Raw genomic sequence first — 57,671 nt, 5'->3', positions numbered from 1 at the left:
CATAGTCGATCAGCACGGCCTCGCCTGTCGGCCTGAACATGATGTTGCTCGGCTTGATGTCGAGATGCACGACGCTCTGCCGATGCAGATCATCCAGCGCCGTGGCAATTTTCAGCCCGATTCCGACAGCCTCCTCATACGGAAGCGGGAGATCCGCTAATCGCTTGTAGAGGGTGTCGCCAGGGATGCGCTCCATCACGATGTAGGGCTGCGGTGTGGAGAAATCTCCCAACGCTATGAATTTTGGAACATGGATGCCGGAGAGGCGCGGCAAAATCATCTGCTCCATCTCGAAGCTGACAATGGCCGCGGGATCCGGGCTGTCTCCGAACCGTGGCACTTTCATCAGCATCGGCTGCGGATGGTCCGGATGCGACACACGCCATAGGGTCGCCATGCCGCCGCGATGCACCTGTTCCTCGACCAGGAAACCATCGAGTACTTCGCCGGGAACGAGTTCGGGCCTGGCCATCAGTGCCCCTCGTACAATCGCTCGGCGAGCGAAGGGGGCAATCCGTTGTCGCGAATTCGCGCGGCGGCGCCGTCGATGTCATAGGGAGCGCGGCAGAAGGTGATCTCGTTCCGGTCGGTATCCAGCATGGCATAGGACGCTGCCGGATTGCCGTCGCGCGGCTGGCCCACAGAACCGACCACCGCGAGCCACTGCCGGCCCTTCATCAACTGGATCGGTACGCCCGTTTTGGGCGTGAAGGGCGTAATCTTTCCAATCGACGAGAGCGAATAGAGCGCGGGAATGTGAACGTGGCCGCACAGGGTCAGTGGCAGTCGTGTCACTTCCAGACTTCGGGTCGCGCTCTGGCCATCGGTCACATAGTGCCACTGAGCGGGCGCGGTGGCATCCGCGTGAACAAGCAGCCGCCCGCCATCCTCGACCGACAATGGCAGTTCGGCGAGAAACTGCCGCTCGGCACGGCCGAGCACGTTCCGCGTCCACTCAATCGCAACCTGCGCCTTTGCATTCATGCGCTCGCTGGGGACCGCAATGGCATTGTCATGATTGCCGCGGACGGCGAGCGCACCATGCCCGACCAGTTCCATGGCCGTCTGCGTGCACCAGTCCGGGTCCGCGCCATAACCCACGATGTCACCGAGCAGATAGATTTTCTCCGCGCCATCGCTTTTCGCGCGCGCGAGGCAAGCCTCGAACGCCTGACGGTTGGCATGAATATCGGCAAACACTGCAATCAGCACGTCGGACTGTCCTCACTGACGATTGCAGGCCCTTGCGCAGCCGAGCGCCTTGATCTGGATCAGGCTCCAGCTTCCGGATTACATGTTCAGCACGCGGCCGTAGGCATCGAGCACAGCTTCCTTCATCGTCTCCGAAATGGTCGGATGCGGGAAGATGGTGTGGAACAGTTCTTCCTCGGTGGTCTCGAGGTTCATTGCCACAACGAAGCCCTGGATCAGTTCGGTGACTTCCGATCCGACCATGTGCGCGCCGAGAAGCTGACCGGTCTTCTTGTCGAACACCACCTTGACCATGCCCTGGTCTTCGCCCTGTGCGATGGCCTTGCCGTTGCCGACGAACGGGAAACGGCCGACGCGAATGTCCTTGCCTGCTTCCTTCGCCTTCGCCTCGGTGAGGCCGACCGATGCGATCTGCGGATGGCAATAGGTACAGCCGGGAATGAGCGTCTTGTCCATCGGATGCGGATGCAACCCCTTGATGGCCTCGACGCAGATAATGCCTTCATGCTCGGCCTTGTGGGCGAGCATCGGCGGACCTGCGACATCGCCGATGGCATAGATGCCGGGCACGTTGGTCTTGCCGTAGCCATCGATCACGATGCAGCCGCGATCGGTTTTCACACCGAGCTTTTCGAGACCGAAGCCTTCGATGTTGCCGACCACGCCGACCGCCGAGATGACGCGATCCACCTCGATCTGCACCGGCTTGCCCTTGCCGTCATCGATGGTGGCGACAACGCTGTCGGCCTTCTTGGCGAGTTTGGTCACCTTGGTGTTCGACATCACCTTGATGCCCTGCTTCTCGAACTGCTTGCGCGCGAAACCTGCGATCTCGGCGTCCTCCACGGGAAGGATTTGCGGCAGCACCTCAACCACGGTCACCTCCGCCCCCATGGTGCGGTAGAACGATGCGAACTCGATGCCGATGGCGCCTGAGCCGACCACCAGCAGCGACTTCGGCATCTTGTCCGGGTTCATCGCCTCGAAGTAGGTCCAGACCAGTTTCTTGTCGGGCTCGAGACCCGGCAGCACGCGCGGCCGCGCGCCGGTCGCGACGATAATGTGCTTTGCGTTGTAAGTGCCCGCACCCAGCGCGCCCTTGGGCGCGGCGGCTTCGGTTTTCTTCACGGTGAACTTGCCGCCGCCGTCCAGCGTCGCCTCACCCCAGATGATCGTGATCTTGTTCTTGTTCATCAGGAATTCGACGCCGCCATTGAGGCGCTTCACCACGCCGCGCGAGCGCGCGATCACGGCTTTCGGATCGAACGAGACGTTGTCCGCCGACAGGCCATAGTCCTTGGCGTGCTTCATGTAGTGATAGATTTCCGCCGAGCGCAGCAGCGCCTTGGTCGGAATACAGCCCCAGTTGTTGCAGATGCCGCCGAGATAGGCCTTCTCGACAATGGCGGTCTTGAAACCAAGCTGCGCCGCGCGGATGGCGGTGACATAGCCGCCGGGGCCGGAACCGATCACGACAACGTCGAAAGATGTATCAGCCATAAAGAACTCCATTCGCCCGTTGGCGCGCTATTGCCGGTAGTAGTCTTGCACTGTTGTCCACGCGACGTCCTGTAGAAACGCCGCGGTCGCCGCGCCCGCAAGCGCCGACTGAGTCCATCTCGCCGTTCGGAACATCATTGGCTTCGTCAGTGGCCGCCTCCACTGAAAGATGTCTCAGCCGTTCGAATGTTTTTCGGTTCGAGACGCTCTGCAAAACGCCGGAGCATGGCCCATGGCAGGATCAACGTCAGGATGATGGGGCCGACAATCTGCAGCATTTCCTGAATGTCGCCCTCGCGAATTTCATGAAACTCGCGGACCGATATGTCGGAATACTTCAGGCCCGCAGCCAGCAACAGGAATGGCACCAATGGCACCAGCAGCGCGATATTCAGGGCGCGAGGGCCGCTCCTCCAGAACACCGCCACAGTAAAGCAGATCAGCGCAATGACGCTGAAGACCGGCGTATAGATAAGGCCGATAATCTCCGTCATCGAACACGACAGCCGCTCACCCTGGCACGGCCGCAAAAGCCCAGCGACGTAACCGAACGCGAGGGCTGCAGCAAGACCGAGCACGCAGGCAAGTGCAATGATCCCAAACCGGCGCATATGCGCTCCCGGCCTACACCACCATCATCACGGGGTTTTCGATCAGCTTCTTGAACGCGGTGATCAGTTCCGCGCCAAGCGCGCCATCGATGGCGCGATGATCACAGGACAATGTCACGCTCATCATGGACGCAGCAACGATCTGGCCATTGCGCACGACAGCCCGATCTTCGCTCGTGCCGACGGCAAGGATCGATGACTGCGGCGGATTGATCACCGCGGTAAAGTCCTTGATGCCGTACATGCCGAGGTTCGATACCGACGACGTGCCACCCTGATACTCGTTCGGCTTGAGCTTCTTGGCCTTGGCGCGCGCAGCGAGATCCTTCATCTCGCTGGAAATTGCCGACAGGGTCTTGATTTCGGCCTGGCGAATGATCGGGGTAATCAGGCCGAATGGCAGAGCCACCGCGACGCCGATGTCCGAATGCTTGTGGCGAAGCATCGCCGTCTCGGTCCATGAGACGTTTGCCTCCGGAATCTTCTGCAGCGCGAGCGCCATCGCCTTGATGACAAAGTCGTTCACCGAAATCTTGTAGAGCGGCTTGCCGTCTGCGTTCTTGCCCGCAGCGGCGTTGATATCCTCGCGCGCCGCGTTGAGCTTGCCGAGATCGCAATCAATCGTGAGATAGAACGTCGGCATCGAATTGGTCGCAGCGGTGAGACGCTGCGCGATGGTCCGGCGCATCGAGTCGTGCGGCACGCTCTCGTAACCGCCCTCCTCATACAGCGCTAGGATCTGCTGGTCCGACATCGCGGGCGCACCGACTGCGCCGGTGGCAGCGCCTGCGCTGGCTGCGGGCTTGAGGCCCTTGCCGGACTTCGCCTGATCGATGTCGCGCGCCACCACGCGGCCATGCGGCCCCGAACCGGTGACGCGGGACAGATCAATCCCGGCTTCCTTCGCAAGACGCCGCGCCAGTGGCGACGAGAACACGCGCGCGCCGTTGCTTGGTACAGAAGCCGCTGCGGCGGCTGGTGCAGCAGCAGGCTTCGCTGGCGCGGATGCAGCAGCCGGAGCCGGTACTGCGGCAGGCGCAGCAGCTTTCGGAGCCGGCGCAGGCGCGGCTTCCGATTTCGCAGGCGCAGCCGATGCGGCACCTGCTCCGGCGGCCTTCACGTCTTCGCCGTCACCAGCAAGCACCGCAATGACATTGTTGACCGGAACATCCTGGGTGCCTTCCGGCACGAGGATCTTCGCGATGGTGCCTTCATCGACGGCTTCGACTTCCATCGTCGCCTTGTCGGTCTCGATCTCGGCAATCACATCGCCTGACTTGACCTTGTCGCCTTCCTTCTTGAGCCACTTGGAGAGGTTACCCTTCTCCATGGTGGGAGACAGTGCAGGCATCAGAATGTTGATCGGCATGATACGAGTGTCCCGAATCCGAAGTTCGTCTCATTGTACGGCGCCCTCCGTTACGAACTTCGGATTCGAAGGGACACTCGCAAATCTACTATCCAGTGCGGTTTCGGTTCAGAAGTTCGCTTGAAGAATTCGCGGAATGATGAAGCGAACTTCTGAACCACCGCACTGGTCCTGCTCTCTCAGCGATAACTAACAGCCTTGGCGGCGGCGACGACTTCCGCCACCGTCGGCAGCGCAAGCTTTTCGAGATTGGCCGCGTACGGCATCGGCACGTCCTTGCCCGACACGCGCGCAACCGGCGCGTCGAGATAATCGAACGCCTGCTCCATGATCCGCGCCGCGATTTCCGCGCCGACGCCGGACTGCTGCCAGCCTTCCTCGACCGCGACCGCGCGTCCGGTTTTCTTCACCGAATTGATGATCGTCTCGGTGTCCATCGGACGCAGCGTGCGCAGATCGATGACCTCCGCCTCGATGCCTTCCTTGGCGAGTTCATCGGCGGCGCCCAGCGCATAGGTCATGCCGTTCGACCATGACACCAGCGTCACGTCCTTGCCCGGCCGCACGATCCGCGCCTTGCCGATCGGAACGACATAGTCGTCGAGCTTCGGCACATCGCCGGTGTGCCCGTACAGAATTTCGTTTTCAAGGAAGATCACCGGGTTCGGATCGCGGATCGCCGCCTTGAGCAGACCCTTCGCATCCGCCGCCGAATACGGCGCGACAACCTTGAGGCCCGGAATCTGCGAGTACCACGCCGAGTAGTCCTGGCTGTGCTGGGCGGCCACGCGTGCCGCCGCGCCGTTCGGTCCGCGGAACACTATCGAGCAGCCCATCTGGCCGCCGGACATGTAGAGCGTCTTCGCCGCGGAGTTGATGATCTGGTCAATCGCCTGCATCGCGAAGTTGAAGGTCATGAACTCAACAATGGGCTTCAGCCCGGCCATCGCCGCACCGACGCCGACGCCGGCGAAACCGTGCTCGGTGATCGGCGTATCGATCACGCGGCGCGCGCCGAATTCCTGCAACAGGCCCTGGGTGATCTTGTAGGCGCCCTGATATTCAGCGACCTCTTCACCCATCACGAACACATCGCCGTCGCGGCGCATTTCCTCGGCCATGGCATCGCGGAGCGCTTCGCGCACCGTCATCTTGACCATCTCGGTGCCGGGCGGCACTTCGGGGTCCGGCTCGACCGGAGCGGCTGGCGCCGCGACCACCGGCGGAGCGCTGATCTGGGGCTTGCCTTCCCCGACGGGTGAGCGCGACTCTTCAACTTCTTGCTTAACTTGAGGACTGGCCTCAGGGGCCTTGGCGGCAGCGGCGGCCGGGGCCTTGCCCAGATCGGCGGCGCTCTCACCGTCACTGAGGATGGTCGCGATCGGTGTGTTGACGGCGACATCGTTGGTGCCTTCAGCGACAAGAATCTTGCCGAGCGTCCCCTCGTCGGTCGCCTCGACTTCCATGGTGGCTTTGTCGGTTTCGATTTCGGCGATCACGTCGCCGGACTTGATGGCTTCACCCTCTTTTTTCAACCATTTGGAAAGATTGCCTTTCTCCATGGTGGGCGAAAGCGCGGGCATCAGAACTTGAATCGGCATGGTGGCTCCGCACTTATCGGTAGATGTCGGTGTATAGCTCGGACGCATCCGGCTCCGGCGCGTGCTGCGCGAAGTCCGCCGCCTCGTTGACGATCTCGCGCACTTCCGCGTCGATCGCCTTCAGCTCCTGCTCGCTGACCTTGAGGTCCAGCAACCGCTGCCTCACCTGCTCGATCGGATCGCTGTCGTGGCGCACCTTGTCCACTTCCTCACGGGTCCGATACTTGGCGGGATCGGACATCGAGTGGCCACGGTAACGGTACGTCTGCATCTCGAGAATGTAAGGCCCGTTGCCTTCGCGGCACCACTGCACCGCCTTGTCGCCCGCGGCTTTCACCGCACGGACGTCCATACCGTCGACCTGTTCGCCCGGGATGTTGAACGACGCGCCGCGCTTGGAGAAATCGGTCTGCGCCGACGAACGCGAGACCGAAGTGCCCATGGCGTAACGGTTGTTCTCGATGACGTAGATGATGGGAAGCTTCCAGAGCTCCGCCATGTTGAAGCTCTCGTAGACCTGCCCCTGATTGGCCGCGCCGTCGCCGAAATAAGCGACGCTGACATTCTTGTCGCCGCGATAGCGGTTGGCGAACGCGAGACCTGTGCCGAGCGGAACCTGTGCACCGACGATGCCGTGGCCGCCGTAGAAGTTCTTCTCCTTGCTGAACATGTGCATGGAGCCGCCCTTGCCCTTGGAATAGCCGGCTTCGCGTCCTGTGAGTTCCGCCATCACGCCCTTGGGGTCCATCCCGCAGGCCAGCATATGACCGTGATCACGATAGCTGGTGATGATCTGGTCACCTTGCTCGAGCGACATCTGCATGCCCACCACGACCGCTTCCTGACCGATGTAAAGATGACAGAAACCGCCGATCGCGCCCATGCCGTAGAGTTGACCCGCCTTCTCCTCGAAGCGCCGGATCAGCATCATCTCGCGAAACGCGCGAAGCTCCTGGTCCTTCGTGAATGTCAGATTATTGGGATGGCGGGAGCCGTTGCCAGCATCTTGCGCGGCGGTTTTCTTCGCTGTTGCCATGGCTTGTCCGGATAAGAGAGCGGGTACCAACTTCTGTACCCCAACTCGTATCGCAATGAAAAGCAAAGCGTGCACAAACGCTTCGCTCATCTATGACGCAATGCAGCGACAGCAATTTTAGAATCGAAAGCGAACGATTTTTGAAATTTGAAACCTAGTTCTGACCGATCATCCGAACGAGGTCGCGTGGATGCACATAGTCGAGCTGGTAACGCGCACGTTCGTCGAGCATGTCAGGATCAACACGGTCGGAACGAAGCAGTGAAACGCGCTGTTCTGCCGCAGTTCGCTCCGCCTTGAGCCGCGCCAACTCCGCGGTCAGCAGCACGATTTCCTGATCGAGTTCCTGGCGCGCATTCAGACCGTACTTGCCGGTATAGGCGTTGACGCCGAAATAGGCGATCAGCGCCGCCGCAATCGCGTACAGCGCGAGGCCGGTCATGATGGCTTTGAGTCGTGTGCGTGAAACCATACCCGCACGATGCGACAGCCCGGTTAACCTATTGCTAACAGCCGGGCCGCCGCATCACGACAGAATCATGTCTTGAGCTTGTCGACCCATGTCGCGAAGGCATTGATGTAGGTCTTCAGCACCTTCTCGAGCGCTTCCTTGGTGAGGTTGCCCTTGTCGTCGAACGCGTCGCCCACCCCGTTCAGATAGATTTCGGGCTGCTGGAGGATCGGTCCGGAAATGCCCGGAAGAATCGATTTCAGATGCATGGCCGCGGCAACGCCGCCCAGCGGGCCGGGTGAATTGGCAACGATGCCGGTCGGCTTACCGAGAAACGAGCTCTTCCCGTAGGGGCGCGACGCGACATCGATCGCGTTTTTCAACACGCCGGAGGTCGACCTGTTGTATTCGGGCGTGACGAAAAGAACCGCGTCGGACTTCTGGATCTTCTCGCGGAATGCGACCCAGTCCGCCGGCGGCGTCGCTTCAAGGTCCTGATTGAAAAATGACAGCCCGTGAAGCGTCACGATCTCAAGCTTGAGAGATGGCGGAGCAATCTTCGCCAAGGCATTGGCGATCTTGAGCGAAAACGACTCCTTGCGGAGGCTGCCGACGATAACGGCAACGGTATGGGCCATGAGGACATCCTTTCAACGGCAAAGAAATTCCGTAAGCGGGCTTAGCCGCGCCCTAAAAAGGATGCAAGTGCATTAACTCAGATCGCGGGATCGTGTTCTGCCGGCTAGCCCAGCAGTTCGTCGTTGTGCTGCCCCAGCCGGGGTGCGCCTGAGTGCGGATGCGGACGCTGCCCGTCGAACGAAATCGGCAAGCCCACCACCGGCAATTCGCTGCCCGGCAGCGTGCGCATCAGGTCGGACGCCTTGAACTGTTCGGTCTGCTGCAACTCCGCGATGGTGTTCACCGGGCTGGACGGCACGCCCACCGCCTCGAAGGCGGCGAGCCACTCCGCACGCGTCTTTGTCAGCAATACAGGCTTCAGCAATCCGATCAGAACGTCGCGATGGACGAACCTGTCCCTGCCCCGCGCGAACCGCGGATCGGTGCACCATTCGGGGAATCCGAGCACGGTGGCAAGCTTGTGAAACAGCCGGTCATAACCGGCGGCGATTACCAGCGGGTGATCGGCGGTGTCGAACACCTGATACGGCACAATGGTCGGGGTCGCCGCGCCGGTGCGCGGCGAAAGCTCCTGCGTGATGTGATAGGTCGCCAGCGATGAATCCACCCACGACGCCGCACTGTCGAGCAGCGAGGTGTCAATCACACATCCCTTGCCGGTGACGTGACGCTGCTGAAGCGCGCCGAGTGCGCCGATCACGCACCATTGCGCGGTCGCCTTGTCGTTGATCGCAGGTGCGCAGAACGTTGGCGGGTCTTCGTGACGGCCGGTCTGCATCATCACGCCGCCGAAGGCCTGAAGCAGCGGATCAAAACCCGGCGCCTTCGACAGCGGCCCCTTCGGCCCGAACGCCCAGATCGAACAGTAGATCAATCGCGGATTGATCGCGCGCATGTGCTCGGGGCCGATGCCGAGATCGTTGACCACGCCCGACCGGAGATTCTGGATGAGGATGTCGGCATCACGAACGAGGGTCTTGAGCTTCTCGATATCATCCGCGTTCTTCATGTCGAGCGTCACCGACCGCTTGTTGCGGTTGGTGACGTGAAACATGATCGAGGCTTCTTCGATAAAAGGAGGTCCCCAGCTGCGGGCGTCGTCGCCGCCGTCGGGCTTCTCGATCTTGATGACGTCCGCGCCCATGTCGGCCATGATCGCGCCGGCCAGCGGACCCGCGAGCGCCTGCCCGATTTCGATGACTTTAATTCCGGCAAGCGGACCATTCATGGCGTATGTCTCCCGCAGCTTGATTTTCGCGGACGCCACTCAAGCGAGTGCGGCCCGCCAAGGCAAGCCGCAAGCGCGATATGAAAACGAAACCCAGCGTTGCGTCGGCACGCCTTCCGGTAGAACGCGGTTTACGCCAGCGCCTTGAGCGCCGACCTGCCAGCGTAGACCGCTTGGTTGCCGAGCTCCTGCTCGATGCGCAGCAACTGGTTATATTTCGCCGTACGATCGGCGCGCGCCAGCGACCCGGTCTTGATCTGCCCGCAGTTGGTGGCAACGGCGAGGTCCGCGATGGTCGAATCTTCGGTTTCGCCGGAACGGTGCGACATCACGGCGGTGTAGGCTGCCTTGTGCGCCATCTCGACGGCGGCAAGCGTCTCGGTGAGCGAGCCGATCTGGTTGACCTTCACCAGAATGGAATTGCCGAGGCCCTTCTTGATACCGTCTGCAAGGCGCGTGACGTTGGTGACGAACAGGTCATCGCCGACGAGCTGGCATTTCGATCCGATCAGGTCGGTCAGTTCCTTCCAGCCGTCCATGTCGTCTTCGGCCATGCCGTCTTCGATCGACACGATCGGATAGCGCGACACGAGATCGGCAAGGTACTTGGCCTGCTCCGAACGTGAGCGGGTTTTCTTCTCGCCCTCATAGACATACGAGCCGTTCTTGAAAAATTCGGTCGAGGCGCAGTCCAGCGCCAGCATGATGTCGCCGCCCGCCTTGTATCCGGCCTTGCCGATGGCGCTCATGACGAAATCGAGCGCCGCATCCGCCGACGGCAGGTTCGGTGCGAAGCCACCTTCGTCGCCGACGTTGGTGTTGTGACCGGCCTTCTTCAACTCGCCCTTGAGGGTGTGGAAAATTTCCGCGCCCGCGCGAAGGCCTTCGGAAAACGACTTGGCGCCGACCGGCATCACCATGATTTCCTGGAAATCGATCGGATTGTCCGCATGCACGCCGCCGTTGACGATGTTCATCATCGGCACCGGAAGGACCCGCGCCGAGGTTCCACCGACGTAGCGATAGAGCGGCATGCCAAGCGATTCAGCCGCGGCCTTGGCAACGGCGAGCGACACGCCGAGAATGGCGTTGGCGCCAAGCCGGCTTTTGTTCGGGGTGCCGTCGAGATCGATCATGGTCTGGTCGATCTGAACCTGCTGCTCGGCCTCCATGCCGCCGATGGCGTCGAAAATCTCACCGTTGACCGCCTCGACAGCCTTCTGCACGCCCTTGCCGAGATAACGGCCCTTGTCGCCATCGCGCAGTTCGACAGCTTCATGTGCGCCCGTGGAAGCGCCCGAGGGAACGGCGGCGCGGCCCAGCGAACCGTCTTCCAGCACCACATCGACCTCAACGGTCGGATTGCCGCGGCTGTCCAGAATTTCGCGGCCGATGATGTCGACGATGGCGGTCATGTGCATCCTCTCAGGGCGTGGGATTGAAGATTGGGGCAGCTTCTACAGGAACGCGCCGCGCTCGAAAAGGCCAACCGAAGTCTTTGATCCCGTGACGTTTTGATCAGGAATCGCTATCAGGGGATAAATGGAGATACCGATGTCCAGAAAGCCCCGCATCACCAAGACCGCCGCGCCGTCGTTGCAACTCGGCCAGCAGGTCGAAACACCTGCCTCGCCCGAACAGGCGCAGCTCGACCGGGTTCCGAACCCGCACTCCGACACGAATTATGTCGCACGTTTCACGATGCCGGAATTCACCTCGATCTGCCCGGTCACCGGCCAGCCGGATTTCGCCATTCTCGTCATCGATTACGTGCCAAATAAATGGCTCGTGGAGTCGAAGTCGCTGAAGCTCTATCTCAACAGCTTCCGCAACGTCGGCTCGTTCCATGAAGATTGCACGGTGTCCATCGGCAAGCGGCTGACAAAGCTGCTGGCGCCGCGCTGGCTGCGGATCGGCGGATATTTCTATCCACGCGGGGGCATGCCGATCGATGTGTTCTGGCAGGCTGGAAAACTTCCGGCGAATGTATGGATGCCGGATCAGGGCGTCCCGCCCTATCGCGGACGGGGATGATCTACTTGCGCATGATCTGGTCGGAAAACTGATTCCTGCTTTTTTGGATCATGCGCTAGATATCCGCCATCTCCGCCGGCTTCTGATGCAGCAGCCGCGCGGCCACGATGCCGAGCACGAGGATGACCATCGCGCTCATGATCAGCGTCGCCTGCTTGCCGGCATGCGCCAGCGTAAAGCCGTAGACGATCGGCCCCACCGCCTGCCCCATGAAGAAGCAGAACGCATGCAGCGACATCGCCGAGGCGCGCGCCTCGGGCGCGAGATCGCTGGAGAACACCTGCAACGAGCCGTGCAGCGAATAGAACCCCCAGCCCATGATGAGGAACGAGATCGCCTGGATCTCCCACCGCGGCCCGAACGCGATAATCACGAACTGCAGCGCCACGACCACGGCGCCGCCGATCATCAAGCCGTTGACGCCAAATCGCGGCAGCAGCCGCGCGACGCTCATGCTGTAAAGCAACCCGCCCAGTGCGAATGCGGCGATCACGACGCCCGGTATCGACGCGCGGGTCTCGCCGAGTTCGAACAGAAACGCGGCGACGAACGGCAAAAGACCGAGAACGCAGATTCCCTCGATAAAGACCGCGGTGAAACACACCCGCGCATTGGGATTGTGCAGGATCGTGCGATAGCCGTCTTTCAGCGACTTGAAGCTGACACCGCTTCGCGGACTGGTCACGCCGCCGCGCCGGAAGCCCATGAACACCGCCGCCGACGCAACCACCATGACCGCGCCGAGAACTGCCAGAACGCCGCGCCATCCGAGAAAGTCGCCGATCACCCCGGCCGCCGACGCCCCCAGAAGGTTTCCGGTCATGGCGCCTGCCAGCACACGGCTCAGCGCCACTTGTCTTTGCGCCGTCGGCACCAGATCGCCGGTCAATCCGAATGCGATCGGGAATGTACCTCCCGCGGCGATGCCGCAGAGGATGCGGGACAGGAACAGCATTTCGAACGAGGTCGCCATTGCGCCGACGATGTTGGCACCGCCGAGCAGAACCAGACACGCGATCATCAACCGGGGCTTGCCGAACATGTCGGCCGCGGCACCAAGGATCGGCTGCACAATGGCGAATGTCAGCGCGACGGCTGCCGACAGGCTCGCTGCGGTCGCGACCGTGACGCCGAAATCGCCAGCCACGAGCGGCAGCACTGGTTCCATCGCACGCGACGAAAGGGCCGATGCGAACGTCGTCGCGGCGATGACATTGAGGATCGGCAGCATCAGGACTTCGTTCGTTCCTTTAACGCCGCGCCGGCGCAGGCCTAGCGCGCTCCGCTCTTTGCGAGCGCATCAAATCCCATCAGATTTTTCACCAGTGCCTCGAAATCCTTCAGCGGCACCATGTTCGGCCCGTCCGACGGCGCGTTGTCGGGATCGGGATGCGTCTCGATGAACACACCCGCGACGCCAACGGCCACGGCAGCGCGCGCCAGCACCGGCACGAACTCCCGTTCGCCGCCGGATGAAGTCCCCTTGCCGCCCGGCTGCTGCACCGAGTGAGTCGCATCGAAGATCACCGGCGCACCGGTGGTGCGCGCAAGGATCGGCAGCGCCCGCATGTCGGAGACCAAGGTGTTGTAACCGAACGATGCGCCGCGTTCGGTCACCATGACATTCGGATTGCCGCCCCCGGTGACCTTGCCGACGACGTTGGCCATGTCCCACGGCGCGAGGAACTGGCCCTTCTTCACATTCACGATCTTGCCGGTCGCCGCGGCCGCCAGCAGCAGGTCGGTCTGACGGCAGAGGAACGCCGGGATCTGCAACACGTCGACCGCCTCGGCCACGGGCGCGCATTGTTCGACTTCGTGGACATCGGTCAGCACCGGCAGACCGAGTGTTTCGCGAATTTCGGCAAAGATCGGCAGCGCCTTCTCGAGGCCCATGCCGCGCGCGCCGGACGCGCTGGTGCGGTTGGCCTTGTCGAACGAGGTCTTGTAGACGAGCCCGATCTTGAGGCGCGCGGCGATCTCCTTCAGCGCGGACGCGACTTCCAGCCCATGCGCGCGGCTCTCCAACTGGCACGGCCCGGCGATCACCGCCAAAGGCAGCGCGTTGCCGAACTTGACGTTGCCTGCGGAAACCACCGGGGCCGCGGAAATCTTGGCGTTCAAAGGGTGTCCCTTTTCAGAAAATCGGTTGGACCATGCCGGTGAGGGAGTGCCCTATCAAGTCCGGCCCGTCAAATCCCGGCCGGTGTCTCGAATATCAGGGTTGCGCCAAAGGCTGCCTCAGGCGGCACCACCAGCCGGCCGATGTGCCGGTTCGAGGCCACCCCGCCGCTTTTGAGGATTCGCTCGGTTGCATCGATGTCTGGCACCGCAAGGCGCAGCCCTTTGATCGAAGCGCCCTCGCCGTCCAGTTTCGGCAGGGTTCCAAACTGGTCGCGGAACGACACCGCTTCCATGATCTCGACATCGCCGCGCGGGGTGTTTGCGGTGACGCCGATCGAACTGGAATGGAGATCGCGCACCCCGGTCAGTGCACCGAGGAAAATATGATGATCAGCGGGATTGTCCGCGACAAGGACCGCGCCGAGAACGCTGCTCGCGCCATTGGCATGCTGCTGATAGTCCGGTTTCCAGAACGCGGCCGGATTGTGCTGCTTGCAGGTGAAGAACGTCGTGTGGGGCGACAGTGCATCACGCGCGAAGGCGAGCGAAAAACCGACAGTCGTGGCGCTTCCATCAGGCAGCTTCGCCTCGCGCGAAAACGGCAACGACTTCGATGCACCAATGCCATGTCGCGCGAAGTCGGCGACATCGGCTTCGCTGTCCGTACTCTCGAACACCAGCATCGAGAAGCCATCGCCGCGCGCGATAGCCTCGCGGTTCGGAACGCCGAAATGCAGCGACAGGCCGTCGTCTCCAAGTTTCTCGGGTTCGGCGACCGTCAGAACCTCTATGAAAAAGCCGGGAAACTGCACGACAAGATTATGCGTGCCCCACGGATGCCGGTTGCGCGCGCCGACCGTGAAGCCGGCGCGGCGGTAGAAATCCGCCGCAGCATCGAGATCGCGGACGGCATGGACGATATGATCGAGACCGCGGGACATGACCGATGCGCGGAGGCGCCCTCACTTCACCGAGGAAAATGCCGTCGGCGCCAGAAACTGGCTGACGATGTTCTCGACGATCTGACCGTTCTTCTCGGTCTCGGCGCGGGTGGATATCCAGACCGGATCGGTCGAAAATGCAGTCCATTTCTGCTCGCGCTCCGCAAGCGAGTCCCACGCCAGGAAGTATGTCAGTTCCTGATTGGACTGGCCGACCACCGTGGTGAAAAAACCGGCCTGACGGATGCCATGCTTTTCCCAAATCTTCAGCGTGTGGTTCTGAAAACGATTCATCAGATCGGGAAGCCGTCCCGGAAGGCAGCGATAAACGCGCATTTCATAGATTTTGGTCATTAGCCCCTCTTGTTGATTGAACCGGCGGACGAATTACGCCGACTGGATTATGCAGGCTCTCAAGGAACGGCATATAGTGGCCTGAGCGATCCGTTATCAAGCGCTTCTCGAGGACCAATGCGAGAACTATTCATGCAAAAGACTTTGCTTAGCTTGACGCTGGCCATCGCGGCATCCGGCTTGATAACATCCGCTCCTGCGCAGTCACCCGGAGCGCCCGGCGTGGTCACAGGTGGCGCAGGCGGCGTCACCTTCAACGGCAAGCCCGCCGCGCGGCAGGGCGATACCACCAGCGGCGGCAGCGTGATTGTCGAAGGCTCTCCAAACGTCTTCATCAACGGCAAGCCTGCGGCTGTGATGAGCGGCAAGACCGGATGCGGCGGCGTTGTGGTTGGCGGCGCAGGTGGCATCTATATCAACGGCAAGCCCGCGGCGCGCACCGGCGATCAGACCTCGGGCTGTCCGAAGTAGGCTTTGCGTTCTCAGCTTCCTGCGTAACGCGCCGTGACCAGGTTCATCTCGAACGCCTCTTTCTCGGTAAGCCAGCGGATATCCTTGCTCGCCGTCATCGCCTGCATGATCGACGGTGAAACACCCATCTGTGTCATGTAGTCGAGAATGATTCCGGTGGTGCGCTGAGTCCGCGAGACCAGATCGCCCGCCGATTCATCGCCTTTTGCCCCTGTGCTGCTGAACTGGTGAACGCCGAGCATGGAACGCGGCATCGCCTCGCGGACCTTGCCGCCTGCGAAGACAAACACGCATGCACTGGCGCAGCGCGCTGGTTGCGGACTCCCGCTGGAATCGACTCTCCCGACCACCGTCGTCAGTCCGCGCGAACGGACCACCGCCCCCATGATCAGGCCCTGATCGAGCGCGCCGCCCGGCGACGACAGGAAGACCACATCGCCGCTGGTGAGCTTGGCCGCGTCGAGCTGTTCACGAAACCAGCTTGCGGACGCAGGTCCGACCCGCCCGTCGATGGCGAGCCCCCTCCGGCCGTCGGCCACGCTGACCGTCGATGCGGTCATGCTGGGCGAACCGAAAAACTCTCTCCAATAGGACCATGCGCCCGGCGACGAGATATCCCGATATGCAGGAATGAGGACGCCCGCCAACAGAAGACCCGCGAAGATCACGGACGCCAACATCCCCGAGCCGCGCCTGCGCCGCCTGACAGGAACGGGTGGCTGGTCAACCGGCACGTCCGGCTGCCGGTCAGCCGGACGTTCTCCCCATGGCCGCACCGGATCGTCTGTCGATTGAAGAGGCGGCGGTTTTATTTTGGGAGTCATGCTCGACCAGATCCCGATTCTCGTCTCAGGAGAACCGCTCCCATGCCGCCTGCCGGGAAATCCCAAGCGCCCTGCCGATCGCCTCCCATGTCACTTCCCGCTTGCGCAGCGTTGCGACGTGCGACGCCAGGTGATCGCCGGCGGCGTCCGCGATGGCCGATGTGCGCGGAAGTTGTTCAAGCAGGAATTCGTCGGAACACTTGTCCCAATCCGTTTGCTCGGGCGACGCCTCGCCGCTGATAAACTTGGTGCAGACAGCGACGCATTCATTACAGATGAAAACGGTCGGACCGGCGATCAGCGTTTTGACGGCGTCCTTCGACTTGCCGCAGAACGAGCAGAATAAAATGTCTGTGGCCGCTTTCGGAGCAGCGGCTTCAGACTTTCCAGCCATGGCATGGCCTCCGTCAAGGATATCTTGACAATATGTCCGCCTTTATAAATCCGTCAAGGATCGCTTGACGGCGGTTTGGAGGTGTTGTCGATACCCGTTATCCAGTTCCCGCAATGCAGCCGCAATGCACGTGCTCTAGGACATCTCTCATGAGCGAGTGCACGTAATGCGAATCCTGCTGGTGGAAGACGAACCGGAAATGGCCGCCGCCCTGTCCGCCGCGCTGAAGGGCTATGACATGGTGGTCGACCATGTGCCGACCCTTGCCGACGCAGAAGAAGCCATCGCGGCCGATGTCCATGCCGCCGTTCTGCTCGATCGCCGGCTCCCCGACGGCGATGGTCTCTCGCTGATTCCAAAGGTTCGGGCCCGAGCCGACGGCATCCCCATCATCGTCCTGACCGCGCGCGGCGATCTCGCGGACCGCATTGCCGGTCTCGACAGCGGCGCGGATGATTATCTGACGAAACCGTTTTCCGTCGAAGAACTGCTGGCGAGGCTGCGCGCGGTCCTACGCCGGCCTGCGGGCCTTCAATCCAGTCACATGCGGGCCGGTCGCCTCACCTTCGATTTCAGCCACCGCGAGGCCAGCGTTGAGGGGCGTTTGCTGGAGTTGCCGCGCCGTGAGTTGCTCGTTCTGGAAGCCTTGCTGCGGCGTCTGGGCCGCACCGTGCTAAGGCCGACCCTTGAAGAGGCCGTCTACAACTTCGACGACGAGATTCAGTCGAATGCGCTGGACACGCATGTGTCGCGGCTTCGGCGGAAACTCACCGACGCGAACGCCGGCGTCGAAATTCACGGCATTCGCGGCGTCGGCTATTTGCTGAAGCAGCAGACATGATGCTGCAATCCACCTCGCCTTCCCTGAAATCGCGGCTGGTCTGGCGCTTGGTGCCGTTGCAGGCCGCGCTGCTGGCGCTTCTCGTTCTGCTGATCGTCGGTACGTTGTGGGGCACGGGTCTTCTTCTCGACAACCGCGACGAAGAGCATGCCATCGATGTCCTACAAAAGGCTGTCGAGCGCGACGCAGAGGGCAAGCTCGATCTGGTCTCGACGCCGCAACTTAAGAAGTTGCGGTCCGATGTTCCCGATCTCTGGTTCGTCATCCGGGACCGGCAGGGACAATCCCTGTCGGAGGGGTCCGTCCCGCTCGAGTTCGCGCAGATCGGCGGCGCGCTTGACCACATCAGTCAGGCCCGGCTTGGCTGGCAGATGCTGAATGACGATCCGCGCAAACCCGCTGCGCGGTTGAAGCGCGTCGAAACCGCCGCGGGCAATGTGCAGATACTGACGGCGACGCAGGGCGACATGTCCGCCGGCAAGGCTGCGCTGGTAGCGTTCATGGTGTTCGTCGGCTTCGCGCTGCCGAGCCTGTTGCTCATGACCCTGACAACCGTCATCGCAACACCGATCGTTGTTCGCCGCGCCCTTACCGGCCTGGACGCCGCAGCCGATCAGGCCCGTCGTATCGATATTGACAAGCGCGGCGCCAGATTGCCGCTCGAGGATGTTCCCGCTGAAGTCGCACCGCTGGTCAACGCCGTGAACGACGCACTCGTGCGGCTCGACGAGGGATATGCTCGCCACAAGCGTTTTACCGCTGATGCTGCCCATGAGCTTCGCACACCGATCGCCATCCTGAGCACGCGGCTCGAGTCATTGCCGCAGGGCCCGGACAAGACGCGCCTGATGGAGGATGCAGCCCGCCTGGCAACGCTGGCCGAGCAACTGCTCGACATTCAGCGGCTCGACCAGAACCGAACGCCATTCTCCCGGGTTGATCTCGTGGCGGTCGGGCGGCGCGTCGTTGCCGACCTTGCGCCGCTCGCAATCGCTGCGGGTTACGACATATCATTCGAGGCCGCAGCCGAACCGGTTGAAACGCTTGGAGACCAAACCGCGCTTGAGCGAGCGATCACCAATCTGGTGCAGAATGCGATCGAACACGCGGGTCACCAGGGCACAATCAGCGTCAGGGTTACATTCCCCTGCACCATCGACGTCATCGATCAGGGAATAGGCATACCTGCGGAACAGCGCGCACGCATCTTCGAGCCTTTCTACAGGATTCAGCCGCTCGACCGCGGCGCAGGGCTCGGACTTAATCTCGTCCGCGAAATCGTTCACCTGCATCGGGGATACGTGACCGTGCTCGACAATCAGTACGGCGGCGCCTGTTTCAGGATAACACTGCCTGCCATTTTTTCTCCGTAGCACGACAGTCACACACGCAACCTCCGCGCCGGCGCATCGCGCGCGAATGCGTCCGCCTCACTCGATCCTCGAGTCACTCCTCCGCAAGACGTCACGCAATGTTGTCGCAATGCACGGCCGCGATATTGCGCGCGTCCCGTCATCGGTTGCGATTCGGGACGGCACACGAGCGGCACCGCCCGCTCGTCAATTCGTTCTGGAGCATCAATGCCGCAAGATTTTCTGTCGTTCTTTCTCGCCTGGATGTCCGCCCCCGGCCGTGTCGGCGCAATCGCCCCGTCCGGCGAGGCGCTGGCCAACCTGATCACCAGCGAGATCACACCATCGACCGGTCCGATCATCGAACTTGGACCTGGCACGGGCGCATTCACCTACAAGCTGCTCGAACGCGGCGTGCGTCAGGAGAACCTTACGCTGATCGAGTACGGCTCCGACTTCATGAGGCTGCTGCAGGTCCGCTTCCCCGGCGCGCGGGTGCTCTGGATGGACGCGGGCCGGCTGGCGGGCAGTGCATTGTTCGAGGGCGCGCCTGTGGGCGCGGTCGTCAGCGGCCTTCCGCTTCTGAACATGTCGACCCGAAAGATCGTGTCGATTGTCGGCGGCGCGTTCAGCTACATCCGCCCAGGCGGCGCATTCTATCAGTTCACCTACGGCATGACCTGCCCGGTGCCGCGCCCCATTCTTGACAGGCTCGGCCTGAAGGCGACGTTGCTCGACCGGGCCATGCTGAATGTGCCGCCAGCTGCGGTCTATCGCCTGACGCGACGGCCGCAGTGCAGGCTGACTGGCAACAGCGCCGTTACATCGAGCAAAAGCGATGCGCTCAAAAATGGTGAGGCTTAGACCAGCCGGCTCTGGACCATCGCGGCCTGCACGAACGAGGCGAACAGCGGATGCGGCTCGAACGGGCGTGATTTCAGCTCGGGATGATACTGCACGCCGATGAACCACGGATGATCCTCGTACTCGACGATTTCCGGCAGCACGCCGTCCGGCGACATGCCAGAGAAGCGCAGGCCGTGCTGTTCGAGGCGGTCCTTGTAGGCGGTGTTGACCTCGTAGCGGTGACGATGCCGCTCGGAAATCTCCAGCACATCGCCATAGATCTGCGAGACGCGGCTGCCCTTCTTCAGGGCCGCCGGATAAGCGCCGAGCCGCATGGTGCCGCCGAGGTCGCCTGCCTTGCTGCGCTTTTCGAGTTCATTGCCGCGCAGCCACTCAGTCATCAGGCCGACCAGCGGCTCCTTCGTCGGGCCGAATTCGCTTGAGTTGGCATCCTCGATGCCGACCAGATTGCGTGCGGCCTCGATCACCGCCATCTGCATGCCGAAGCAGATGCCGAAATACGGCACATCGCGCTCGCGCGCAAAACGCGCCGCCTTGATCTTGCCTTCCGCACCGCGCTGGCCGAAGCCGCCCGGCACCAGAATGCCGTTGACGTGTTCGAGGAACGGCGCGGGATCTTCGTTCTCGAAAACCTCGGACTCGATCCAGTCGAGATTGACCTTCACCTTGTTGGCGATGCCGCCGTGCGACAACGCCTCGATCAGCGATTTGTAGGCATCCTTCATGCCGGTGTACTTGCCGACGATGGCGATGGTCACCTGGCCTTCGGGATTGCGGATGCGCTCGTTGATGGTGTGCCAGCTTTCCAGCTTGGGCGGCTTGATATCGACGATGCCGAACGCGGCCAGCACTTCGTCGTCAAGCCCGGCGGCGTGATAGGCCTCGGGCACCGCGTAGATGTTGTCGACATCGCGCGCCTCGATCACGGCGGATTCGCGCACGTTACAGAACAACGCCAGCTTGCGGCGCTCTTCCTTCGGAATTTCGCGGTCGGTGCGGCACAGAAGAATGTCCGGCTGGATGCCGATCGAGCGCAGTTCCTTGACCGAGTGCTGGGTCGGCTTGGTCTTCAGTTCGCCAGCACTTGGAATGTAAGGCAACAGCGTCAGGTGGATGTAGATCACCTCGCCGCGCGGCAGGTCGTTCTTCACCTGGCGGATCGCCTCGAAGAACGGCAGGCCCTCGATGTCGCCGACAGTACCGCCGACTTCGCAGAGCACGAAGTCGTAGCCTTCGTTGCCGCCGAGGATGAACTCCTTGATGGCATTGGTGACGTGGGGAATCACCTGCACGGTCGCGCCGAGATAGTCGCCGCGGCGTTCCTTGTTCAGGATGTCCTGATAGATGCGCCCGGTGGTGATGTTGTCCTGCTTGGTCGCGGGACGGCCGGTGAAGCGCTCGTAGTGACCGAGATCGAGATCGGTCTCGGCGCCATCATCGGTCACGAACACTTCGCCGTGCTGGTACGGCGACATCGTTCCGGGATCGAGATTGAGATAGGGATCGAGCTTGCGAAGACGGACCTTGTAGCCTCGTGACTGCAGAACAGCGCCGAGCGCCGCTGAAGCCAGACCCTTGCCGAGCGAGGAGACCACGCCGCCGGTGATGAAAATATACCGCGTCATGGGATTCTACCTTTAGCTCCGCCGGTGTGATTCGCAAAACGAAACCCACGCGCGCATCGGGATTCCAATGCGCTGTGGGTAGCCCTGATATGGAAGTTCAGTCAGTAACTTGGAAGGCAATTCTCAGATGTGCAGGCAAGCGGCTCACGCATGACTGCACAGCATTTGTCTGGATTACTTGGACTGCGGCGCCTGCGGTGCGGCCGGAGCCGAAGGAGCAGCCGGTGCGTCCGGCTTCTTGAGCGAGTCGAGCAGGCCGCCGACCGGAGCCTGCGGCGCGCCACCCGGCTGCGAGATCGGCGCAGGGCTGGTGTTGAGAATCGACGCGGGCTTGCGCTCGTAGCTCGCGAGCCACGACAGGAACAGGCTGGTGATGAAGAAGCCCGTCGCCAGAATGGCCGTGGTGCGGGTCAGCAGGTTGGTCGTACCGCGGCTGGACATGAAGCCGCCACCACCGCCACCTCCGACGCCGAGGCCGCCGCCTTCCGAGCGCTGCAACAGCACGACGCCGATCAGGCCAAGGACGAGCATGAGATGGATGACGATAATGACAGTCTGCATCGTTACCTTCCGTCACAAGCCTCCTGCGCCGGGAGCCGGTCGCATCGGTGCTTGCGGGGGTTGAAGTTGCGCGGTCTGTACACGATTGCGGGGGTGATTGTCACCCCCGACAGACCGCTCAGGATTGCGGGAGATTTAGGGGCACGCCGCCGCAATCGCAAGGAAATCAGCCGCTTTCAGGCTGGCGCCACCCACCAGGGCACCGTCCACGTTGGCGACGGCCATCAATTCGGCCGCGTTCGACGGCTTTACGGAACCTCCGTAGAGAATGCGCACGTTGCCGCCCTCACCCTTGAACCGATCTTTCAGCTTGGCCCGGATAAACCCATGGACTTCCTCGACATCTTTCGTCGTCGGGGTACGTCCGGTTCCAATGGCCCAAACCGGCTCGTAGGCGACCACCAAATTGACTGCCGTCGTCCCGTCCGGAAGCGATCCGGCAAGCTGACGCCCGACCACATCCAGCGCCTGTCCGGCATCGCGCTCGGCCTGCGTTTCACCGACGCAGACGATGGCGACAAGGCCTGCGCGCCAGGCCGCCTCGGCCTTCTGACGCACGAGCGCATCACTCTCGTGATGATCCGTGCGGCGTTCGGAATGCCCGACGATGATCGCCGTTGCTCCGGCATCCGCCAGCATTTCCGCCGAAATATCGCCGGTGTGAGCGCCGGATGGCGCGGGATGACAATCCTGCGCCCCGATTGCGACCTTCGATCCGATCACCACCGCTGCAGACGTGAACATCAGCGTCGCGGGAGGACAGATCAGGAGATCGGCCTTGCGCCAGATATCCCCCGCGCCTTGCGCGATGGCCCCAAGCTCGCTCATCGAAGCCTTGAGGCCATTCATCTTCCAGTTCCCGGCGATCAGGGGGCGGCGCGTGTCGGTCATCGTTGATCTCACCTTGTAATTGGTCGATTTGCGCTAGCAGAGGGTGCCCACAGACGCCAGTTCCCCGGCGCCGTTTCCACATTGCAGAAGGTTAACCGCGCTGAAGCGCCGCCGTCTGTATGGTTGCTAGGGAACCGGCACCCCTTTATATGTTGGCGAAACAACGCGGTAATGCCTCTGCGGCGGACCGCCCCACCCCCTGAACATCAAGTTGGACCCATGCTCCGAGGAATGCGTAAAGCCTCATCGAATTGGCTCGGCAAGACGGTGATGTCCGTCATGTTCGGCGTGCTGATCATCAGTTTCGGCATCTGGGGCATCGCCGACATCTTCAAGGGATTCGGACAGTCATCGCTCGCCAAGATCGGCAGCACCGAAATCACCACTGAACAGTTCCGGAATCTGTTCACCGACAAGGTCCAGCAGATCGGCCGCCGCTTTGGCCGGCCTCTGACCATGGAGCAGGCGCGCACCTTCGGCCTCGACCGTCAGGTGCTTCAGGAGGTCATCTCCGATGCTGCCCTGGACGAGACCGCGCGCCGCATGGGGCTTGGACAGTCCGACGCAGATATCGTGCGCGCCATTTCGAGCGACCCGACCTTCAGGGGCCTCGACGGCAAATTCGATCATGACCGGTTCCTCCAGACGATCCGCCAGGCCGGCTACACCGAACAGCGCTTCATCGCCGAACAGCGCCGCGTGGCGATGCGCCGCCAGCTCACAGGCACCATCGTCGCGGGCCTCGAGCCGACGAAGACCCAGGTCGAAGCGCTGGTCCGTTTCCAGAACGAACAGCGCTCGGCCAACTACGTCAAGCTGACCGCCGCGCAGGCCGGCACCATCGCGCCGCCCTCGCCCGAAGCGCTGGCGACGTATTTCGACGAACGCAAGCAACTGTTCAGGGCGCCGGAGTATCGCAAGATCGCCGTGCTTGCTCTCACACCGGACGAACTCGCCAAGTCGATCACGGTGTCTGACGAGGACGCAAAGAAGGTCTTCGAGCAGCGCCGCGAACGGTACGCGACGCCGGAGAAGCGCCAGATTTTCCAGATTCCGTTCCCGAATTCCGACGAAGCCAAGGCGGCGCGCGAGCGCATCGCCGCCGGAACGTCGTTCGAGGACATCGCCAAGGAACGCAAGCTGACCACGGCCGACACCGATCTCGGCAATGTCGCGAAGGGCTCAATCGGCGATTCCGCGATCGCCGACGCCGCATTCGCGCTCGCGCCGGACACCGTGAGCCAGCCGGTCAAAGGCACCCTCATCACAGCGCTGCTCAAAGTCACCAAGGTCGAACCCGGCACCAACCCGACCTATGAGACCGTTGCACCGACGATCAAGCGCGAGATCGCGCTAGAGCGTGCGCGGGCCCAGATGCAGGACCTGCACAACAAGATCGAGGACGAGCGCGGCGGCGGATCGAACATTGCCGAAGCGGCCCAGAAGCTCGGGCTCAAGGCCACCACGATCGAAGCCATCGACCGCTCCGGCCGCGGACCGGACGGCAAGCCGGTCACCGGATTGCCGCAGGGCATCGATCTCGTGTCGCCCGCGTTCGCCAGCAACATCGGCGTCGAGAACGAGCCCGTGCAGTACAACGGCGGCGAGTTGTGGTTCGACGTGCTCAGTGTCACGCCCTCGCGCGACCGTTCGCTTGATGAAGTGAAGGATCAGGTCGAAACGCGCTGGCGTGACGAACAGATCTCGACCCGCCTTCGCGCCAAGGCCGCCGAGATCGTCGGAAAGCTGGAAAAGGGCGCGGCCTTCGACGCCGAGGCCGCGGCTGCAGGACTCAAGGTCGAGACGGCCAAGCTGTTCAAGCGCGACACCGACGCCAAAGATATTCCTGAGCGGCTGGTGGCGGCTGTGTTCCGCACCCCGAAGGACGGCGTCGGTCAGACCGAAGGCAGCGGTGCGAGCGAATGGATCGTGTTCAAGGTCACAGACGTCGTGGTGCCGCCGGTCGACATGGCATCCGAGGACGTCAAGAAGCTGACCGAGAGCCTTCGCCGCGCGCAGATGGAAGAGCAACTGACAGCCTATATCGCAAAGCTCGAAACCGATATCGGCGTGACCATCAACCAGAACGCGTTTGCCGTGGCGACCGGCGCCTCAGCCGCTCAGTGATGTTGGGATAAAAGCTCATTTGAGCGGAAGTCATATGGACGACCTGAAAGCCATTATCGGAAAAGTCGCCACCGGCGCGGCGCTGTCGCGTGACGAGGCAGCCTCCGCGTTCGATCGCATGATGTCCGGCGAAGCAACGCCCTCGCAGATGGGCGCCCTGCTGATGGGCCTGCGTGTGCGCGGTGAAACCGTGGACGAGATCACCGGCGCGGTCTCGGCGATGCGCTCCAAGATGCTGACCGTGAAGGCGCCTGCCGACGCGGTCGATATCGTCGGCACCGGCGGAGACGGCTCCGGCTCCGTGAATGTCTCGACCTGCGCGTCGTTCATTCTTGCCGGCGCCGGCGTTCCCGTCGCCAAGCACGGCAACCGCGCGCTGTCGTCGAAATCAGGCGCGGCCGACGCGCTGGCCGCGCTCGGCGTTAACATCAACATCGCGCCGGAAGGCGTTGGCCGCTGCATCGCCGAGGCAGGCATCGGCTTCATGTTCGCGCCGACGCATCACCCGGCGATGAAGAACGTCGGTCCCACCCGCGTCGAACTCGCCACCCGCACAATCTTCAACCTGCTCGGGCCGCTGTCCAATCCTGCCGGCGTCAAGCGGCAGATGGTCGGCGTGTTCTCCAAGCACTGGGTCGAGCCGCTGGCGCAGGTACTGAAAAATCTTGGCGCTGAATCCGTCTGGGTCGTGCACGGCTCCGACGGCCTCGACGAGATCACCCTCACCGGCCCGACCTTCGTCGCGGCTCTCGAAAAGGGCAACATCCGCACATTTGAAGTCACGCCCGAGGACGGCGGACTTCCGCGCGCGACGGCTGCGGAACTCAAGGGCGGCGACGCCGAGGCCAATGCCAGGGCGCTTCGCGACGTGCTGGAGGGCAAGAAGAACGCCTACCGCAATGTCGCGCTATTGAATGCCGCGGCTGCGCTCGTGGTTGCAGGCAAGGCCAAGGACCTCAAGGAAGGCGTTGCGCTCGGCACCAAGGCGCTGGACACTGGTGCGGCGGCGGACAGGCTCAAGCGCCTTGTCGCCGTCTCCAATGCTTGAGGAGCCAATACCCTTGTCGGACATCCTCGATAAAATCGAAACCTACAAGCGCGAGGAAATCGCCGCCGCCAAGCGCGCTGTTCCTCTCAGCGAGATGGAGGCGCGTGCCAAGGCAGCGCCCGCACCGCGCGGTTTCGTCAACGCCATTCGCGCGAAGCACGCCAACGGCGACTATGCACTGATCGCAGAGATCAAGAAGGCCTCGCCGTCGAAGGGACTCATTCGCGCAGACTTCGATCCGCCTCTTCTCGCCAAAGCTTATGAAGCCGGTGGAGCGGCGTGTCTTTCGGTGCTGACCGATACGCCCTCGTTCCAGGGCTCGCTCGCATTCATGGTCGCCGCGCGTGCAGCCGTTTCCCTTCCGGTGCTGCGCAAGGACTTCATGTACGACACCTATCAGGTGGCCGAAGCCCGGGCGCACGGCGCCGACTGTATCCTGATCATCATGGCCGCGCTCGACGACGCGGCAGCAAAGGACATCGAGGATGCCGCCTTCGCCCACGGCATGGACGTGCTGCTCGAGGTGCACAATCGTGAGGAACTCGACCGCGCGTTGAAGCTGAAGTCGCCGCTGCTCGGCGTGAACAACCGCAATCTGCGGACATTCGAGGTCACGCTTGCGACCAGCGAAGAGCTTGCACCGCTGATCCCGAAGGATCGCATCAGCGTCGGCGAAAGCGGCATCTTCGCGCCCGACGATCTTGCACGGCTTGCGCGTGTGGGCATGAACACGTTCCTCGTCGGCGAAAGCCTGATGCGCCAGGCCGACGTGACGGCTGCGACGCGCACGTTGCTTGCCCGCAGCGATGCACAACGCGCCACCGGGACGCGCTGAGCCGTGGCCAGAAAGACATCAAAGAAGAAGGTAGGCGCTGCCCTCACCCATATCGACGCCAAGGGTGAAGCGCGCATGGTGGACGTCTCCGCCAAGCCGGACACCGAGCGTGTGGCCGTGGCCGAAGGTCATGTCATCATGACCCGCAAGACGCTCGATCTGATCGTGAAGGGCAATGCCAGCAAGGGCGACGTGCTCGGCACCGCGCGCGTCGCCGGCATCATGGCGGCAAAGCGCACCTGCGACATCATTCCGCTCTGTCATCCATTGGCGCTGTCGAAGGTAACGCTCGACATCACCCCCGACACCAAATTGCCCGGCTGCCGCGTGCGCGCGACCGTGAAGGTCAAGGGCCCGACCGGCGTCGAAATGGAAGCGCTGACCGCGGTATCGGTCGCGTGCCTCACCATCTATGACATGGTGAAAGCTGTGGAGCGCGGCATTCAGATCGAGGCCATCCGTCTGGTCGAGAAAAAGGGCGGCAAGTCTGGCCATTATCTGGCAGACGATTAAGGATTGCACCATGGCGCTGATGCCGGTCGCCGAGGCCTATGCCGCCGTTCTCATGGACGCCAGCGCCCTTCCCGAAGAAACGGTTGCGCTCGGCGAAGCGTTTCATCGCACACTCTCCCGCGACGTCGCGGCGCTTCGCACCCAGCCCCCCGCCGCCATGTCGGCAATGGATGGATACGCGGTACGCGCCATCGACGCAGTGACCGGCGCGCGGCTGAAGGTAATCGGCGAAGTCGCCGCAGGCCGGCCCTTCAATCAGACGATCGGTGCGGGACAGGCGGCGCGGATCTTCACCGGTGGCGTCATTCCCGGTGGCGTGGATGCCGTGGTCATTCAGGAAGACACCACGCGCGACGGCGAGTTTGTCATCGTCAACGAAGCCATCGCGGAGGGAAAGAACATCCGTCCCGCCGGCATCGATTTTCGCGAAGGCGACGTGCTGTTGCCGCGCGGCTCCCTGCTCAACGATCGCGCGCTTGCGCTGGCGGCGGGGATGAACCATCCGCGTTTGCCGGTCCATCGCCGTCCCAAGGTCGCGATCCTTGCCACCGGCGATGAGCTGGTCGCGCCGGGCACAACACCCGCCCCGGGACAGATCGTCTACAGCAATTTCTTTGCGCTGAGCGCGCTCGTGCGCAACGAAGGCGCCGAACCGATTGATCTCGGCATCGCACGCGACACGCTCGATTCAACCTCGAACGGAATCAAGCGTGCGCGCGATCTCGGCGCGGACATTCTCATCACCACCGGCGGCGCCTCGGTCGGCGATCACGACCTGGTTCAGGCCGCGCTGACAGCCGAAGGCTTCGACATGGCCTTCTGGAAAATCGCGCTGCGGCCCGGCAAGCCGATGATGAACGGACGACTCGGAGCGATGCGCGTGCTCGGCCTGCCCGGCAACCCGGTGTCGTCCTACGTCTGCGCCTTCCTGTTTCTGGTGCCGCTGATCCGTTCGCTCTCCGGGCGAACGCGCGTCGATCATCCGCTTGAACATGCGGTGCTGGGACACGAACTGCCCGAGAACGACAAGCGGCAGGACTATCTGCGCGCGCGTGTCGCGCCCGGCCGCGACGGGGTGCCCGTCGCGACCTCGGTGGGCGCGCAGGACAGTTCGCTGGTGGCAAAGCTGGTCGAGGCGAATGCGCTGATCGTCCGGCCGCCGTTCGCTCCGGCAGCCGCCGCCGGCTCGCCCTGCACGATCCTGCGGCTGCCGGACTGACCCTGAAACCTCTTCGTCGTTGACGTGAAATTAAGGGGTTGCGGAACACATATGGAACAGATAGTGTTCGTTCATGATTTGTTTCGAGTGACTCGCAACTCCTGAGTGTCCCTTTTCATTGTTTCGCAGTGGGGATCCAGAGAGGCGCGGCTTCGGATCAGACACGGGAATTCTTGAGATCCTTGGGATCGGGGACCAATTCAGATGCTGACACGCAAACAGTACGAGCTTCTGCGCTTCATCAACGAGCGGCTCAAGGAAGCTGGTGTTCCGCCCTCCTTCGATGAGATGAAGGATGCGCTGGACCTGCGGTCGAAGTCCGGTATCCACCGGCTCATCACTGCTCTCGAGGAGCGCGGCTTTATCCGGCGGCTCGCCAACCGGGCCCGCGCCATCGAGGTCATCAAGCTTCCCGAAACGAGTGCCAGCCCCGGCGGCGCACGCCGCGGCTTCACTCCCAGCGTCATCGAGGGCAACCTGGGCAAGGTTCGCTCGGCGCCGTCGCTCGGCCCCGACGAGGATGCAAGCTTCCCTGTCGCCGTACCGGTCATGGGCCGGATCGCGGCCGGTACTCCAATCGAGGCGCTGCAGACCCGCAGCCACACCATCAGCGTGCCGCCCGACATGCTCGGGTCCGGCGAACATTACGCCCTCGAAGTGCGCGGCGACTCCATGATGGAGGCTGGTATTCTCGATGGCGACACCGTGCTGATCCAGCGCAACGAGACCGCCGACACCGGCGACATCGTGGTGGCGCTGATCGACGAGGAAGAAGCCACCCTGAAGCGCTTCCGCCGCCGCGGCGCGTCCATCGCACTGGAGCCTGCCAACGCAGCGTACGAAGTCCGCATCCTGCCGCCCAACCGCGTGCGGATTCAGGGCAAGCTGATCGGCCTGGTCCGCAAGTACTGAGTTCGACTCGAGATCAATCGTCCGGCTGGAGATCGCTCTCTGCCGGCGTCGCATCGACAGGCTGTGCGGGACGGTTTGACCGGACAGCGGGTGTTTCGATGTCATCATCGACATTTGCCGGTGACCACGGACGGTCCACGCCGCGCGGCTTGTTGGCCGTGATCGCGTAACCGTCCGCGGTTTTGCGCAGAGCGAGTGTGCCGCGCCTGCGCAGCATTTCCTGATCCAGCACCATGGCCGCACAGTCGGCGGGCGGCTGACGCAGTGTCACGATCACAGCGGCCCGCACGCAGTCGTCCCCGAATGCTTCCGGTTTCAGTGTCAGCGCAACTGTCGAGCCGTCCGCTGTCTGCACCACACATCCGGACGTGTCGCACGAGACGCCATCGCTGAGCGATACATCGGTAGCCTTGCGCATGTCGGCGTCGGCCGCGAGCCACTCGCGCGACAGGAAGACGTCCTTTCCGGTGCGCATCAGGCGCAGTCTGCCGTCCTTCCCTCGCACCGCAACGGTGTGGCCGTCTCCCGCTACAAGAATATCCGGCTGCGGCGCCGTCAGTGCCCAGACCGTTGCGAATGCGATGAGCCCTGCACCCGCCCAACGCAGCGGCGTCCGCAGCAGACCGAGTACAATGATCCCCGCACTCATCACGGCCAGCGGGCCGGCACCGAACGATGCGATCTGGCCGATGGCGCCAGGCAGCGACGCGACCCATTGCGACACCGAGACCATCCAGCCGATGCCGACGTCCATCAGCCGCCAGAACACGCCGTCCAACCCGAACGGCATTGCCAGCAGTCCCAATAGTCCCGCCGGCATCACCAGTCCCGACACCACCGGCATCGCCGCCAGATTGGCGAGCACGCCGTAAGGCGTCACGCGATGAAAATGAAACGCCGCGTACGGCATGGTCGCGAACCCGGCCACCAGCGACGCCAGCGCCAGCATCGTGATCTCGCGCCCGCCCCAGAGCGCCGCACGCGCCACCTGCGAATTGTCCGGCGAGGCAAACAGGTTCGGCATGCCGATCTGGATCAGCGCCACGAGGCCAAGCGTCGCCGCGAACGACATCTGGAAACTCGGATGCACCAGTGCTTCCGGCGCGATCAAGAGCACGATCATCGCCGCGACCGCCAGCGTACGGAACGTAATCGCGCGGCGATCGACCATCACCGCGATCAGCACCACCGCCGTCATGAAGAACGAGCGTTGGGTGGCAACCTCCGCGCCCGATAGGAGCAGATAGAATGCTGCGGCAATCAGCGCGGCAACTGCCGACCATTTCTTGATCGGGAACGTCACAGTGAGTGCTGGAAACAGCGCAAGCAGCGCGCGCACCGCGAAGAACACCACGCCCGCGACCACCGCCATGTGATAGCCGGAGATCGACAGCACATGGCCGAGCCCTGAAATGAACATCGCGTCGTTGACCGGCGCGGAAATCGCGTCACGCCGGCCGGTGAGCAGCGCCGTCGCGATGGCGCGGTTGTCGCCGCTGAGCACGCTGCGAATGCGCGCGTCGATGGTGTCGCGCATCCCTTGCATCGTGGCGGCGTAGCGCAGATACACGCCGCCGCTGCTTGGGGCATCAACCGTCTTGATCGCGCCCATGACGAAGCCCGACGCGCCGATGCCCTGGAAGTACATGTCGCGTCCGAAGTCGTAGCTCCCCGGACGCAGCGGCGAGAGCGGTGGCAGCAATCGCGCCTTCAGTTCGACAAAGCTGCCGACGGCGGGCGCCGTCCCCTTCTTCACCGACAGCCGCACGCGTTCGAGCTTGATCCCGCCGCGCGGCGAGTCCATCTCTTCGACGCGCAGCACGAAGCGGTCCGTGCGCTCGCGCTCGTCACGGGTCTCAACGAACCCCTTCAGCGCCACCGAGAACATCGGACGCGCGAGAACACCGTGAGCGACGCGCGCGGTCTTCAGAGTAGCTGCGGCAAATCCTGCTGATAACGCGGCCAGCATCACCACAAGGGGGAAGACGCGGCCGCGCCGCGCAACGAAGGCCGCAACACAGAACGCGAATGCCGTCGCGGCGGCGACCAGTGCCACGGGCTCGCGGTCCGCCGCAAAGTAGATCGCAATTCCCGCGCCGAACGCGACCGGCACCCAGGGCAACAGCCGGCCCGGTCCGGCTTCCGCCGCGATCCAGCTTCGGGCTCTTCCGATGAGGAATGACGATGCGCTTTCCGTGAAGCCGGCGGCGGCAGGCACAGCACTGCGCGGCGGCCAAGAAATAGCTCGGCCGATGGCGCGCCCCGCCCGGCCTTTGGATCTCTCTCGGTCTTCGCCGCCCCCGCCCGCCATCGCGTTGCTCCGGCATCGCCGAGACAATGCTAACGCAAGCGATCCGGCTGGATAGCGGAACGGAAGCAGAATGTGCGCAACAACAGGATCGTCATCACCGGGCTTGTCCCGGTGATCCACGTCTCCTTGTCTTGATCTCAAGACGTCGATGCCCGGCACAAGGCCGGACATGACGACGGCGAGCAATCGTCAAATCAGCGAGATATTCACCCCTCGCCAGCCACCTTGGCGTAGCTGTCGCGCAGGCCGACGGTGCGGTTGAACACCGGTTTGCCGGGCGCGGAATCCTTGTCACGAACGAAGTAACCCTGCCGCTCGAACTGAATGGCGCCCCCGAAGTTGTCGCTCGCCAGAGCGGGCTCCAGCATTCCGGTGACGGTTTCGAGCGACTGCGGATTGATCTGCGCGGCGAAGTTCGCGGCCTCCGGCTGCGGTGTCGTGAACAGCAGGTTGTACAGCCGCACCTCCGCAGGCACGGCATCCGCCGCGCTCACCCAGTGGATCGTGGCCTTCACCTTGCGGCCGTCAGGCGCGTTGCCGCCCTTGGTCGCCGGATCGTAGGTACACCGCAGTTCGACCACCTGGCCCGCCGCATCCTTGATGACCTCGCGGCAGGTGATGAAATAGCCGTAGCGCAGCCGCACCTCGCGGCCCGGCGCCATGCGGAAGAACTTCTTCGGCGGATCTTCCATGAAGTCGTCGCGCTCGATGTAAAGCTCGCGGCCGAACGGAATCTGGCGCGAGCCCTGCGCCGGATCGTCGGGATGATTGACGGCTTCGAGCGTTTCGCTCTGCCCTTCCGGATAATTCTCGATCACCACCTTGAGTGGATTGAGCACGGCCATGCGGCGCGGCGCGGTCCTGTTCAAGACCTCGCGCACCACGAAATCGAACATGCCGAGGTCGACGGTGCTGTTCGCCTTGGCGACGCCGATGCGCTTGACGAACTCGCGCAGCGCTTCCGCCGGAATGCCGCGCCGCTGCAAGCCCGCAAGCGTCGGCATGCGCGGATCGTCCCAGCCGGACACATGGCCGCCGCGCACGAGCTCGGTGAGCACACGCTTGGACAGCAGCGTGTAAGTCACGTTCAGCCGGGCAAACTCGTACTGATGCGGCCGCGACGGCACCGGAAGATTTTCGAGGCACCAGTCGTAGAGCGGCCGGTGATCTTCGAATTCGAGCGTGCAGATCGAATGCGTGATGTGCTCGATCGCATCCGACTGGCCGTGCGCAAAATCGTAGCTCGGATAGATCTTCCACGCGTCGCCTGTGCGCGGATGATGCGCGTGCAGGATACGATAGAGCACCGGATCGCGCAGATTGATGTTGCCCGACGTCATGTCGATTTTGGCGCGCAGCACGCGCGCGCCGTTCGGAAACTCGCCCGCGCGCATGCGGGTGAACAGGTCGAGGTTTTCCTCAACCGACCGGTCGCGGAACGGGCTGTTTTGTCCGGGCTCGGTCAGGGTGCCGCGGGTCAGGCGGATTTCTTCCTGCGTCTGATCGTCGACATAGGCCTTGCCGGCGCGGATCAGATGCTGCGCCCAGGCGTAAAGCTGCTCGAAATAATCCGACGCAAAATGAAGATGCTCACCCCAGTCGAAGCCGAGCCAGCGCACATCGCGCTCGATCGCGTCGATATATTCCTGTTCTTCCTTGGTCGGGTTGGTGTCGTCGAACCGCAGGTGGCAGCGTCCGCCGAACTCCTCGGCGATCCCGAAGTTCAGGCAGATCGATTTGGCGTGGCCAAGATGCAGATACCCGTTGGGCTCAGGCGGAAAGCGGGTCACCACGCCCTTTTCACGGCCCGAAGCCAGGTCCTCGGCAACAATATCGCGGATGAAGTCGCGGCCTGCGGTCGAAGGCGATTCGTCGGTCATTGGTACCCTTTCAGTTGGGCCCTATGTGCCAAATCCGGGAGGCCCCGCCAAGTGCTGCCCGGTGCTGGCCAGACCGTGCTTTTTTGCTGGCGAAGCCCGCATTCGGGCTTTGGGCGCGTTTTAAATCCGGGCAATTCGTGCTGAGACAGTGTGCCGTTGTTGTGATAAACGCCCGCCGATAACCCTCCCCGAGATCGATCGAACCGCCTGAAATGACCGAAACTGTCGTTACCCGCTTTGCGCCGTCCCCGACCGGCTTCCTCCACATCGGCGGCGCGCGCACCGCGCTGTTCAACTGGCTCTATGCGCGCAAGCGCGGCGGCAAGATGCTGCTGCGGATCGAGGATACCGATCGCGAGCGTTCCACCGATGCGGCCATCGAGGCTATTCTCGATGGACTGAATTGGCTCGGCATCGAATGGGACGACGAGACGGTTTATCAGTTCACCCGCGCCGCACGGCATCGTGAGGTCGCCGAACAATTGCTGGCCGACGGCAAGGCCTACCGGTGCTACGCGACCGCCGAGGAACTGACGCAGATGCGCGAGGCCGCCAAGGCCGAGGGCCGCGCGATCCGTTACGACGGCCGCTGGCGCGACCGCGATCCGTCGGAAGCACCGGCCGGCGCCAAGCCCGTCATCCGGCTTCGTGCACCGCAGACCGGCGAAACCGTGATCGAGGATCAGGTACAGGGCCGCGTGGTCTGGCAGAACGAAAATCTCGACGACCTCGTGCTGCTGCGCTCCGACGGCAACCCGACCTACATGCTCGCCGTGGTGGTGGACGATCACGACATGGGCGTGACCCACGTTATTCGCGGCGACGATCATCTGATCAACGCCGCCCGGCAGAAACACATCTACGACGCGCTCGGCTGGACCGTTCCGGTGATGGCTCACATTCCGCTGATCCACGGTCCCGACGGCTCGAAACTCTCCAAGCGCCATGGCGCGCTTGGCGTCGATGCCTACCGGGCCAAGGGGTATCTGCCCGAGGCGCTTCGGAACTATCTGGTGCGGCTCGGCTGGAGCCATGGCGACCAGGAAATCTTCTCGACCGAAGAGATGATCCGGGAATTCGACCTGCCCGCGATCGGGCGTTCTGCGGCGCGGTTCGATTTCGCCAAGCTCGAAAATCTCAACGGTCATTACATTCGCAACGCCGACGACAAGGCGCTGCTGGCCAGCTTCGAAGACGTGCTCCAGTTCATTCCTGACGGCGCTGTCATCCGGGCCAAGCTGAACGACACGACCCGCGCCCAATTGCTGGCCGCCATGCCCGGCCTGAAAGAGCGCGCCAAGACGCTCCTCGAACTGGTCGACAGTTCCAATTTTATCTTCGCCGACCGTCCGCTCCAGATGGAGCCCAAGGCGGCAGCGGTGCTCACATCCGAGACGCGCAAGCTGATCGGGGAACTCCGTTCGGCGCTGGAGGCGGTCAATCCGTGGACCGCCGAGGCCGCCGAGGCGGCCATGCGTCAGTTTGCCGAGAAAAACAGCCTCAAGCTCGGGGCGATCGCGCAGCCGTTACGTGTCGCCCTGACCGGGCGGACCACCTCCCCGGGCATTTTCGACGTTCTGGCGGTGCTGGGGCGGCAAACCTGTCTGGACCGCCTGCAGGATCAGGCTGAAAGCCCTTCATAGCTAACGCAGGGCTGCCCAAACTTTAGGTGCAGCCCACCTATCTTGCAGCGCACACAGCAATAAGCTACCCATTCGGGCCACACTTCTGGAATAAAGCGCTTACGCCCCTATATGGCCGTAAGCGTCACTCGCCCTGAGCCACACTTACCGGGGACTTCACGATGGATGCAAAGACCAACACCAAAAAAGCCACGCTGACGGTCGAAGGGAAGACCGTCGATTTCCCGGTTCTGTCCGGCACGGTCGGACCTGATGTTATCGACATCAGCAAGCTCTACGCCCAGACCGGGATGTTCACCTACGATCCTGGCTTTACGTCGACCGGCAGCTGTGAATCCAAGATTACCTACATCGACGGCGACGAAGGTATCCTGCTCTATCGCGGCTATCCGATCGAACAGCTCGCCGAGAAGGGCGACTTCCTCGAAACCTGCTATCTGCTGCTGTACGGCGAACTGCCGACCAAGGCGCAGAAGGAAGATTTCGACAACCGCGTGACCCGTCACACGATGGTTCACGAGCAGATGGCCCGCTTCTTCCAGGGCTTCCGCCGCGACGCGCACCCGATGGCCGTGATGGTCGCCTCGGTCGGCGCCCTCGCCGCCTTCTACAATGACTCCACCGACATCTCCGATCCGACGCAGCGCATGATTGCCTCGATGCGTATGATCGCGAAGATTCCGACGCTCGCGGCGATGGCCTATAAGTACAACGTCGGCCAGCCCTTCGTGTATCCGAAGAACTCGCTCGATTACGCGTCGAACTTCCTGCAGATGTGCTTCAGCGTGCCTTGTGAAGAGTACAAGGTGAACCCGGTGATGGCCGAGGCGCTGGACAAGATCTTCATTCTCCACGCCGACCATGAACAGAACGCATCGACCTCGACCGTGCGCATCGCCGGCTCGTCCGGCGCCAACCCGTTCGCCTGTATCGCCGCCGGCATCGCCTGCCTGTGGGGCCCCGCTCACGGCGGCGCCAACGAAGCCGCGCTGCAAATGCTGGCCGAGATCGGCACCGTGGACAAGATTCCGGAATTCATCGCCAAGGTGAAGGACAAGAACTCCAGCGTCCGCCTGATGGGCTTCGGTCACCGCGTCTACAAGAACTACGATCCACGCGCGAAGATCATGCAGAAGATGTGTCACAAGGTGCTGGCGGAAACCGGCCACCAGAACGACCCGCTGCTCCATGTCGCCATGGAACTCGAGAAGATCGCGCTGAGCGATGAATACTTCATTCAGCGCAAGCTCTATCCGAACGTCGATTTCTATTCGGGCATCACCCTGAAGGCGATGGGCTTCCCGACCTCGATGTTCACCGTGCTGTTCGCTGTCGCCCGCACCGTCGGCTGGATCAGCCAGTGGAGCGAGATGATTCAGGACCCGCAGCAGAAGATCGGCCGTCCGCGCCAGCTCTACTCTGGCGCAACGTCCCGCGACTACGTCGGGATCGACAAGCGCAAGTAAGCGCAAACGCCATTACAGACAAAAGGCCGGTGCAATGCACCGGCCTTTTCGTTGAACAGCAGGACGTCAGCGCAGCATCGCGATAACCCCGTCCGCCGCCAGCTCGCTGGGCGGCTTACCGCCCGTGGACATGATCGCTTCCAGACGGGCGAACGCATCCACCTGCCGCTGCCGTGCGGGCGTATCCGCCAGAATGTCCCGCAACGCCGGTGCAAGTTTCTCTGCCGTGAAATCCTGCTGCAGAAATTCCGGAATCACATTCTCTCCGAGAATGATGTTCGCCAGAATGATCGAGGAGGTTTTGATGACGCGCCGGGCGATGAAGGCCTCGACCTCGGTGACGCGATAGGCGGTCACCATCGGCACACCAGCGAGCGCCAGTTCAAGCGTCACGGTGCCGGACTTCGCCAAAGCGGCGCGTGCGCTCCGAAACGCGGCTTTCTTGTCGTCATCGCTGACAACGATCCTTGGCTGCACCGGCCAATCCGCTGCAGCGGCGCGAACCCTGTCCAGCAAACCGGGGATCGTCGGCAGCACGGGCTCGAACGCAACACCCTGCGCCCGCAACAAGCGCAACGTATCGCCGAAAATCGCCATGTTGCGTTTGATCTCGCTGCGCCGGCTGCCAGGCAACACCAGCAACGACGGCGGCTGCGCCAGGCGATGCTTCCGTTCATCATCGTTGGGCCGCAACGTATCGAGTTCATCCAGCAGCGGATGACCGACATAGGTGCACGGCGGGCCGCCCAGCTTGCGATGGATCTCCGGCTCGAACGGCAGGACGGCCAGAAGCCGGTCGACATACGCGCGCATTTTGCGCGCGCGTCCTGGCCGCCACACCCACACCGTGGGCGATACGTAGTCGACAATCGGGATCGATGGATTGCGGGCACGAACGCGGCGCGCCACGCGATGGGTGAAATCCGGACTGTCGATGATGACCAGAATGTCGGGCCGCTCCTTCAGGACGGCATCGGTCGTCTCGCGAATCCTGCGCAGGATCATGGGAAGGCGTTTCGGAATCGCCGCAAGACCGATGATCGACAGCTCATCGGTGGGAAACAGCGACGGCACGCCCTGCTCGGCCATGTGACGCCCGCCAACTCCGACGATCTTCGCCGCCGGTCCAAGCCGCGCGCGCAAGGCCTTGATCAGGCCCGAGCCGAGCCGGTCGCCGGACTCCTCGGCTGCGATCAGAAATATCGTCGGAGACTTGCGCGCATCGCTCCCGCTCGTGCTCACAGCGGCAATCCCGTGACAAAGAGCCCCGCCTGATCCGCCTTCGCGGTCATCACATCCGCCTCGGCAACGAGGGTGTGTCCGGCAACGATACCGATACCTGCCAGCCCGGCGGCAATGACGCCGTCGATGGTCTTCGGACCAAGCGTGGGAAGATCGAAGCGCAAATCCTGTTGCGCCTTTGGCATTTTGACCAGCACGCCGCGTCCCGGTTTGGCGCGGATTCTTTTTTCCGCACGCAGCCGCGCCACCCGCGCCAGAAGCCCGTCCGTCCCCTCGATGTCTTCAACGGCGACCACATGGCCATCGATCACGACAACGCCCTGACCGACGTCGAAAGGACTGATCGCGCGCATCAGTTCACGCGCCTTGGCGATATCGGCGACGGCCTCGGCATCGGGGGTGCGGCGTGTGAGGCTGCCCTCCGGCATCAGCAGTTCGGGCGCGACGTCCTGAATGCCGACGACGCGAATTCCATGGCGCTCGAAGATGCGGCTGACACCGGTCAGCAGATGATCGTCGCCGCCTCGCAATGCCGCAGCAATCGCCGGGATGGCGCGCAGCGTGCCCCAGTCCAGACGAATCTCGGATAGCGCGGGTCTGACCAGGCCACCGATGAATACGATCTCGCGGCAACCTTCGGACCGCATCAGGCGCGTCAGCCGCCCGACCTGACCGAGTGCGACCCAGTGATGAGGATATTGCGCGACCCGCACCGGATCGCAGAAGCCGCGGATCGCGAACAGAAACGGCGCGATCCCCCGCGCCTGCAACAGCTCTGCGACCGAAAACGGCAGCACTCCGCTTCCCGCAACGATGCCGACTGTCGAGGACAATGCGGGAGGTGTCATCATCGCTGTTCGAGGTGAGCGCGCTCTGAGGGTTTGTTGGGATTGTTGTGCGCCATGCAGAGCGGCCGTTTGATGCCGTTGTCGATGAAGGTCAGTATCTCGGCGATCGCCGGATCGGCACTTCCCATCGGCCGCAGCGCTTCAAGCCGTTCGGCGAAGATACCGCCGCCATGAAACAGCTGCTGGTAGAAGTCGCGCACCACCTGCAAGCGCTTGTGACTGAATCCGCGGCGGCGCATGCCGACCACATTCATGCCTTCGAGATGCGCGAACTGGCCGCTCGCAAGTCCATATGGAATGACGTCGTGACGTAGACCGGAGACACCGCCGATCATGGCCTGATGCCCGATCCGGACGAACTGATGTGCCGCCGAGAGGCCGCCGAAATAGACGAAGTCGCCGATCTCGCAATGACCGCCCAGCGTCGCGCTGTTGGCGAAGATCACATTGTCTCCGACGAGGCAGTCGTGACCGATATGGGAATAAGCCATGAAGAAACCGCGCTTGCCGACGCGCGTCTTGCCGCCGCCTTTGACGGTGCCAACATTCATGGTCACGCTTTCGCGGATGATGCAGCCCTCGCCGATGTCGAGCGTGGTCGGTTCGTCGCGATAGCCAAGATCCTGCGGCGCCATTCCGAGTGACGCAAATGGAAACACCGCGCAGCCGGCGCCGAGTGTCGTGTAACCGCCGATGTTGACATGAGCGTGCAGCTTGCAGTCCGCGCCGATCGTCACGTTCGGCCCGATCACACAGTAAGGCCCGATGGTGACGCCGTCGCCGATGACGGCTCCATCCTCAATTCGCGCAGTTGGATCGATCTTGCTCATCAATTCCTCTTGCCTGCATATCCTTCACCCGCCGAGGGACGCGTGCAGACGATAAAACGCCGTTATAATGCAAGCCCGTCCGGCATAAGGAGTGAAAGGCGACACGGGCGCGGTCATCAATTGTTACGCACAATGACAGACGGGTCAGTCGGCCAGCATCGCACCGACATCGGCCTGAGCGACGATTTCACCGTTGACCTTGGCGTCGCCGTGAAACCACCACATGTCGCGCCGGCGCGTGACCAGCCGCATGTGATACTCGATGATATTCCCCGGCCCCGTCGGTTTGCGAAACTTGCACTTGTCGATCGTGAGGAAATAGACCGCCGTCGGGCGATCAGTTTCGGTCGACAGCATGCCGATGACCCCCGCGGTCTGCGCCATGCCTTCGATCATCAGCACGCCCGGATAAATCGGCCGGTTCGGAAAGTGCCCCTGGAATACGGGCTCGTTGACCGAGACATTCTTGATGCCGATACCGCTGAAGTCCTTGCGGATATCGATCACGCGATCGATCAGCAGCATGGGATAGCGATGCGGCAGCGTCTTCAGGATCTGCCCGATGTCCACCGCCTCGATGGTGATTGGCGCCTTCTCGTCCATTATCTCTGTTCCTCGTCGCCCGAACCGGACGGCTTCGATTTCAATTTCGCACTGCCTTCGCGGCCGAGGCGCTCCACCTCAAACAGCTCGCGGAAGAACTGCTTGATAGGCTTGGCCGGCGAACCGCCCCAGCGCGCGCCCGGCGGCACTTCGCCGACGACGCTGCTGCGTGCCGCGATCTGCGTTCCGTCGCCGATGGTGGCGTGATCGCTGATGCCGGCGCGCGCGCCCAGGACGACGCCGTCGCCCAATGTCGAACTGCCGGCAATTCCGCTCTGGCTGACCACGACACAGTTGCGGCCGATGACCACGTTGTGGCCGATCTGGACCAAGTTGTCGATCTTGCTGCCCTCGCCGATGACGGTGTCGTTGAGCGCCCCGCGGTCGATGGCGCAGCCCGCGCCGATCTCGACACCGTTCTGGATGATCACCCGGCCCGCCTGCGGCACCTTCACATGCCCCTTCGCGCCCATCAGGTACCCAAACCCGTCCTGCCCGATCCGGCACCCCGGATGGATGATGACATCGTTACCGATAAAGGCACAAAGGACCGATGCGTTCGCGCCGATATGGCAATCCCGGCCGATCCGGACACCCGCTCCGATCACCGCACCTGAGGCAATCACGGTACCGGACCCGATTTCGACGTCCGGCCCGATCACCGCCAGCGGATCGACCACCACGTCGTCCTCGAGATACGCCGATGGATGCACCACGGCAGCCGCCGCGACCCCGCTGTTGTCGAACCACGAGGCGGGCCGCAGCGTATCGGGATAAAGGGCGCGCATGGCCGTAACAAAGGCCTTGTAAGGCTCCGCAACGCGCAGAACGGCGACATGCGGGGGAACGCTGCCCTCCAGCCGCTCGTTGACCAGACAGGCACCAGCGTGGGTTTGCTCAAGCTGGGCGGCGTACTTCTTGTTTTCGCAAAATGTCAGGTGACCGGGCCCAGCCCGGTCCAGCGACGCCGCTCCCGCAATGACCCTTTCGGCTTGCGATGCATCGGCAAGCTGGGCTCCGGTCAGCGCGGCAAGCTCTGCCAGCGTCACCGGTGAAGGACGTTTAAAGAATGTCCTCTGCGTCATTCGATCCGCCGCGGTCAGGAAAATGCATTTTCCCGCGACACCAACTCCGGACCGCAGAAGGAAAATGCCTGCAACAAAATAGTCGAGCGGGTCCCAACCGGATGGCTGGAACCCGCTGTTTCGAAGTGCGAGCTCTTTATGAGCTCAGAATGACGTACCACCACCGAACCGGAATTCCTGCGTCCGGTCGTACTTATCCTTGGTCAGCGGGATGGCGTAGTCGAAGCGCAGCGGTCCGAATGGCGACTGCCAGATCAGGCCCACACCGACCGAGGTGCGGATCAACCCATTGTCCGCGCCGACCGTCAGACACTGATTCTGGGCATTTTGTATCGGTGTCCCGTTACAGCCGCCAATAAGCGAGGTCACACCTTCGTAGCCGAACACCGAACCAGCGTCGGCATAGACAGCGCCCTTCAAGCCAATTTCCTTGGGCAGGAACCAGAACGGCATCTGCAATTCAGCCGAAGCGCCCCAGTACTTGGTGCCGCCGAGCGCATCACCATACCCCGTCTGAGAGAAGTTGGTGACGTCGCGCGGACCGATGCCCACCGGCGCGAAGCCGCGGACGAGGTTCGGACCCATCTGGAAGTGATCCAGCATGCGGATGCCCTTGCCGGTATCGGTCAGCACGCCGCCCTGCAGGCGCAGCACGCCGACGATATCGGACACGATCGGCGTGTAGAGCTTCACGTCGCCGGTCGTCTTCAGGTAGCCCACATCGCCGCCAACACCCGCGAAATCCTGATTGAGGGTCGCGAGAAGACCGCTGGTTGGATCCTTGTTGTTGTCGAGCGTGTTGTAGGCAAGCGTGTAACCCACCGCCGATGTAACAACCGCGCCGTTGGCAAGTCCCTGCTTCACAGCAACCGAGGCTTCGCCGTCAACCAAACAGTTGTTGCCGCCAAGCACTCCGCTGAACGGACCGCCATAGGTCGCTCCCGGGATAGACGCCGTCGATCCACCGGCATTGATGTAGCCTGGGGTTGGGAAGTATCCGAGCGTGCCGTCAAAGTTATTACAGTTCTTGAGATAGTCCGGCAGCGTGATTTCCTGCCGCGAGATCGAGTAACGCAGCTGCAGGTTCAGGTCTTCGCGGAGCTGGAAGCCGAGACGCGGGCTGAAACCGATCGTTTTCGAGTCATACGACACGTAATTCGAAGCGAGCTGCTTGCGCTGATAGAAGTCGAGACCCAGCGCGACGCGGTAGCCGAGCAGATAGGGCTCGACGAACGACAGCGAGTAGCCTTGCGTGCGCTGGCCGTACTGTACGGACGCCTTCGCATAAAGGCCGCGGCCCAGCAGGTTACGCTCCGAGACGCTGACTTCGCCGAGGAAGCCGTCCGCCGTCGAATAACCACCGGACACCGAGAAGTCGCCGGTCGACTTTTCTTCAACATCGACGTTCAGAACAACGCGATCGGACGACGAGCCCGGCTCGGAGATGATCTTGACCGTCTTGAAGTAGTCGAGGTTCTTGAGGCGGCGCTCGGCGCGATCGACCAGCGCACGGTTGTATGCGTCGCCTTCCGAAATATCGAACTCGCGGCGGATGACGTAGTCGCGTGTTCGCGTGTTGCCGCGAACGTTGATTCGCTCGATGTAGACGCGCGGGCCCTCTTCGATCGCAAACACGATCGACACGGTGTGCGCCTCGAAGTTGCGGTCGCCACGCGGCTTCACCGACGCGAAGGCATAGCCGCGCCGTGACGCTTCGACCGTCATCTCCTCGACCGACTTTTCCACGGCTTCGGCGTTGTAGACCGAACCGACGCTGACGCGCGAAAGGCTGCGGAACGAATTGCCGTCGAGCGAGGCGATGCTGGACTGGAAGTCGACAGAACCGACGCGGTACTGCTGGCCTTCCTCGATCTTGAAGGTCACGAGGAAGCCCTTGCGCTCCGGATCGTACTCGGTCAGCGCGGCAACGATCTGAACGTCGGCGTAGCCGTTCTTGAGGTAGAACCGGCGCAGGATATCGCGGTCGGCCTCAATACGGTCCGGGTCATAAACGTCGTTGGAGCCCAGGAAGCTCAGGAAGTTGGTTTCGCGGGTCTTGATGACGTCCCGCAGGCGATAGGCCGAATAGGCCTGATTGCCGACGAATTCGATCGACTTCACACCGGTCTTCGCGCCTTCGGTGATCTCGAAAACGAGATCGACGCGGTTGTTCGGCTGCTCGATGATCTTGGGTTCGACCTTGACGTCGTAACGGCCGTTGCGGCGATAGATTTCGGTGATACGCGCAGTGTCGGACTGAACCATCGCCCGCGACAGGGTTCCGCGGGCTTTGGACTGCACTTCGGCCGTGAGCTGCTCGTCCTTGACCTTCTTGTTGCCTTCGAAGGCGACCCGGCCAATGACGGGGTTTTCAACGACCACAACGACCAGCCGGCCGCCAGCCTGGTTGATCTTCACATCCTGGAACAGGCCGGTCTCGATCAGGGCCTTCAGGCCGTCGTCGATGCGCGCGCTGTCAAGGCGCCCGCTCGGACCCGGCTTAAAATAGGAACGGATGGTATCGGCCTCGATCCGGCGGTTGCCTTCGACGCCAATGGAAGCCGCGGTCTGGGCAACAGCCTGCGACGATACGAGCGAAGCGGTCGCCACCGCGGCAACCGGCAAAGCAAACATGATCAGGGCAGCGGCCAAACCGCCCCGTAGCACTCGCAATCCAACCATCATGCGCCAGGCGCCCTTGTCATTCCAACGCCGACCCGTTGCCGGGCCGGGAGATTCCCCAAATATTGCACTGCTTGTAGCCAATTTTGCCTAACGGGCAAACGACCTTTCGCAAGACAATTCCAATTTCCCAACAAGACGTTGCTGATCGGCCACGCCTGTAAAAAAGCCGCAATCAGGACGCCGCCAAATGCAGGATGTCGTTGTAGGTCGCGAAGATCATCAGCATCAGCACCAGGGCCAGTCCGACCCGGAAACCCAGCTCCTGCGATCGTTCCGACAGCGGCTTTCCCCGCACCGCTTCCACCGCGTAGAACAAAAGGTGACCGCCATCGAGAAGCGGGACCGGAAACAGGTTGAGAAGGCCGATCGACACCGAAAGAACCGCAGCCAGGTGAATCAGCGCCGCAAGGCCAATCGTGGCAACCTGTCCCGATATCTGGGCGATCCGGATCGGCCCGCCGACCTGATCGGCATTCTCCCGGCCGGTGAAGATTCCGCCGATGTAGGAAACGGTCCGGTCAACGACGAACCAAGTCTCCTTGACGCCCAGCCAAACAGCGGTCGCGGGATTCACTGGTTTGGTGACGGTGTCGCCCGGCCCCGAAGCGCGGGTGATTCCGAGGATGCCGACCCGATGGACGTTGCCGAAGGTGTCCTTGATTTCCTTGAGCTGGGGCGTTCCGGTCAGCTTCACGACCTCGTCGCCGCGTTTCACGGTGAAGACCAGCGACGTACCCGCCTTGGTGCTCACAAGCCGCTGCATGTCGGTGAAGCTCTCGATCGCGTCGCCGTTGATCGCCGTCACGACGTCGCCGGGCTTGAAGCCGGCTGCCGCTGCGGCGCTGTTTTCCTGAATGGAATCGACCCGCGCGGTCTGGCTCGGCTTGCCGAAGAACGTGAAGAGGGCCGCGAAAATGACAATTGCGAGCAGGAAGTTCGCAATCGGACCCGCGGCAACAATGGCAGCGCGCGGCCCGACCTTCTTGTGGTGGAAACTGACCTTGCGCTCTTCCGCGCTCATGGTCTGGAGCGTTTCGGAGGATGGCGTGCTGGCCTCGGAATCGTCCCCGAAAAACTTGACGTAGCCGCCGAGCGGAATCGCCGAAACCTTCCAGCGCGTGCCGTGGCGATCGTTGAAGCCGAAGAGTTCCGGCCCGAAGCCGAGCGAGAACGTTAAGACCTTCACCCCGGCCCAGCGGGCGACAAGGAAATGGCCAAGCTCGTGGAAGAAGACAACGATGGTCAGGACAAACAGGAAGGGGATGATGTAGCCGATCAGGCCATGACTCAACGTATTGAAACTATTCAGGAAAAAATCCACAACTCAATCCCTCACCAGCGGGCTGCCCGGCCCGGTCCCAACGATCTAGGATGCCTTTAAGGCAATTTGAGGCAAGAGGGCGGCAGCACTATTTCGCGCATCATGGTCAACGGAAATCGCATCATCCGCTGAGGTCAGCGGCGCGAGATTCCCTGCCTTCACCCAGTTGTTCAACGTGGCTTCGACCAGCTGCGCGATACCGCCAAACCGGATTCTCTGCGCGACGAAAGCCGCCACCGCGACCTCATTCGCCGCATTGTAGACGGTGGTCGCGCCGTTGCCGATGCGCAGCGCGTCATAGGCGAGTTTCAATCCGGGGAACCGGTCGTAATCCGGCGCCTCAAACGTCAGCGAGCCGATCTTGGCAAGATCCAGCGTCGCAGCACGCCCGCTAATGCGATCCGGCCAGCCAAGGCAATGCGCAATCGGCGTGCGCATGTCCGGAGTTCCGAGTTGCGCCATCACAGAGCGGTCCGAGAATTCGACCATGCCGTGAACGATGGATTGCGGATGCACCAGCACATCGATCTCATCCGGCGACAGCGCGAACAGATATGACGCCTCGATGACTTCCAGCCCCTTGTTCATCATCGAGGCGGAATCGATGGTGATCTTCTGGCCCATGCTCCAGTTCGGATGCTTCAGCGCCTGAGCCAGCGTGGCCTGCGCGATGTCAGCCGCCTTCCAGGTCCGGAACGGACCGCCGGATGCGGTGATAATGACGCGAACCAGTTCCTCGCGGTTGCCGGAGGCTAGCGCCTGAAACAGCGCGTTGTGTTCCGAATCCGCCGGCAGAATGCACGCGCCGGCTTTGGCTGCGCGACCCATGAAGAAGTCGCCGGCGCAAACAAGGCATTCCTTGTTGGCGAGTGCGATCGTGGCACCACGATCGGCGGCCGCGAGCGCAGGCTTCAGTCCCGCCGCGCCGCTCACTGCAGCCATCACCCAGTCGGCCGGTCGCTCCGCAGCTTCGATGATCGCGCTCTCGCCTGCACCAAACGCAATGTTGGTTCCGGCCAGAGCATCACGCAATTCATTGAGCTTCGAGGGATCGGCCACGGCGACAAACCGCGCGCCAAATTCCTTCGCGAGCTTCACCAGCCCCTCGACGTTGCCGTTGGCGGTAAGCGCCTCGACCTGATAGCGCTCGGGCGACGCGCGCAGCAAATCCATCGTGCTGTCGCCGATGGAGCCCGTCGCGCCGAGCACGGTGACAGTCCGCACGGATGATGCCGCGGCCTTGTTGTTACGCAACGGAACAGCGTTCATCACATCACCAAACCATGAAACCGCGACCGACGCCATCAAGGCCGCCGCGCATATAGCCAATAAGGGCGGCGAAAACGATCGCCGCAACGAAACCGTCGAGCCGGTCAAGCAATCCGCCGTGACCAGGAATGATGTGGCTCGAATCCTTGACGTCGAAGCGACGCTTGACCGCGGACTCGAACAGGTCGCCGAACTGCGAAACGATCGACAGCACGGCACCGAGCAGAAGCAGCGGAAGCATCTTGCCGAAACCCAGCAGCGCGAATCCGGCAGCGACCACCAGGCCCAACACCAGTCCGCCGATGGCGCCCGCCCATGTCTTCTTCGGGCTGACGCGCGGCCAGAGCTTCGGCCCGCCGATGCCCCGTCCCGCGAAGTAACCGCCGATATCGGTCACCCATACAATGAGGAGAACGAACATCAGCGCGACAAATCCGAACTCCGGGTCGCGCCGGACGACAATCGAGGCAATCAGCGCCGCCGTCGCATAGACCAGTCCGCCTGCAACCCATCCGCGCCGCTCGCGCACGAGTGCCGCGGCCAGCACAATTCCAGCAGCCGCGATCCCGAACGCGAGATCGGTCCGCCGCAGCATCAGGCAGATGCCGGCAATCGCCAAGGCAACGATGCCCACAGCAGCGACAAGACGATTGCCCGAGACACCGACAATCATCAGCCACTCGAAATACAGCAAGGCCGCGGCCGCGATGACAATGCAGGTCCACGGCCAGCCGCCGATCCACGCGACGGCGATGGTCAGCGGTGCGAGGACCAGCGCGGCGACGACGCGCATGTAGAGATTGCTCGACGCTTTCGCGGTATCGGATGTGGCTGGAGTCTCCGGGGCCACGCCGCTCACGATCCGGTTTTGGCGACGAGCCCGCCGAAGCGGCGTTCGCGGGTCGCGTATTCGGCAATCGCGCCTTCGAGCGCAGCCTTGTCGAAGTCCGGCCAGTGAATCGGAACGAACACCAGTTCGCTATAAGCCGCCTGCCACATCAGGAAGTTCGAAAGACGCTGCTCGCCGCTGGTGCGGATGATCAGATCGGGGTCCGGAATGTCCGACGTATCGAGATGAGCACCCAGCACATCGGGCGTGATCGTTGCCGGATCACGCTTGCCTTCGGCAACTTCACGCGCGAGCCGCTGCGCTGCGTTGGCGATCTCCTGCCTCGATCCGTAGTTGAAGGCCACGACAAGTGTGAGACGGGTGTTGTTTCGCGTCAGTTCTTCCGCTTCGGTGAGCAGCGCACAGATGTCGGACTCGAGCCCTTCCCGCTCGCCGATGACGCGAACCCGCACGCCGTCGGCATGCAGGGTCGCAAGATCGTTGCGGATGAAGCGGCGCAGCAGGCCGAACAGATCGCCGATCTCGCTCGCCGGCCGCGACCAGTTCTCGGAGCTGAACGAGAAGATCGTGAGATAGGAAATCCCGAGTTCGTGGGAGGCGCGCACCACCTTGCGCAGCGCATCGACACCGCGGCGGTGTCCCTCGGCACGCGGCAATCCCCGCGCCGCCGCCCAGCGTCCATTGCCGTCCATGATAATCGCGACGTGCCGCGGCGCATCGGCACGATCCGATTCTCCTGGCTTTGGCATGGCGCCGTTCGACATTCGCGATCTCTTAAACCGTGAGAATTTCTTTTTCCTTTGTCGCAAGCGCCTTATCGACGTCGGCGATGGCGGCATCAGTCACCTTCTGAACCTCGTTCGAATGACGCTTCTCGTCGTCCTCCGAGATCAGATGATCCTTTTCGAGCTTTTTGAGGACATCGAGTCCGTCGCGGCGCACGTGACGAACCGCGACGCGCGCAGCTTCGGCATACTTGTGCGCGACCTTCACCAGCTCCTTGCGGCGCTCTTCGTTGAGTTCAGGAATCCGCAAACGGATCACCTGTCCTTCCGTCGCGGGAGAAAGACCGAGATTCGAATTGACGATTGCGGTTTCAACCGCCTTCACCATCGACTTGTCCCAGACCTGCACCGACAGCAGGCGCGGCTCGGGCACGCTCACGGTGGCCACCTGATTGAGCGGCATATGGCTGCCATAGGCCTCGACCTGCACCGGCTCGACCATCGAGATCGCTGCACGGCCCGTACGCAATCCGCCCAGCTCGTGCTTGAGCGATGCAATGGCGCCTTCCATGCGCCGCTTCAGATCATTGATATCGAAATTCCCGGCCGCCATGCGATGCTACTCCCTTCAAGTCCGACGCGGCTCATAACCTCACCGCATCCAGTATCTTATTGTTCAGGCACAACTTTTAAGTTCACGACACCAGCCCTGCGTCAGCCGGAGACAATCGTGCCCTTGCCCTTGCCGCTCAGAATGGCGCCGATCGAGCCCGGCTCGGCGATCGAAAACACGATGATAGGCAAGGACGTTTCGCGGGCAAGCGCGAAGGCCGTCGCGTCCATCACCTTATAACCGCCTTCCACCGCCTGCGAATGGCTCAGCCGTTCAAATCGCTTGGCGGATGGGTCCTTCTTCGGATCGGCGCTGTAGACCCCGTCAACGTTGGTGGCCTTGAGAACCGCCTGCGCCCCGATTTCGGCTGCGCGCAATACCGCCGTGGTGTCGGTCGTGAAGTACGGATTGCCGGTGCCGCCGGCGAGCAGCACGATGCGGCCTTCGGCGAGATACCGGTGGGCCGCGGCGCGCGTGAAGAGTTCGCTGATCTGCGGCATCACGAACGCGCACAGCGTGCGGGCTGACTGGCCCTTGCGCTCCAGCGCCGATTCGAGCGCCAGACAGTTCATCACGGTGGCGAGCATGCCCATTGTGTCGCCGGTGGTGCGCGACACGCCGCGCGATGAAACTTCCACGCCGCGAAAGATGTTGCCGCCGCCAACGACGACGGCGATCTCTACGCCGAGTTCCCGCGCCTTGATGATATCGCTGGCGATCCGGTCGATGGTGGGCTGGTGAATACCGAAGGACTGGTCACCGGCGAGATATTCGCCGGAGACCTTGATCACGACACGTCGATAAGACGGTTCAGCCATAGGATCGCTCACTCATTCGAATTGAGCGCATTCCAGTGCAAAACAGGCTGCCTTGCTGAATACGCCCAGGATCCCGATCGGCGCGCGTCGTCTCGTTACCCCTGACCGGCAGCGGCGGCGACCTCGGCGGCGAAATCGGATTCCTGCTTCTCGATTCCCTCGCCCAGAGCATAGCGCACAAACCCGGCAACCTTGATAGGCGCGCCGACCTTGCCCTCAGCATCCTTCACGGCCTGCGCCACGCTCTTGGCACTGTCGTGGATAAACGCCTGCTCCAGCAGGGTAACTTCCTTGTAGTAGGTCTTCAGGCCCGATTCGACGATCTTTGCGATCATCGCGTCCGGCTTGCCCTGCTGGCGGTACTTGTCCGCCATCACGTCCTTCTCGCGGCTGACCACGGCGGGGTCGAGGCCCGACGCGTCGAGCGCCTGAGGGTTGGACGCGGCAACGTGCATCGCGATCTGGCGCGCGAGCGCTGCAAGCTCATCCTTCTTGCCGGTGGATTCGAGCGCGACGATCACGCCCATCTTGCCGAGGCCGTCGATCACGGCGCCATGGATGTAGCTGCCGACAACGCCATCGCTGACCGAAAGCTCGGCCGCGCGGCGCAGCGTCATGTTCTCGCCGATGGTCGCGATCGCGTCCGCGATGGCGCGGTCGACGTCATACTCGCCAACCTTGGCAGCCTTGATCTTCTCGACGTCCGCGCCGGCCTTGAGCGCAACCTGGCCGATCATCTTGACCAGGCCCTGGAACTGCTCATTGCGCGCAACGAAGTCGGTCTCGGAATTGACTTCGACGAGAACGCCCTTCTTGCCGTCGGTGACGGCTGCGATCAGGCCTTCGGCCGCAACGCGGCCGGACTTCTTCGCGGCCTTGGAGAGGCCCTTCTTGCGCAGCCAGTCAACCGCAGCATCGATGTCGCCATTGGTTTCGGTGAGCGCCTGCTTGCAATCCATCATGCCCGCGCCGGTTTTCTCGCGCAGATCCTTGACCATTGCCGCTGTGATTGTTGCCATTGCCGGATGTCCTTTGCCTGTGCGGGCCGCGCGGCGCAGCGATGTGCTGGCTAGCCGGATTCGACGCGCAGGATTTTTCTAGTCGGGGAATGTCGCGGCCGGATGAACCGGCCGCGAGATGCGTTTGAGGCTTATTCCGCGTCCGCGGTCAGCGCCTTGGACTGGGCGACCCAGCTATCGGCACGCGCCGGCAAGCCGACTTCTTCGCCGATCTTGTGAGCGGTGTCGTGGTCGAGCTCGGCGATCTGCCAGTAGTGGAAAACGCCGAGATCGTTTAGCTTCTTCTCAATCGCGCCGGACACGCCGGAGAGCTTCTTGAGGTCGTCGGCAACGCCGCGCGGACCGGCAAGACCCTGGAAGCCTTCCGACTTAGCAGGCACAGCTTCAGCGGTTGGATTGGCCAGAGCGCCGATGTCGATGCCGGCACCGCCCTGCGCGCGCGAAATACCGTCGATCGCCGCACGGGCGATGAGGTCGCAATACAGCGAGATCGCACGGCCGGCGTCGTCGTTGCCGGGAACCACGTAGGAGATGCCCTTCGGATCGCAGTTGGTGTCGACGATCGCGGCGACCGGAATGTTGAGGCGCTGGGCCTCCTGGATCGCGATGTCTTCCTTGTTGGTGTCGATCACGAAGATCAGGTCGGGCAGACCGCCCATGTCCTTGATACCGCCGAGCGAGCGGTCGAGCTTGTCGCGCTCGCGCTGAAGCGTCAGGCGCTCCTTCTTCGTGTACTGCGCGCCTTCACCCGAGGCGAGCATCTCGTCGAGCTGACGCAGACGCTTGATCGAACCGGACACGGTCTTCCAGTTGGTCAGCGTGCCGCCGAGCCAACGGGAGTTGACGAAGTACTGCGCGGAACGCTTGGCGGCTTCCGCCACGCCGTCCTGCGCCTGGCGCTTGGTGCCGACGAACAGGATACGGCCGCCCTTGGCGACGGTATCGCTGACAGCCTGCAGCGCGCGATGAAGCAGCGGCACGGTCTGAGCGAGATCGATGATGTGAATGTTGTTGCGGGCACCGAAGATGTAATCCGCCATCTTCGGATTCCATCGGTGCGACTGGTGACCAAAGTGCACGCCAGCTTCCAGAAGCTGACGCATAGAAAATTCAGGTAACGCCATAGTTCAATTCTCCGGTTGGTTCCTCCGGAAGCGTGTGAGCAAGTCGAACCGGCAAAACGTCTGCGCAAAAAAGCAAACACCTTGCGGCCCGGTTGCCACCGGACGGCCTTTAACAGCCATGCTTCCGTGTGAGATGCCGCGGCTTATAACTGCCGCGCCGCGTCGAAGCAAGGATTTATGGCCGTTTTTCTTGGCCTCCAAGGCCCTGCGAAACGCCGGCCGGAACATGGTCCGACCGGCCACCTGTTCAGCACCTTGGCACATTCGGCGGGCATCGCTTGACCGCAGCCGGAGCCGGTCTGGGCGGAGGAGCTGCCCGTGGCGGTGGCGCTGCGGGGCGCGGCGGAGCCATCTGGGGCCGAGGCGCCATTTGAGGCCGCGGAGTCGGTGCAGCTGGCCGCTGGAACTGCGGTTGGGGACGCGGTGCCATCTGGGGCTGAGGCCTCGGAGCCATTTGTGGCCGCTGGAACTGCGGCTGCGGCCGAGGCGCCGCTTGCGGCGGACGCTGGAACTGGGGCTGCGGTCGTTGAATCTGCGGACGCGGGGTCGCCTGAGGCCGAGGTTCGGGCCTCTGGAACTGCGGCCGAGGCTGACCGGCAGACCGTTCCGGACGGCCCGGTCTTGCCGCCGGGCCCGATGGAGCGGCAACCCCTGGCTGCGGAGATCCTGGCTGAACCGATGGCCGCGCAAGGCCGGGCCGGCCATCCGGACCACGGTCACCCCGTCCGGGTCGGCCGTCCTGTCCCGGCTGCGGGCCGGTTGCCCCGGGCGCAGGCAACGTACTCGGCAGAGGCCGACCGACCGGCCGTCCTCCCGGTCCAGCTCCCTGCCCTGGCAGCACATTGTCCGGACGAAGATTCCCGGGCCTGACAACGCCCGGCTGCACTTGCCCCGGCTGCACTTGTCCCGGACCACCCGGACGGCCCGCTCCCGGCAGAACGCCCGGAGGTGCGGCAACCTTACCCTGATTGATCAGATTCGCGCGCCGTGTCGCCGACGGTGGCAACGCCGGCGCAAATGCGGGACGGGTCGCCGCGACGCCGCCTGGTCCGGCGCCGGGACGCCCCGGCCTGAACTGACCGCCTTGCCCGAACTGGCCGCCGGGTCTGCCCGCTCCGATTGCTCCGGGCGGCGGACGCCGGTTGATGACGGTATTGATGACCTCTCGGTTGTGGATGTTCGTGAACAGGAAACGGTTCACCGGCGGACGCACATAGATCGGCGGCCGGATGAAGATCGGGATCGGAACAAACACCGGCTGCGGCAGGTAGTACGCATCCGCGTAGTAGATCGGCGGATCGAGCACGACGAAGTCTTCCGGCGGCGGCGGCAGGAAGAAGATCGGCGGCGGCGGTGGCGGCGCGAACGCAAAGACCGGATCGTCGAACATCAGGTACGGCCGGTCGACATACTGGTATTCGTATTCCGGCGGCGGCGGCACGTCATAGGCATACGCGTCGAAGCTCGGCGGCGGCTCCAGCGCGGCAGCGATATTGGCAAGCCTGCGGCGCGCGTCCGCCGCATGCGGACCGCGCGGATAGCGCTTCAGATATGACCAGTAGGCCTGCTGCGTGTTCGCGCGATAGGTCTGCCGCCATGTGATCGCCTCGCGGCGCGCGGCGATGATCGCCCTCACCCGCTTTGCCATCGGATCGTCCGGATAGGCCGCGAGAAAGGCTTCATAGTCGGCAATGGTGTCGCGTTCGAGCGCCGCCGTGTAAGCCTCCTGCGCGCTGAAATCGCGAATGGGCTTCGAGCGCGCAGCGGCGTCCTGATTGGCTTGAAGCGGCGGAGCGTCCGGCGCGCGCTCGAAGAACACGAAGTCGCCTTCGAACTTCTGCGCATCCCACGGCACCTGCGCGCCCTTGGTCACGTCATTCACGCGCAATCGCACGCGGTTGAAAACTTCGGGGAGCGAAATGCCGCCGGTACGCATCATCTCCGCCAGCGCCTGCGCATAGGGGCCGTAGTTGCCGGTGGGGTTCGGCGCCACCGTGCCCGGCGCGGCGTTGAACGCGATCAGACTCTTGGGGTCGGGTTCGATGAGCGCAAGGCCACCTGCCAGCGGCTGGCCTTCTTTCGCGAACGGCTGATTGTAGGCCGCGTCGAGCACCACAACGGTGCCCTTCAGGGGCAGCGACGACAACTGGCGGATATAGTCGCCGACGCGCAGGCCCTCGACCGGAACGTCGGTGTCACGCACCATGCTGGCGTCGACCGGCGCGAAGTAGTTCTCGCCCGCGAGCTGAAGGCCGTAACCTGCGAAATAAACGAACGCCACGGTATCCGGACCCGCCGCCTGTGCCTTCTTGATGAAGTCGCCGAAGGTCTGGCGCAGCGTCTCGCCGTCGAGGTCGCGCGCGCCGACCACATCGAAGCCCGCCGCCTGCAATGTCTGCGCGATCAGACCGGCATCGTTGGCCGCGGTCGCCAACGGCGCCTTCTGGTAGTTGCCGTTGCCGATCACGAGTGCAATGCGGCTCTGCTGGCCCTGTGCGGGCGGCGGGGCTTGTGCGTGAAGCGGCAACGCCGTCGCCGTGAAGGCCAGTACCGCCGCGACGCCGAAGAACCTGCTCATTCCGCGCATGACACCATTCCCGTTCAGCCCAACGGCGCAGTCAACCCTGCGCCGCATGAACATTGTTTGAACGAAAGATAGTCGGAATAAGGCGGATGCCCAAACAGCAAACGTCAGATCGTTTGCACATCCACCACGCCGGCAACCGCCTTAAGCGCGCCGGCGATCTGGGGCGACACCTTGAACTTGCCCGGCAGCTTCATTTCGACCTCGGTCTGAAGATCGAGCATCATGATCAGCGTGACCTCGCCGTCGCCCGTGGGCGGCCCGGATGAGGCCCTCGCCGGCTGGAGCTTGTTGCCCCCGCCGGCCGCGGCCTGATGACCTTCCAGACGCTTGGCGATCGACTCCAGCGGCTTGTCGTCGCGCACGAAGATGCGCAGACCCTTCTGGGTTTTGGCGGCGGCATCGTCGAGCGGCTCGGCGTGCAGAATCCGCGCGCGCACATCCTCGCCCTGCAACTCCGCGCCGATCTGCATCAAAACCGCCGAACCCGGTTCAAGCACGTCCCGGTATTGCGCAAGCCCTTCCGAGAACAGAACGGCCTCGAAATGTCCGGTCGGGTCCGACAGTCCGATAATGCCCATCTTGTTGCCGGTCTTGGTGCGGCGCTCCATCCGCGACACCACCGTCGCGGCAACGCGCCCCGCGGTCGCGCCGGTCTTCACCGCGCGCGAGAACTCGGTCCAGGATTGCACCCGCAGACGCTTCAGCGCGGCGGAATAATCGTCCAGCGGATGACCCGACAGGAAAAAGCCGATGGCGTCGTATTCGCGGCGCAGCCGGTCTGCCGGCAGCCATGGCTCGAGATTCGGAAGCACGATGCTCGGCGCATCCGCCATGCCGCCGAACATGTCGTTCTGACCGCTGGTGGCGGCTTCGTGGCTGCGCTGGCAGGCCGCGACGATGGCATCGGCGCCGGCGAACACGCGCGCGCGGTTGGCGTCGATGGTGTCGAATGCACCCGCCGCCGCAAGGCTTTCCACCACACGCTTGTTGATCGCGCGCGGGCTGACGCGGGAGGCGAAATCGGCAAGCGAGGTAAAGGGCCGGTCGCCCCGCGCTTCCACAATCATCTCGACAGCCTGCTGGCCGACACCCTTGAGCGCGGCGAGCGCGTAATAGATCGTGTTCTCGCTGACCTCGAATGTCGCGCCCGAGCGATTGATCGACGGCGGTTCGACCTTGATGCCGAGCCGCTGCGCTTCTGCGCGGAATTCGGACAGCTTGTCGGTGTTGTTCATGTCGAGCGTCATCGACGCCGCAATGAACTCCACCGGATAATGCGCCTTCATGTAGGCGGTCTGGAACGACACCAGTGCGTAGGCCGCCGCGTGGCTCTTGTTGAAGCCGTAGTCCGCGAACTTTGCGAGCAGTTCGAAGATCGTCTGCGCCTGCCCCTTCGGCACGCTGTTCTTGGTCGCGCCGGCGACAAAGATCTCGCGCTGCTTGTCCATTTCCGCGCGAATCTTCTTGCCCATCGCGCGGCGCAGCAGGTCGGCGTCGCCGAGCGAATAGCCCGCCATCACCTGCGCGATCTGCATCACCTGTTCCTGATAGATGATGACGCCGAAGGTCTCCTTCAGGATCGGCTCGAGCATCGGATGCATGTAGTCCGACTCTTCGTCGCCGTGCTTGCGCGCGCAATAGGTCGGGATGTTCGCCATCGGACCGGGACGATAGAGCGCCACCAGCGCGATCAGGTCCTCCAGCCGGTCCGGCCGCATGTCGACCAGCGCGCGCCGCATGCCCTGACTTTCAACCTGGAACACGCCGACCACTTCGCCGCGCGCCAGCATCTCGTAGCTTTTCTTGTCGTCGAGCGGCAGATGCGCCAGATCGACATCCGTATTGCGCTGCTTGAGCAGTTTCACCGCCACATCGAGAACCGTCAAAGTCTTGAGGCCAAGGAAGTCGAACTTCACGAGGCCCGCAGGCTCGACCCATTTCATGTTGAACTGGGTGACCGGCATGTCCGATTTCGGATCGCGATACATCGGGACCAGTTCGGAAAGCGGCCGGTCCCCAATCACGATGCCCGCCGCGTGGGTCGAGGCGTGACGCGTCAAACCTTCGAGGCGCTGCGCGATATCGAACGCGCGCGCGATGACGGGGTCCTCGTCGCGAAACGCCTGCAGCTTGGGTTCGCTTTCGATGGCCTTCGCGAGGGTCACGGGCGCCGCCGGATTTTGCGGCACCAGCTTGGTGAGCCGGTCCACCTGTCCGTAGGGCATCTGCAACACGCGACCAACGTCGCGCAGCACGCCGCGCGCCTGCAAGGTACCGAACGTGATGATCTGCCCGACCTGCTCGCGGCCGTAGCGCTCCTGCACATAGCGGATCACCTCGCCGCGGCGGTCCTGACAGAAGTCGATGTCGAAGTCCGGCATCGAGACACGCTCCGGATTGAGGAAGCGCTCGAACAGCAGGCCGAACCGGATCGGATCGAGATCGGTGATGGTGAGTGCATAGGCCACCAGCGAACCCGCGCCCGAACCACGGCCCGGCCCCACCGGAATGCCGTGCGACTTCGCCCACTTGATGAAGTCCGACACGATCAGGAAGTAGCCGGGATATTTCATGCGTGTGATGACGTCGATCTCGAACGCCAGACGCTTTGCGTAGTCTTCTTCCGTGGTGCCCGGAGCAAGACCATACTTTTGCAGACGCCAGGCCAGGCCGTCCTCGGCCTGACGGCGCAGTTCCTCGGCCTCGCCGCCTTCGCCATCAGCCGAGTTATCGCTTGCCACCGTAAAGCGCGGCAGGATCGGCTTGCGCGTCTTGGGACGAAACGCGCAGCGCCGCGCGATCTCGACGGTGGACGCCAGCGCCTCGGGCAGATCGGCAAACAGCACAGCCATCTCGGCGCGCGTCTTGAAACGGTGATCCGGCGTCAGCTGATCGCGGTCGGTTTCCGACACCAGCCGCCCGCCTGCGATACAGAGCAGCGCGTCGTGCGCCTCGTAGTCGTCGGCGGTGGCGAAGTACGGCTGGTTGGTAGCGACCAGCGGCAGACCCATGGCATAGGCCATGTCGATCAGCGCAGGCTCGACGCGGCGCTCGCTCTCAAGTCCGTGCCGTTGCAATTCGATGTAGAGGCGGTCGCCAAACAGTTTCGCGAGGATGTCGCAGCGCGCCTGCGCCAATGCGGGCTGGTCCGCGTTGATGGCCTGCCCGATCG

At 62.9% G+C, this 57,671-nt stretch carries 50 protein-coding genes and 1 pseudogene (2 of these 51 running past the window's edge); 13 read left to right on the top strand and 38 right to left on the bottom strand.

The window, feature by feature from the left end:
* From I554_RS0102590 to eno, 11 genes are all read right to left on the bottom strand, one after another.
* On the bottom strand, nucleotides 1–472 hold the 5' end (the start) of the coding sequence (locus I554_RS0102590; RefSeq protein ID WP_024575361.1) for a bifunctional serine/threonine-protein kinase/universal stress protein. 959 nt of this gene lie to the left of the window's left edge; only the first 472 of its 1,431 coding nucleotides appear in the window; it begins with the start codon at nucleotides 470–472; the stop codon falls past the left edge of the window.
* On the bottom strand, nucleotides 472–1,212 hold the full coding sequence (locus I554_RS0102585; RefSeq protein WP_024575360.1) for a metallophosphoesterase family protein: 741 nt from the start codon (nucleotides 1,210–1,212) through the stop codon (nucleotides 472–474). Before I554_RS0102585 ends, I554_RS0102590 begins: the two co-directional genes overlap by 1 nt.
* Nucleotides 1,213–1,290: 78 nt before the next feature.
* Nucleotides 1,291–2,712 carry a dihydrolipoyl dehydrogenase gene (gene lpdA, locus I554_RS0102580; protein ID WP_024575359.1) on the bottom strand — a complete coding sequence of 474 codons (1,422 nt, stop codon included), beginning with the start codon at nucleotides 2,710–2,712 and terminating at the stop codon, nucleotides 1,291–1,293.
* Between the two features lie 146 nt (nucleotides 2,713–2,858).
* Nucleotides 2,859–3,323, bottom strand: a complete 465-nt coding sequence (locus I554_RS0102570) for a hypothetical protein (RefSeq protein WP_024575358.1) — start codon at nucleotides 3,321–3,323, stop codon at nucleotides 2,859–2,861.
* A 13-nt stretch (nucleotides 3,324–3,336) separates the two neighbouring features.
* Nucleotides 3,337–4,692 (bottom strand): pyruvate dehydrogenase complex dihydrolipoamide acetyltransferase, encoded by a 1,356-nt coding sequence (locus tag I554_RS0102565; RefSeq protein WP_024575357.1) that lies wholly within the window; start codon nucleotides 4,690–4,692, stop codon nucleotides 3,337–3,339.
* Between the two features lie 179 nt (nucleotides 4,693–4,871).
* On the bottom strand, nucleotides 4,872–6,293 hold the full coding sequence (locus tag I554_RS0102560) for a pyruvate dehydrogenase complex E1 component subunit beta (protein WP_024575356.1): 1,422 nt from the start codon (nucleotides 6,291–6,293) through the stop codon (nucleotides 4,872–4,874).
* A gap of 13 nt (nucleotides 6,294–6,306) precedes the next feature.
* A complete protein-coding gene (pdhA, locus tag I554_RS0102555) occupies nucleotides 6,307–7,329 on the bottom strand; it encodes a pyruvate dehydrogenase (acetyl-transferring) E1 component subunit alpha (protein ID WP_024575355.1) in 1,023 nt (340 codons plus the stop codon).
* A gap of 154 nt (nucleotides 7,330–7,483) precedes the next feature.
* Nucleotides 7,484–7,801, bottom strand: coding sequence for a septum formation initiator family protein (locus tag I554_RS0102550; RefSeq protein WP_024575354.1), 318 nt, complete (start codon nucleotides 7,799–7,801; stop codon nucleotides 7,484–7,486).
* A gap of 65 nt (nucleotides 7,802–7,866) precedes the next feature.
* Entirely contained in the window at nucleotides 7,867–8,418 is a 552-nt protein-coding gene (locus tag I554_RS0102545) for an NADPH-dependent FMN reductase (RefSeq protein WP_024575353.1), read from the bottom strand.
* Nucleotides 8,419–8,522: 104 nt separating this feature from the next.
* Complete coding sequence (locus I554_RS0102540) at nucleotides 8,523–9,647, bottom strand: CoA transferase (RefSeq protein WP_024575352.1); 1,125 nt, start codon at nucleotides 9,645–9,647, stop codon at nucleotides 8,523–8,525.
* Nucleotides 9,648–9,778: 131 nt separating this feature from the next.
* Complete coding sequence (gene eno, locus I554_RS0102535) at nucleotides 9,779–11,062, bottom strand: phosphopyruvate hydratase (RefSeq protein ID WP_024575351.1); 1,284 nt, start codon at nucleotides 11,060–11,062, stop codon at nucleotides 9,779–9,781.
* Nucleotides 11,063–11,201: 139 nt separating this feature from the next.
* Between eno and queF the strand changes: the two genes are divergently transcribed.
* Complete coding sequence (gene queF, locus I554_RS0102530; protein WP_024575350.1) at nucleotides 11,202–11,681, top strand: preQ(1) synthase; 480 nt, start codon at nucleotides 11,202–11,204, stop codon at nucleotides 11,679–11,681.
* Between the two features lie 55 nt (nucleotides 11,682–11,736).
* On the opposite strand, the gene I554_RS0102525 is transcribed toward queF, so the two are convergent.
* The 4 genes from I554_RS0102525 to I554_RS0102510 all read right to left on the bottom strand — a co-directional run bounded on the left by I554_RS0102525 (nucleotide 11,737) and on the right by I554_RS0102510 (nucleotide 15,100).
* On the bottom strand, nucleotides 11,737–12,912 hold the full coding sequence (locus tag I554_RS0102525; RefSeq protein ID WP_024575349.1) for an MFS transporter: 1,176 nt from the start codon (nucleotides 12,910–12,912) through the stop codon (nucleotides 11,737–11,739).
* Between the two features lie 41 nt (nucleotides 12,913–12,953).
* Nucleotides 12,954–13,805 (bottom strand): 3-deoxy-8-phosphooctulonate synthase, encoded by an 852-nt coding sequence (gene kdsA / locus I554_RS0102520; RefSeq protein ID WP_024575348.1) that lies wholly within the window; start codon nucleotides 13,803–13,805, stop codon nucleotides 12,954–12,956.
* A 68-nt stretch (nucleotides 13,806–13,873) separates the two neighbouring features.
* The gene (locus I554_RS0102515; RefSeq protein WP_024575347.1) at nucleotides 13,874–14,746 is read right to left on the bottom strand and encodes a VOC family protein; all 873 of its coding nucleotides are present in this window, start codon (nucleotides 14,744–14,746) and stop codon (nucleotides 13,874–13,876) included.
* Nucleotides 14,747–14,767: 21 nt separating this feature from the next.
* Nucleotides 14,768–15,100 carry an NIPSNAP family protein gene (locus tag I554_RS0102510; RefSeq protein ID WP_029659788.1) on the bottom strand — a complete coding sequence of 111 codons (333 nt, stop codon included), beginning with the start codon at nucleotides 15,098–15,100 and terminating at the stop codon, nucleotides 14,768–14,770.
* A gap of 132 nt (nucleotides 15,101–15,232) precedes the next feature.
* Here I554_RS0102510 and I554_RS0102505 point away from each other — a divergent pair, with 132 nt between their 5' ends.
* Nucleotides 15,233–15,571, top strand: a complete 339-nt coding sequence (locus I554_RS0102505; protein WP_024575345.1) for a PAAR domain-containing protein — start codon at nucleotides 15,233–15,235, stop codon at nucleotides 15,569–15,571.
* An 11-nt stretch (nucleotides 15,572–15,582) separates the two neighbouring features.
* On the opposite strand, the gene I554_RS0102500 is transcribed toward I554_RS0102505, so the two are convergent.
* Nucleotides 15,583–16,131, bottom strand: coding sequence for a hypothetical protein (locus tag I554_RS0102500; RefSeq protein WP_343205814.1), 549 nt, complete (start codon nucleotides 16,129–16,131; stop codon nucleotides 15,583–15,585).
* Between the two features lie 502 nt (nucleotides 16,132–16,633).
* Nucleotides 16,634–16,789 (bottom strand): annotated as a pseudogene (locus I554_RS27540) (ClpX C4-type zinc finger protein); the annotation flags it as partial.
* 166 nt (nucleotides 16,790–16,955) lie between these two features.
* Between I554_RS27540 and I554_RS0102490 the strand changes: the two are divergent.
* The 3 genes from I554_RS0102490 to I554_RS0102480 all read left to right on the top strand — a co-directional run bounded on the left by I554_RS0102490 (nucleotide 16,956) and on the right by I554_RS0102480 (nucleotide 19,846).
* Nucleotides 16,956–17,630: a response regulator transcription factor gene (locus I554_RS0102490; RefSeq protein ID WP_024575342.1), complete on the top strand. Its 675-nt coding sequence runs from the start codon at nucleotides 16,956–16,958 to the stop codon at nucleotides 17,628–17,630.
* On the top strand, nucleotides 17,627–19,003 hold the full coding sequence (locus tag I554_RS0102485; RefSeq protein WP_152527639.1) for a HAMP domain-containing sensor histidine kinase: 1,377 nt from the start codon (nucleotides 17,627–17,629) through the stop codon (nucleotides 19,001–19,003). The genes I554_RS0102490 and I554_RS0102485 overlap by 4 nt, the downstream gene beginning before the upstream one ends.
* A gap of 207 nt (nucleotides 19,004–19,210) precedes the next feature.
* Complete coding sequence (locus I554_RS0102480) at nucleotides 19,211–19,846, top strand: rRNA adenine N-6-methyltransferase family protein (RefSeq protein WP_024575340.1); 636 nt, start codon at nucleotides 19,211–19,213, stop codon at nucleotides 19,844–19,846.
* Here I554_RS0102480 and I554_RS0102475 read toward each other — a convergent pair.
* The 3 genes from I554_RS0102475 to tpiA all read right to left on the bottom strand — a co-directional run bounded on the left by I554_RS0102475 (nucleotide 19,843) and on the right by tpiA (nucleotide 22,926).
* Nucleotides 19,843–21,474 (bottom strand): CTP synthase, encoded by a 1,632-nt coding sequence (locus tag I554_RS0102475; RefSeq protein ID WP_024575339.1) that lies wholly within the window; start codon nucleotides 21,472–21,474, stop codon nucleotides 19,843–19,845. The two genes, I554_RS0102480 and I554_RS0102475, sit on opposite strands and share 4 nt — an antisense overlap.
* A 174-nt stretch (nucleotides 21,475–21,648) precedes the next feature.
* A complete protein-coding gene (gene secG, locus I554_RS0102470; protein WP_024575338.1) occupies nucleotides 21,649–22,035 on the bottom strand; it encodes a preprotein translocase subunit SecG in 387 nt (128 codons plus the stop codon).
* A gap of 135 nt (nucleotides 22,036–22,170) precedes the next feature.
* Nucleotides 22,171–22,926 carry a triose-phosphate isomerase gene (tpiA, locus tag I554_RS0102465; RefSeq protein WP_024575337.1) on the bottom strand — a complete coding sequence of 252 codons (756 nt, stop codon included), beginning with the start codon at nucleotides 22,924–22,926 and terminating at the stop codon, nucleotides 22,171–22,173.
* Nucleotides 22,927–23,145: 219 nt separating this feature from the next.
* Here tpiA and I554_RS0102460 point away from each other — a divergent pair, with 219 nt between their 5' ends.
* From I554_RS0102460 to lexA, 6 genes are all read left to right on the top strand, one after another.
* Nucleotides 23,146–25,053: a peptidylprolyl isomerase gene (locus I554_RS0102460; protein WP_024575336.1), complete on the top strand. Its 1,908-nt coding sequence runs from the start codon at nucleotides 23,146–23,148 to the stop codon at nucleotides 25,051–25,053.
* A 34-nt stretch (nucleotides 25,054–25,087) separates the two neighbouring features.
* Nucleotides 25,088–26,101, top strand: coding sequence for an anthranilate phosphoribosyltransferase (trpD, locus tag I554_RS0102455; RefSeq protein WP_024575335.1), 1,014 nt, complete (start codon nucleotides 25,088–25,090; stop codon nucleotides 26,099–26,101).
* A gap of 13 nt (nucleotides 26,102–26,114) precedes the next feature.
* Nucleotides 26,115–26,936 (top strand): indole-3-glycerol phosphate synthase TrpC, encoded by an 822-nt coding sequence (gene trpC / locus I554_RS0102450; protein ID WP_024575334.1) that lies wholly within the window; start codon nucleotides 26,115–26,117, stop codon nucleotides 26,934–26,936.
* A gap of 3 nt (nucleotides 26,937–26,939) precedes the next feature.
* Complete coding sequence (gene moaC, locus I554_RS0102445) at nucleotides 26,940–27,449, top strand: cyclic pyranopterin monophosphate synthase MoaC (RefSeq protein WP_024575333.1); 510 nt, start codon at nucleotides 26,940–26,942, stop codon at nucleotides 27,447–27,449.
* A 10-nt stretch (nucleotides 27,450–27,459) separates the two neighbouring features.
* Complete coding sequence (gene glp / locus I554_RS0102440) at nucleotides 27,460–28,668, top strand: gephyrin-like molybdotransferase Glp (RefSeq protein WP_024575332.1); 1,209 nt, start codon at nucleotides 27,460–27,462, stop codon at nucleotides 28,666–28,668.
* 204 nt (nucleotides 28,669–28,872) lie between these two features.
* A complete protein-coding gene (gene lexA, locus I554_RS0102435; protein ID WP_006020719.1) occupies nucleotides 28,873–29,580 on the top strand; it encodes a transcriptional repressor LexA in 708 nt (235 codons plus the stop codon).
* Nucleotides 29,581–29,593: 13 nt separating this feature from the next.
* On the opposite strand, the gene I554_RS0102430 is transcribed toward lexA, so the two are convergent.
* Complete coding sequence (locus tag I554_RS0102430; RefSeq protein WP_024575331.1) at nucleotides 29,594–31,891, bottom strand: ComEC/Rec2 family competence protein; 2,298 nt, start codon at nucleotides 31,889–31,891, stop codon at nucleotides 29,594–29,596.
* A 206-nt stretch (nucleotides 31,892–32,097) separates the two neighbouring features.
* Complete coding sequence (locus tag I554_RS0102425) at nucleotides 32,098–33,771, bottom strand: glutamine--tRNA ligase/YqeY domain fusion protein (RefSeq protein WP_024575330.1); 1,674 nt, start codon at nucleotides 33,769–33,771, stop codon at nucleotides 32,098–32,100.
* Nucleotides 33,772–33,983: 212 nt separating this feature from the next.
* On the opposite strand from I554_RS0102425, the gene gltX reads away from it, so the two are divergent.
* Together gltX and gltA are read left to right on the top strand one after the other, a co-directional pair.
* Nucleotides 33,984–35,414 (top strand): glutamate--tRNA ligase, encoded by a 1,431-nt coding sequence (gene gltX, locus I554_RS0102420; protein ID WP_024575329.1) that lies wholly within the window; start codon nucleotides 33,984–33,986, stop codon nucleotides 35,412–35,414.
* Between the two features lie 161 nt (nucleotides 35,415–35,575).
* Entirely contained in the window at nucleotides 35,576–36,880 is a 1,305-nt protein-coding gene (gene gltA / locus I554_RS0102415) for a citrate synthase (RefSeq protein ID WP_024575328.1), read from the top strand.
* A gap of 66 nt (nucleotides 36,881–36,946) precedes the next feature.
* Here the strand turns inward: gltA and lpxB are convergent, their stop codons facing one another.
* From lpxB to dnaE, 16 genes are all read right to left on the bottom strand, one after another.
* A complete protein-coding gene (gene lpxB / locus I554_RS0102410) occupies nucleotides 36,947–38,122 on the bottom strand; it encodes a lipid-A-disaccharide synthase (RefSeq protein WP_024575327.1) in 1,176 nt (391 codons plus the stop codon).
* Nucleotides 38,119–38,973 carry a UDP-2,3-diacylglucosamine diphosphatase LpxI gene (gene lpxI, locus I554_RS0102405; RefSeq protein ID WP_024575326.1) on the bottom strand — a complete coding sequence of 285 codons (855 nt, stop codon included), beginning with the start codon at nucleotides 38,971–38,973 and terminating at the stop codon, nucleotides 38,119–38,121. Before lpxI ends, lpxB begins: the two co-directional genes overlap by 4 nt.
* Nucleotides 38,970–39,800 carry an acyl-ACP--UDP-N-acetylglucosamine O-acyltransferase gene (gene lpxA / locus I554_RS0102400; protein WP_024575325.1) on the bottom strand — a complete coding sequence of 277 codons (831 nt, stop codon included), beginning with the start codon at nucleotides 39,798–39,800 and terminating at the stop codon, nucleotides 38,970–38,972. The genes lpxI and lpxA overlap by 4 nt, the downstream gene beginning before the upstream one ends.
* 144 nt (nucleotides 39,801–39,944) lie before the next feature.
* A complete protein-coding gene (gene fabZ / locus I554_RS0102395; RefSeq protein ID WP_024575324.1) occupies nucleotides 39,945–40,403 on the bottom strand; it encodes a 3-hydroxyacyl-ACP dehydratase FabZ in 459 nt (152 codons plus the stop codon).
* Entirely contained in the window at nucleotides 40,403–41,488 is a 1,086-nt protein-coding gene (gene lpxD, locus I554_RS0102390) for a UDP-3-O-(3-hydroxymyristoyl)glucosamine N-acyltransferase (RefSeq protein ID WP_024575323.1), read from the bottom strand. Before lpxD ends, fabZ begins: the two co-directional genes overlap by 1 nt.
* A gap of 144 nt (nucleotides 41,489–41,632) precedes the next feature.
* Nucleotides 41,633–44,173 (bottom strand): outer membrane protein assembly factor BamA, encoded by a 2,541-nt coding sequence (bamA, locus tag I554_RS0102385; RefSeq protein ID WP_024575322.1) that lies wholly within the window; start codon nucleotides 44,171–44,173, stop codon nucleotides 41,633–41,635.
* Nucleotides 44,174–44,345: 172 nt separating this feature from the next.
* Nucleotides 44,346–45,494 (bottom strand): RIP metalloprotease RseP, encoded by a 1,149-nt coding sequence (rseP, locus tag I554_RS0102380; protein ID WP_024575321.1) that lies wholly within the window; start codon nucleotides 45,492–45,494, stop codon nucleotides 44,346–44,348.
* Nucleotides 45,495–45,539: 45 nt separating this feature from the next.
* The gene (gene dxr, locus I554_RS0102375) at nucleotides 45,540–46,763 is read right to left on the bottom strand and encodes a 1-deoxy-D-xylulose-5-phosphate reductoisomerase (RefSeq protein WP_024575320.1); all 1,224 of its coding nucleotides are present in this window, start codon (nucleotides 46,761–46,763) and stop codon (nucleotides 45,540–45,542) included.
* Nucleotides 46,764–46,767: 4 nt separating this feature from the next.
* The gene (locus I554_RS0102370; protein WP_152527642.1) at nucleotides 46,768–47,556 is read right to left on the bottom strand and encodes a phosphatidate cytidylyltransferase; all 789 of its coding nucleotides are present in this window, start codon (nucleotides 47,554–47,556) and stop codon (nucleotides 46,768–46,770) included.
* Nucleotides 47,557–47,618: 62 nt separating this feature from the next.
* Nucleotides 47,619–48,377: an isoprenyl transferase gene (locus tag I554_RS0102365; RefSeq protein ID WP_024575318.1), complete on the bottom strand. Its 759-nt coding sequence runs from the start codon at nucleotides 48,375–48,377 to the stop codon at nucleotides 47,619–47,621.
* Nucleotides 48,378–48,387: 10 nt separating this feature from the next.
* Complete coding sequence (frr, locus tag I554_RS0102360; RefSeq protein ID WP_024575317.1) at nucleotides 48,388–48,951, bottom strand: ribosome recycling factor; 564 nt, start codon at nucleotides 48,949–48,951, stop codon at nucleotides 48,388–48,390.
* A gap of 101 nt (nucleotides 48,952–49,052) precedes the next feature.
* Complete coding sequence (gene pyrH, locus I554_RS0102355) at nucleotides 49,053–49,769, bottom strand: UMP kinase (RefSeq protein ID WP_024575316.1); 717 nt, start codon at nucleotides 49,767–49,769, stop codon at nucleotides 49,053–49,055.
* 95 nt (nucleotides 49,770–49,864) lie between these two features.
* Nucleotides 49,865–50,788, bottom strand: coding sequence for a translation elongation factor Ts (tsf, locus tag I554_RS0102350; RefSeq protein WP_024575315.1), 924 nt, complete (start codon nucleotides 50,786–50,788; stop codon nucleotides 49,865–49,867).
* 131 nt (nucleotides 50,789–50,919) lie between these two features.
* Nucleotides 50,920–51,912: a 30S ribosomal protein S2 gene (locus tag I554_RS0102345; protein ID WP_029659785.1), complete on the bottom strand. Its 993-nt coding sequence runs from the start codon at nucleotides 51,910–51,912 to the stop codon at nucleotides 50,920–50,922.
* Between the two features lie 247 nt (nucleotides 51,913–52,159).
* Nucleotides 52,160–54,499, bottom strand: a complete 2,340-nt coding sequence (locus I554_RS0102340) for a caspase domain-containing protein (protein WP_024575313.1) — start codon at nucleotides 54,497–54,499, stop codon at nucleotides 52,160–52,162.
* Nucleotides 54,500–54,603: 104 nt separating this feature from the next.
* A protein-coding gene (gene dnaE / locus I554_RS0102335; RefSeq protein WP_024575312.1) for a DNA polymerase III subunit alpha crosses the window boundary here: on the bottom strand, nucleotides 54,604–57,671 show its 3' portion. The gene runs 460 nt beyond the window's last position; the window shows 3,068 of its 3,528 coding nt (coding positions 461–3,528); its start codon lies off the right edge, out of view; the stop codon is at nucleotides 54,604–54,606.

Source organism: Afipia sp. OHSU_II-C1 (assembly GCF_000497575.1).
Lineage (GTDB): Bacteria > Pseudomonadota > Alphaproteobacteria > Rhizobiales > Xanthobacteraceae > Afipia.
Note: the sequence above shows the minus strand (reverse complement) of the source record. Positions and strands in the feature narration are given on the sequence as shown.

Excerpts from the sequence above, each read along its gene's own strand:
- lpdA (WP_024575359.1), bottom strand. The coding sequence starts at position 2,712 with ATGGCTGATACATCTTTCGACGTTGTCGTGATCGGTTCCGGCCCCGGC.
- I554_RS0102570 (WP_024575358.1), bottom strand. The coding sequence starts at position 3,323 with ATGCGCCGGTTTGGGATCATTGCACTTGCCTGCGTGCTCGGTCTTGCT.
- I554_RS0102565 (WP_024575357.1), bottom strand. The coding sequence starts at position 4,692 with ATGCCGATCAACATTCTGATGCCTGCACTGTCTCCCACCATGGAGAAG.
- I554_RS0102560 (WP_024575356.1), bottom strand. The coding sequence starts at position 6,293 with ATGCCGATTCAAGTTCTGATGCCCGCGCTTTCGCCCACCATGGAGAAA.
- pdhA (WP_024575355.1), bottom strand. The coding sequence starts at position 7,329 with ATGGCAACAGCGAAGAAAACCGCCGCGCAAGATGCTGGCAACGGCTCC.
- I554_RS0102550 (WP_024575354.1), bottom strand. The coding sequence starts at position 7,801 with ATGGTTTCACGCACACGACTCAAAGCCATCATGACCGGCCTCGCGCTG.
- I554_RS0102545 (WP_024575353.1), bottom strand. The coding sequence starts at position 8,418 with ATGGCCCATACCGTTGCCGTTATCGTCGGCAGCCTCCGCAAGGAGTCG.
- I554_RS0102540 (WP_024575352.1), bottom strand. The coding sequence starts at position 9,647 with ATGAATGGTCCGCTTGCCGGAATTAAAGTCATCGAAATCGGGCAGGCG.
- eno (WP_024575351.1), bottom strand. The coding sequence starts at position 11,062 with ATGACCGCCATCGTCGACATCATCGGCCGCGAAATTCTGGACAGCCGC.
- queF (WP_024575350.1), top strand. The coding sequence starts at position 11,202 with ATGTCCAGAAAGCCCCGCATCACCAAGACCGCCGCGCCGTCGTTGCAA.
- I554_RS0102525 (WP_024575349.1), bottom strand. The coding sequence starts at position 12,912 with ATGCTGCCGATCCTCAATGTCATCGCCGCGACGACGTTCGCATCGGCC.
- I554_RS0102515 (WP_024575347.1), bottom strand. The coding sequence starts at position 14,746 with ATGTCCCGCGGTCTCGATCATATCGTCCATGCCGTCCGCGATCTCGAT.
- I554_RS0102510 (WP_029659788.1), bottom strand. The coding sequence starts at position 15,100 with ATGACCAAAATCTATGAAATGCGCGTTTATCGCTGCCTTCCGGGACGG.
- I554_RS0102505 (WP_024575345.1), top strand. The coding sequence starts at position 15,233 with ATGCAAAAGACTTTGCTTAGCTTGACGCTGGCCATCGCGGCATCCGGC.
- I554_RS0102500 (WP_343205814.1), bottom strand. The coding sequence starts at position 16,131 with ATGACCGCATCGACGGTCAGCGTGGCCGACGGCCGGAGGGGGCTCGCC.
- I554_RS0102490 (WP_024575342.1), top strand. The coding sequence starts at position 16,956 with ATGCGAATCCTGCTGGTGGAAGACGAACCGGAAATGGCCGCCGCCCTG.
- I554_RS0102485 (WP_152527639.1), top strand. The coding sequence starts at position 17,627 with ATGATGCTGCAATCCACCTCGCCTTCCCTGAAATCGCGGCTGGTCTGG.
- I554_RS0102480 (WP_024575340.1), top strand. The coding sequence starts at position 19,211 with ATGCCGCAAGATTTTCTGTCGTTCTTTCTCGCCTGGATGTCCGCCCCC.
- I554_RS0102475 (WP_024575339.1), bottom strand. The coding sequence starts at position 21,474 with ATGACGCGGTATATTTTCATCACCGGCGGCGTGGTCTCCTCGCTCGGC.
- secG (WP_024575338.1), bottom strand. The coding sequence starts at position 22,035 with ATGCAGACTGTCATTATCGTCATCCATCTCATGCTCGTCCTTGGCCTG.
- tpiA (WP_024575337.1), bottom strand. The coding sequence starts at position 22,926 with ATGACCGACACGCGCCGCCCCCTGATCGCCGGGAACTGGAAGATGAAT.
- I554_RS0102460 (WP_024575336.1), top strand. The coding sequence starts at position 23,146 with ATGCTCCGAGGAATGCGTAAAGCCTCATCGAATTGGCTCGGCAAGACG.
- trpD (WP_024575335.1), top strand. The coding sequence starts at position 25,088 with ATGGACGACCTGAAAGCCATTATCGGAAAAGTCGCCACCGGCGCGGCG.
- glp (WP_024575332.1), top strand. The coding sequence starts at position 27,460 with ATGGCGCTGATGCCGGTCGCCGAGGCCTATGCCGCCGTTCTCATGGAC.
- lexA (WP_006020719.1), top strand. The coding sequence starts at position 28,873 with ATGCTGACACGCAAACAGTACGAGCTTCTGCGCTTCATCAACGAGCGG.
- I554_RS0102430 (WP_024575331.1), bottom strand. The coding sequence starts at position 31,891 with ATGGCGGGCGGGGGCGGCGAAGACCGAGAGAGATCCAAAGGCCGGGCG.
- I554_RS0102425 (WP_024575330.1), bottom strand. The coding sequence starts at position 33,771 with ATGACCGACGAATCGCCTTCGACCGCAGGCCGCGACTTCATCCGCGAT.
- gltX (WP_024575329.1), top strand. The coding sequence starts at position 33,984 with ATGACCGAAACTGTCGTTACCCGCTTTGCGCCGTCCCCGACCGGCTTC.
- gltA (WP_024575328.1), top strand. The coding sequence starts at position 35,576 with ATGGATGCAAAGACCAACACCAAAAAAGCCACGCTGACGGTCGAAGGG.
- lpxI (WP_024575326.1), bottom strand. The coding sequence starts at position 38,973 with ATGATGACACCTCCCGCATTGTCCTCGACAGTCGGCATCGTTGCGGGA.
- lpxA (WP_024575325.1), bottom strand. The coding sequence starts at position 39,800 with ATGAGCAAGATCGATCCAACTGCGCGAATTGAGGATGGAGCCGTCATC.
- fabZ (WP_024575324.1), bottom strand. The coding sequence starts at position 40,403 with ATGGACGAGAAGGCGCCAATCACCATCGAGGCGGTGGACATCGGGCAG.
- lpxD (WP_024575323.1), bottom strand. The coding sequence starts at position 41,488 with ATGACGCAGAGGACATTCTTTAAACGTCCTTCACCGGTGACGCTGGCA.
- bamA (WP_024575322.1), bottom strand. The coding sequence starts at position 44,173 with ATGATGGTTGGATTGCGAGTGCTACGGGGCGGTTTGGCCGCTGCCCTG.
- dxr (WP_024575320.1), bottom strand. The coding sequence starts at position 46,763 with ATGAACGCTGTTCCGTTGCGTAACAACAAGGCCGCGGCATCATCCGTG.
- I554_RS0102370 (WP_152527642.1), bottom strand. The coding sequence starts at position 47,556 with ATGCGCGTCGTCGCCGCGCTGGTCCTCGCACCGCTGACCATCGCCGTC.
- I554_RS0102365 (WP_024575318.1), bottom strand. The coding sequence starts at position 48,377 with ATGTCGAACGGCGCCATGCCAAAGCCAGGAGAATCGGATCGTGCCGAT.
- frr (WP_024575317.1), bottom strand. The coding sequence starts at position 48,951 with ATGGCGGCCGGGAATTTCGATATCAATGATCTGAAGCGGCGCATGGAA.
- pyrH (WP_024575316.1), bottom strand. The coding sequence starts at position 49,769 with ATGGCTGAACCGTCTTATCGACGTGTCGTGATCAAGGTCTCCGGCGAA.
- tsf (WP_024575315.1), bottom strand. The coding sequence starts at position 50,788 with ATGGCAACAATCACAGCGGCAATGGTCAAGGATCTGCGCGAGAAAACC.
- I554_RS0102345 (WP_029659785.1), bottom strand. The coding sequence starts at position 51,912 with ATGGCGTTACCTGAATTTTCTATGCGTCAGCTTCTGGAAGCTGGCGTG.
- I554_RS0102340 (WP_024575313.1), bottom strand. The coding sequence starts at position 54,499 with ATGCGCGGAATGAGCAGGTTCTTCGGCGTCGCGGCGGTACTGGCCTTC.